Below are 57671 nucleotides of genomic sequence, written 5' to 3'. Positions count from 1 at the left end.
GATCGGCGCTGGTCATCTCGCGATGCCCTGAAAGGCCGACGATCTGCTGGGTCATGACAAAACTGTCGACCCAGGCGCTGCGGATCATCGAGCTGAAATACACCCCGGGAACCGCGTCGGTGCGGACCTTTTCTTCACTGGACTCGATCTTCAACAGCCGAGAAAACGACACCACGACCATCAACAGCATGATCGCGATAATCACCGCAAAGCTCGCCAAAATGCGTTGGCGTAACGTCCAGTTCTTCACAGTCATTCCTCGAGGCCATTCAAATAGAGGGGAGTATAGCCGAGGGATCGCAGCGTTTTATAAGCCGTCATGCACGGCGTCTCATCCTGAGCGAAAAGCGTGTCTGCACTCTGGGAGGGCTACTTTCCGTCAGACGAGCCAGGTGCTGCCAGTGCTATTTGTGTAGAAACAGGTGGTGGATTGGCCATTGAGGAATACATCGCTCGGTGGCTGAAACCATTTGTGGCGAGGGAGCTTGCTCCCGCTGGGCTGCGCAGCAGCCCCAAAACCGGCGAATGAGATCCTTCAGAAACATTATCACTGCCTGTTTTGGGAGCGCTTCGCGCTCCAGCGGGAGCAAGCTCCCTCGCCACACTATGGTGCTTAAGTCTCTGGCTGATCGAAGTGATCCAGCGCACGATTCACCGCCAATTCGGCCAACGAAATCATCTGCTGAATCGCCAGTGCGGTGTTGCGCTTGGGACCTTCGAGCTCAAATGCCAGGTCGCTGGCCATGACATTGACCGAGGCGAGGGTCTCGCAGGCATGGGCCAGCAGGGTTTCAGAGTCGACGTCGGGAGCAATGACGAAAATGCAGCCGGGACGGCGGTCGGCTAACAATGCCTTGGTTTCGGGCAGTACCAGGTAGTGATCGAGTGCACGGTGCGCAGCGGCGTGGAGTTCTTTTGAATCTAGGGAGGCGTAGGGGGAAACGGGATCGGTTTCGGGAGGATTGGGGGTGGCTTTGAACATGGTGATGCTCCTAGAGTCATGGAGCTGCCACGATTCGCTGCGAAGCAAAGGGAGGTGGCAGCTGTACGCGGGTTCGCAGACCGGGACTCTAGAACCGGCAGACCCGAAGGTCTCCCACGCACAACCGCCATAACATGAACTGACAGGCATAGAGAGCACCTGCTCACGAACGGGGACGTTGTGCGTCTAGAGATTACCCAGGCTGCGAAACCCGGTCGCTGAATGGGCAGCGACACGGAAACAATATGAGCCAGGCCCAAGACGCACAAGCCAGCGGATTCTGGCGTAGGTGTAGGCAGCGACGCAAGGCGACGTAGCCTCGGACCGAGGCTTTGGGGAAGGAATAAACAACTCAGAAACTGCACAACCAATGTGGCGAGGGAGCTTGCTCCCGCTGGGCTGCGTAGCAGCCCCAAAACCGGCGAATGAGGTCCTATAGAAACATTGTCACTGCCTGTTTTGGGAGCGCTTCGCGCTCCAGCGGGAGCAAGCTCCCTCGCCACAGGTATTCAGTGCGACCCAGGATTCCAGGTAATCAGCACGAAACCTGTCGCGCCCGTTTCTCAAACTCAGTGCTCAGGCTTTGCCATCGAGAAAAACGATATACACTCGGGAAAATCTATAAAAACAGCCCACCGGGTATCTCCACCATGATGACCTTGCGTCAGATCCGGCATTTCATTGCCGTGGCCGAAACCGGCTCGATTTCGGCCGCCGCCCAAGCGGTGTTCATTTCTCAGTCCACGTTGACCCTGGCGATCCAGCAACTTGAGCAGGAAATCGGCGTCAACCTGTTCAACCGCCACGCCAAGGGCATGACCCTGACCCATCAGGGCCACCAGTTCCTGCGTCAGGCACACCTGATTCTGGCCACCGTCGACAATGCCAAACGCAGCCTGCAACAGAGCACCGATCAGGTCGCCGGCCAACTGATCGTCGGTGTGACCAGCCTGGTGGCCGGTTATTACCTGGCGGATTTGCTCACCCGCTTCCAGCGCGCCTACCCCAACGTCGACATCCGCGTGATGGAAGACGAACGCCCGTACATCGAACACTTGTTGGTCAGCGGCGAAATCGATGTGGGGGTGCTGATTCTTTCCAACCTTGAAGACCGCCACGCCTTACAGACCGAGGTTCTCACCCACTCGCCCCATCGCCTGTGGCTGCCGGCCCAGCATCCACTGCTGGAGCACGACAGCATCAACCTCGCCGATGTCGCCCGCGAGCCGTTGATTCAACTGAATGTCGATGAAATGGACCGCAACGCCCAACGCATGTGGTCCGCTGCCTCCCTGCAACCGCGCATCACCTTGCGCACCGCCTCCACCGAAGCGGTGCGCAGCCTGGTGGCCGCCGGACTGGGGGTGTCGATCCAGCCGGACATGACTTACCGCCCGTGGTCACTGGAAGGCGACATCATTGAAGCACGGCCCCTGGCCGACCTGAGCCAGACCCTCGATGTCGGCCTTGCATGGCGCCGCGGCACCGCCCGCCCGGCGCTGGTCGACCCGTTTCTGACGGTCGCCCGCGAACAACCCCACGCCGGACGCAAGCCATCTATTTAATCGAACGCCGCTTTCAGTATTTGGTATTTGTCGTCCTCAACCCCGACCTCTAATCTCTATCTCAATAAGACAAGGTCGGGCCCCCAGTCACCGGGAGCACCATGGCCATACAAGAAAAGAGACCTCGAAAAATGACTGGCGCGCAGACTCCGTTGTTCACCGCATTACTGATCGATGGTGAATTGGTTGCAGGCCAGGGCTTTGTCGAGCCGATCCTCAACCCCGCCACCGGGGAAGTGCTGACCCACATTGCCGAGGCCAGCACCGAGCAGGTCGAGGCCGCCATTCTCGCCGCCCACCGTGCGTTTGCCGGTTGGTCGCGCACCACGCCGCAGCAACGCTCGAACATCCTGCTGGCCATCGCCAATGCCGTGGAGAAACACGCCGACCTCCTTGCCCGCCTCGAATCGCTGAACTGTGGCAAGCCCTTGCACCTCGCCCGCCAGGATGACTTGAGCGCCACCGTCGATGTGTTCCGGTTCTTTGCCGGCGCCGTGCGCTGCCAGACCGGCCAGCTCAGCGGCGAATACCTGCCGGGCTACACCAGCATGGTCCGCCGCGACCCGATTGGCGTGGTCGCCTCGATTGCACCGTGGAACTACCCGATCATGATGGCCGCGTGGAAAATCGCCCCGGCCCTCGCCGCCGGCAACACGCTGGTGTTCAAGCCCTCCGAGCACACGCCACTGTCTATCCTTGCCCTGGCACCGGCGCTGGCCGAGATTCTGCCGCGCGGGGTGATCAACATCATTTGCGGCGGCGGTGAAGGCGTCGGCAGCCATTTGGTCAGCCACCCGAAAGTGCGCATGGTCTCGCTGACCGGCGACATCGTCACCGGGCAGAAAATCCTCCAGGCCGCCGCCAAGACCCTCAAACGCACACACCTGGAACTGGGTGGCAAAGCCCCGGTGATTGTCTGCAATGACGCCGATCTTCAAGCGGTGGTCGAAGGCGTACGCAGTTACGGCTACTACAACGCCGGGCAAGATTGCACCGCCGCATGCCGCATCTATGCCCAGGCTGGCATTCACGACAAATTGGTCGCGGACCTCGGTGCGGCGGTCAGCAGCCTGCGTTTTGCCGGTAAGCGCGACGCCGACAATGAGATTGGTCCGCTGATCAGCTCCCGCCAACGCGACCGCGTAGCCAGTTTTGTCGAGCGCGCCCTCGGCCAGCCGCACATCGAACGGGTGACCGGCGCCGCCGTGCATTCCGGTGCCGGTTTTTATTACCAACCGACCCTGTTGGCCGGTTGCAAGCAGGGCGATGAAATCGTCCAGCGCGAAGTGTTCGGACCAGTGGTCACCGTGACCCGTTTCGATGAACTGGAACACGCGGTGGACTGGGCCAACGACTCGGAATACGGCCTGGCCTCCTCGGTCTGGACCCAGAACCTGGACAAGGCCATGCAGGTCGCGGCGCGGTTGCAATACGGCTGCACCTGGATCAACAGCCATTTCATGCTGGTCAGCGAAATGCCCCACGGCGGTTTGAAGCGCTCGGGATATGGCAAAGACTTATCCAGTGATTCGCTCCAGGACTACAGCGTGGTGCGACACATCATGGCGCGCCACGGCAATGACCTGAAATAACGGAACTAAGCTAATAAAAAGCCTAAAAGGCCTGCGTCATCACGTTCAAAACTGCCCCGACCATAATTAAAGAAGAGGGAAACCCCATGTTCGTGCACAAGACCGCACTGCTCAGTGCAATCACCACCGCGTTGCTGGCCAGCGCCAGCATTCAGGCCGCCGAACCGCTCAAAACCGTGGGTGCCGGCGAAGGTCAGCTGGATATCGTGGCGTGGCCGGGCTACATCGAACGTGGCGAGAGCGACAAGAGTTACGACTGGGTGACCGGTTTCGAGAAAGAAACCGGCTGCAAGGTCAGCGTCAAAACGGCCGCCACCTCGGACGAGATGGTCAGCCTGATGGCCAAGGGCGGTTACGACCTGGTCACCGCGTCCGGCGACGCCTCGCTGCGGTTGATCGTCGGCAAGCGTGTGCAGCCGATCAATACGTCACTGATCCCGAATTGGAAAAACATCGACCCGCGCCTCAAGGACGGGCCGTGGTACGTGGTCAACAAGCAGGTGTATGGCACGCCTTATCAGTGGGGCCCGAACGTGCTGATGTACAACACCAACGTGTTCAAAACTGCGCCCACCAGTTGGAGCGTGGTGTTCGACCCGCAAAACCTGCCGGACGGCAAAGCCAACAAGGGTCGCGTGCAGGCCTATGACGGCCCGATCTACATCGCCGACGCGGCGCTGTACCTCAAGTCGATCAAGCCGGAACTGGGCATCCAGAACCCCTACGAACTGACCGAAACCCAGTACAAGGCCGTGCTCGACCTGTTGCGCGCCCAGCAACCGTTGATCCACCGCTACTGGCATGACGCAACCGTGCAAATGAGCGACTTCAAGAACGAAGGCGTCGCGGCCTCCAGTACCTGGGGCTACATGGTCAACGGCCTGCAAGCCGACAAGCAGCCCGTGGCCTCGACCATCCCGAAAGAAGGCGTCACGGGTTGGGCCGACACCACCATGCTGCACGCCGAGGCCAAGCACCCGAACTGCGCCTACAAGTGGATGGACTGGTCGCTGCAACCCAAAGTCCAGGGCGACGTAGCGGCCTGGTTCGGCTCGCTGCCAGCGGTGCCGGCAGCCTGTAAGGGCAGCGAACTGCTGGGCGCCGAAGGCTGCAAGACCAACGGGTTCGACCAGTTCGACAAGATCGCCTTCTGGAAAACCCCGCAGGCCGAGGGCGGCAAATTCGTGCCGTACAGCCGCTGGACCCAGGATTACATCGCGATCATGGGCGGTAGATAACACACCGGTCCCCTGTGGTGATGGGCTTTTGTGGCGAGGGGGCTTGCCCCCGTTGGGTGGCGAAGCCGCCCCAGAGTCAGCCACCGCGGTTTACCCGGTAAACCGCGTTCTCCGTTTCAGGGCTGCTACGCAGCCCAACGGGGGCAAGCCCCCTCGCCACAGTGAGCATCTCAGCCACAAAAGCTCACTAGCCCATCGATCACGATTCAGCTTTTTCAGAAGTCCAGGCCGGGCCGCTGCGACGACCCTCGCCTTTTTGGAGCACCGCACCATGACGCTTGCAGTCCAGTTCACCAACGTTTCCCGTCAGTTCGGCGAAGTGAAAGCCGTAGACCGGGTTTCCATCGACATTCAGGACGGCGAGTTCTTTTCCATGCTCGGCCCTTCCGGCTCGGGCAAAACCACCTGCCTGCGGCTGATCGCCGGTTTCGAACAGCCGAGCGCCGGTTCGATCCGCATTCACGGTGCCGAAGCGGCCGGTTTACCGCCCTACCAGCGCGACGTGAACACCGTGTTCCAGGATTACGCGTTGTTCCCGCACATGAACGTGCGTGACAACGTCGCTTACGGTTTGAAGGTCAAGGGTGTCGGCAAAACCGAGCGCCTCAAGCGCGCCATCGATGCCCTCGACATGGTCGCCCTCGGCGGTTACGGCGAGCGTAAACCCGTGCAACTGTCCGGCGGCCAGCGCCAGCGCGTGGCCCTGGCTCGCGCGTTGGTCAATCGTCCACGGGTGTTGCTGCTCGATGAACCCTTGGGCGCACTCGACTTGAAGCTGCGCGAACAGATGCAAAGCGAGCTTAAGAAGCTCCAGCGCCAGCTCGGCATCACGTTCATCTTCGTCACCCACGACCAGACCGAAGCGCTGTCGATGTCCGACCGCGTGGCGGTGTTCAACAAGGGTCGCATCGAACAGGTCGACACCCCGCGCAACCTGTACATGAAACCCGCCACCACCTTCGTTGCCGAGTTCGTCGGCACCTCCAACGTGATTCGCGGTGATCTGGCGCAACAACTGAGCGGCCACCCACAGCCGTTTTCGATCCGCCCGGAACACGTGCGTTTCGCCGAAGGCCCCAAGGCCAGCCATGAAATCGAAGTCAGCGGCCTGCTCCACGATATTCAGTATCAGGGCAGCGCCACGCGTTATGAGATGAAGCTTGAAAACGGCCAGACGCTGAACATCAGCCAGGCCAACAACCAATGGCTGGACATCAGCGCCCAGCATCAAACCGGCCAGCGCATCAGCGCGCGCTGGGCTCGCGAGGCGATGATCCCGTTGCACGACACCGTTGCGGGCGGGGTGTGAGATGAACACCTTGGCCATGACTCGAACCCCGGCCGGCGGCTCGCCGCTGCGCCGGTTTTCCAACCTGCTGTATCGTCGGCCCAACCTGTACCTGGCGATGCTGCTGGTGCCGCCGCTGATCTGGTTCGGAGCGATCTATCTGGGCTCGTTGCTGACACTGCTGTGGCAGGGTTTCTACACCTTCGACGACTTCACCATGTCGGTTACGCCAGAGCTGACCCTGGCGAACTTCGCGGCACTGTTCAACCCGTCGAACTTCGACATCATCCTGCGTACCTTGAGCATGGCCATCGTGGTGTCGATTGCCAGCGCCATCGTCGCGTTCCCCATTGCCTACTACATGGCGCGCTACACCACCGGCAAGACCAAGGCGTTTTTCTATATCGCGGTGATGATGCCGATGTGGGCCAGTTACATCGTCAAGGCTTATGCCTGGACGCTGCTGCTGGCCAAGGGCGGCGTGGCGCAATGGTTCGTCCAGCACCTGGGGCTGGAGCCGGTGTTGCAGTTCGTGCTGGGGATTCCGGGCGTGGGCGGCAGCACATTGTCGACCTCCCACCTGGGGCGTTTCATGGTGTTCGTCTACATCTGGCTGCCGTTCATGATCCTGCCGATTCAGGCGTCACTGGAGCGTTTGCCACCGTCCTTGCTGCAAGCGTCCGCGGACCTGGGCGCCAAGCCACGGCAGACCTTCATGCAGGTGATTCTACCGCTGACGGTCCCCGGCATTGCGGCAGGCTCGATCTTCACCTTCTCGCTGACCCTCGGTGACTTCATCGTGCCGCAACTGATCGGCCCCGCCAGGCTACTTCGTTGGCAGCATGGTGTACGCCCAGCAAGGCGCCATCGGCAACATGCCGATGGCCGCGGCCTTCACGCTGGTGCCGATCGTGCTGATCGCCATTTACCTGTCCATCGTCAAACGCCTGGGGGCCTTCGATGCGCTCTGATTCAAGAAAAAAAGAGTCGGTAAAACAAGGCGATTCAGCGTCCCTTGGCCTGAAAATCGCAGCCTGGGGCGGGTTGGTGTTCCTGCACTTCCCGATCCTGATCATTTTCATGTACGCCTTCAACACCGAAGACGCGGCGTTCAGCTTCCCGCCCCAGGGTTTCACCCTGAAGTGGTTCAGCGTGGCGTTCTCGCGGCCCGACGTGCTGGAAGCGATCAAGCTGTCGGCAGAGATCGCCGCCATCGCCACCGTGATTGCCATGGTCCTGGGCACCCTCGCATCGGCGGCGCTGTACCGGCGTGAGTTCTTCGGCAAACAGGGCATTTCGCTGATGCTGATCCTGCCGATTGCGCTGCCGGGGATCATCACCGGTATCGCGCTGCTGGCGACCTTCAAGACGTTGGGCATCGAGCCCGGAATGTTCACCATCATCGTCGGGCACGCGACCTTCTGCGTGGTGATCGTCTACAACAACGTCATCGCCCGGTTGCGCCGTACTTCGCACAGCCTGATCGAAGCGTCGATGGACCTGGGAGCCGACGGCTGGCAGACCTTCCGCTACATCGTCCTGCCGAACCTGGGCTCGGCGCTGCTGGCCGGCGGCATGCTGGCGTTTGCGCTGTCATTCGACGAAATCATCGTCACCACCTTCACTGCGGGCCACGAACGCACCTTGCCGCTGTGGCTGCTCAACCAGCTCAGCCGACCGCGCGATGTGCCGGTGACCAACGTGGTGGCGATGCTGGTGATGATCGTGACCATGCTGCCGATCCTCGGCGCCTATTACCTGACACGCGGCGGCGAAAGCGTCGCGGGCAGTGGCGGGAAATAACTTCGTAACTGACAACAACAATTCCTTGTGGGAGCGAGCCTGCTCGCGATGACTGACTGACATTCAACAGAGATGTCGACAGCAAGCTCGCTCCCACAAGGGCCGGTTCCAGCAGAAAAACAAGAACTGCTTCGAAGAGGACAAAAACCATGCAAACCAAACTCTTGATCAACGGCCAACTGGTCGCCGGCGAAGGCCCCGCCCAACCGGTGCTCAATCCTGCCCTGGGTCGTGTGCTGGTCGACATCAACGAAGCCAGCGAAGCCCAGGTCGACGCCGCCGTGCGCGCTGCCGATGCCGCGTTCGAAGGCTGGTCCCAGACCCCGCCGAAAGACCGCTCGCTACTGCTGCTCAAACTCGCCGACGCCATCCAGGCCCATGGCGAAGAGTTGGCCAAACTGGAATCGGACAACTGCGGCAAACCCTACAGCGCGGCGTTGCACGATGAGATCCCGGCGATTGCCGACGTGTTCCGTTTCTTCGCTGGCGCCAGCCGTTGCATGAGCGGCATGGCCGGTGGTGAGTACCTGCCGGGCCACACGTCGATGATTCGCCGCGACCCGGTGGGCGTGATCGCCTCCATCGCGCCGTGGAACTACCCGCTGATGATGGTCGCCTGGAAAATCGCCCCGGCCTTGGCAGCCGGTAATACCGTGGTGCTCAAGCCGTCGGAGCAAACCCCGCTGACCGCGCTGCGGCTGGCGGAACTGGCGTCGAAGATTTTCCCGGCAGGCGTGCTTAACCTGGTGTTCGGCCGTGGTCCTACGGTCGGTAACCCGCTGGTGACCCACCCGAAAGTGCGCATGGTGTCGCTGACCGGCTCCATCGCCACGGGCTCGCACATCATTTCCAGCACCGCTGACAGCGTCAAACGCCTGCACATGGAACTGGGCGGCAAAGCACCAGTGATCATCTTCGACGACGCCGACATCGACGCCGCCGTGGAAGGTATCCGCACCTTCGGCTTCTACAACGCCGGGCAAGATTGCACGGCCGCGTGCCGCATCTACGCGCAACAAGGCATCTACAAGAAATTCGTCGAAAAACTCGGAGCTGCCGTCAGCACCCTCAAGTACGGCTTGCAGGACGACCCTGCCACCGAACTCGGCCCGTTGATCACCGCCCAGCACCGCGATCGCGTGGCCGGTTTTGTCGAGCGTGCGATAGCACAACCGCACATCCGCTTGGTCACGGGCGGAAAAGCTGTGGAAGGCAATGGCTTCTTCTTCGAACCCACCGTGCTGGCGGACGCCCTGCAAGACGACGAGATCGTCCGCCGTGAGGTGTTCGGGCCGGTCGTGTCCGTGACTCAATTCGACGATGAAGCGCAGGTACTGGGTTGGGCCAACGATTCGGACTACGGCCTGGCGTCCTCGGTCTGGACCGCCGACGTCGGCCGCGCCCATCGACTCGCCGCCCGCTTGCAGTACGGCTGCACCTGGGTAAACACGCACTTCATGCTGGTCAGCGAAATGCCCCACGGCGGTCAGAAACTGTCCGGCTACGGCAAGGACATGTCCGCGTATGGGCTGGAGGACTACACCACCGTGCGGCACGTGATGTTCAAGCACTAGAAAAAGTATCGCAGGATCGTCGTCCGGGGTCTGTCGGTTAACATCGGCGCGCTGGTCGATGGTGTCACCTGGCCATGCACGCCGGATGCGGCGTGGTACATCAACTACGCCATGGTCCTGAGTACCGCCATCGTGATTGTCCTGGGGCTGCGCTACAGGTGGCTCGGGAAACCTTATGGCCATGGCAGCGCCTCTGACTCACGTTGAATCAGGGGCGACCTATAACAACAAGCAAGGATTGAACATGGACATCACCCGCCGCGACTTCCTCAACGGCGTCGCCATCAGCATTGCCGCCGGCATGACTCCCCTGCAACTGCTCCAGGGCCGCCCCCGACGGCCGCTACTACCCGCCAGCCCTCACCGGGCTGCGCGGCAGCCACGTTGGCGCCTTCGAGATCGCTCACCAGATGGGCTGGGAGAAAAAGACCTTCGACACCGATCACCTGCCCATCAGCGAAGAGTACGACCTGGTGGTGGTCGGCGGTGGCTTGAGCGGTCTGTCGGCGGCGTGGTTCTACCGTGAGAAACATCCGCAGGCACGCATCCTGATTCTGGAAAACCACGACGACTTTGGCGGCCACGCCAAGCGCAACGAATTCTCGGCCGGTGGACGGATGATCCTCGGCTACGGCGGCAGCGAGGCCTTCCAGTCGCCGAACCATCTCTACAGCAAGGAAGTGAACGGCCTGCTGAAAAAGCTCGGTGTCGACATCAAGCGCTTCGAGACGGCCTTCGACCGCCAGTTCTACCCAGGCCTGGGGCTTTCCCGTGCCGTGTTCTTCGACAAAGAGAACTTCGGCGAAGACAAACTGGTCACCGGCGACCCGACCCCGATGGTTGCCGACGACATTGCCCCGGACCAGTTGCACGCGCGCGCCATCGACGACTTCATCAACGATTTCCCGCTGCCGCCCTCCGACCGCGAAGCCCTGATTGCCCTGCACAAGGCGCCCCGGGATTACCTCGCGGGCAAGACCCTTGAAGAGAAAACCAGCCACCTGGAAAAAACCAGTTACCGGGATTTTCTGCTGAAGGACGTCGGGTTATCGGAAAGCGCGGTGAAGTACTTCCAGAGCCGGACCAACGACTTCATGGCCCTGAGCATTGACGCTGTGGCGGCGGCCGACGCCTACAACGTTGGTTTCCCGGGTTTCAGTGCGATGAATCTGAAACCGCTGAGCGAAGAAGCCAAGGCCGAAATGGATGAGCCCTACATCTATCACTTCCCTGATGGCAACGCGTCGCTGGCACGTTTGCTGGTACGCAGCCTGATCCCGGCCGTGGCGCCTGGGCACACCATGGACGACATCGTCCTGGCGCCATTCAACTACGCCAGGCTCGACCAGCCGAAAACCCCGGTGCGTATTCGTCTCAACAGCACGGCGGTCAGCGTGCGCAACGTCGGCACTGCCGTGAACATCGGCTACAGCCGTGGCGGACAGCTCAGTCAGGTGCGCGGTAAACACTGCATCATGGCCTGCTACAACATGATGATTCCGTACTTGCTGCGTGATTTGTCGACAGCGCAATCCCACGCCCTGAGCCAGAACGTGAAGTTCCCGCTGGTGTACACCAAAGTGGTGATTCGCAACTGGCAGTCGTTCCAGAAACTCGGCGTGCATGAGATCTACGCCGCCACCCAACCCTACAGCCGCATCAAGCTCGACTACCCGGTGAGCATGGGCGGTTACGACCATCCCAAGGACCCGAGCCAGCCGATTGGCCTGCACATGGTCTACGTGCCCACCAGCCCCAACAGCGGCATGAACGCTCGCGATCAGGCCCGCGCCGGCCGCGGCCGTTTGTACGGGCAAACGTTCGAAGTGCTCGAAGCGCAACTGCGTGACCAGTTACAGCGCATGCTCGGCCCCGGGTGGTTTTAATCAGGAGACCGACATTCTGGCGATCACTGTCAACCGCTGGTCCCACGGCTATGCGTATTTCTCCAACAGCCTGTACGACGATTCCGATGAGAGCGAAAAACTGATGAACCTGGCGCGTAAACCCGTAGGACGGGTCAGCATCGCCAACTCGGACGCGGCGTGGAGCGCCTACGCCCACGCAGCGATTGATGAAGCGTACAGGGCCGTCGCAGAAGTGAGCTAAGGCCCATCAACACCGCGCCCGAACGGAATCGGGCACGGTGTCGCGGTGGCGGTGATCTGGATAAGCGTCGCGAGTTACGGCACTATCCGCCGCTTGAACACTGCCACACCGCAAGGATGCGCCAATGCCCCCGCAACACCCCGCCCCAAAAACGGTGCCTGATGGTTTTCAGAGCAGCGTTTTCCCGCCCCCGCCGCTCATGAGCCGCGACACCCAGAACCGATTGTTTTCGGCGCTGTTGGTGCACCTGCTGGCGGTGCTGCTGTGGGTGGCGATCCAGTATTTTGGCGTTGGCCTTTACCAGTCGTGGTTTGGCGCAATCAAACGCGAGATCAGCCTGGGCATTCTGATGTGGACGTTGTTCTGGGTGTTTTGCCTGTTCAACCTGCTGATGGCGCTGATCCCCTACCTGAGTATCAAACTGACCCTGGTGGCCATCGAGTTGCTGCTCACCGTGTGGGGCTACTTTCCCCAGAACCCCATCCGCGGGTACATCTACAGCGCGTTGATCATCGTTCTGTCGGCAGGCGCCATCTACGGCGCCCGCGTGCTGCACCGCCATTGCACCGCCAGGGACCTGGCCTGTGGACTAAAAGAAGAGGTCCGTGATGAAACGTAGCGCACTGTGCCTTGGCCTGCTGCTGGGCGGCGCCGGCAACTGCCTGGCCATGGGCCTGGAAGAACAATTCAGTGGCCTGGCCACCTGCAGCATCGAAAATGTCTACCTCGACGCCGTCACCCTGAAACCTCGCGGCGAGTACTTCACCGAGCGCAACCTGGAACCGTGCCGCATGGATGAGGCTGCACATTACTGCCTCAGCGAACGCTTTCACGGGCTGAAGGTGAGCAGCATCGTCATCCCGTTTCGCGGGCCGTTTTCCGTCCATGGATTGTTCCTGAGCGCCAGCGTCGAGACGGTGCGCAAAACCCTCGGCCCAGACTACGACGGCGATGGCCTCAGCAAGCCGATCCTGGCCAAAGACCCGAAAAACCCTGAAGGCTCGATGTTGTACTGCGACCCGCAAAGTCAATAATTCGCCCACTCCTGAGTGATGGATCCCTCGATGAACCCGCTTTTTTCCTTCAACACCCTGCGCCTGAAGCTGTTCGGCCTGATGCTGTGCACGGCCGTGTCCACTCCGGCCCTGGCGGCGGAACCGGGCTGCCCGTCCGAGGATTTGCCGACCTTCGTCAAAGCCTTTTCCGTCAGCCCCGAGCTGCAAAAAACCTACACCGCCACGCCAGTGACCGAACAACGCGTGGCCTATGACGACAAGGCCTACCCGATCACCCTCCGCCACAAAGTGCTCGCGCTGAAACCCGGTGCCCTGGCATTGCTCGACTCCGAGGCGCAGGCCAAGGCCGGTTTGAAAACGTTCTGGGTCGACGATGTGACGCTGGTGGTCCACGACACACTGGGCGATGTCTTGCAGGCCTTCGTGTTCAAGAAAAACACCTGCTGGAACCTGGTGCGCTTCGAGGAGTGGTCGGTCGAAAGCCTGCTTAACGAGCACGTGCCGGCCAACGAAACAGCGCTGGAACGCGAAGTGCGCAAAGCCGATATCTATCAAGGCTATGGTTCGCGGGAAACCTATCTGCTGACCCAGTACTTCTTCGTGCTGGCCCAACTGATCGACTTGCACGCCGCTGAACAGGGCTCCAGCGAAGGGGCAACCAACGCGATCCGTCTGGGGTACTCCGGGATGTCACCCGAGATAGCGCCGGCGCTGATCGAAAAGCTGCTGCTGACCCACGCAGACAAGGACGAGACCGCAGCCGGCATGCTCTCGTATTTCTATTGCGATCGTGGCAACACCGAGCACCAAGGCCCTTGCCAGGACCCTGGCAAAGCCAATGAAACCCTGATCATGGCCATCAAAAAATTCGATTCGGGAGCGCTCTACGCCTCACTGGCTTACAACCTGATGGACGAAAATCGGGGCAAACCCGACATGCCTCGAGGGCTGGCCTGTCTTCAGGAAGCCGCAAAACGGGGGCACGATGAAAGCCTCGGCACACTCGCGCGCATGATCAAAATGAGTGACGTACCGCAACCGGGTGCAACCTGCCTCTGATCGACGCGTCCAGGCAATGACGCCAGCGGTGGGCCTGCGCCCACCGACTGGAGACACCAGAACGTCAAAACCGCGAAACGCTGCGCATCGCATCCACCAGATAACGCATGGCGATCCGGTCACTCTCCGACAACGCGCGGTACTGCTCCACCAACTTCAACTCTTCTGAGCTGAGGCGCCGCGTTCGGCGCGACATGCTCACGCCTGAAAAAAACCCCAGAAAACCGGTAATACCCTGCGCTTTTGCCATGGACGATGTTCCTCTGCTTGAAAACCAATACCTGCGCGACTGCATCGCCCTGCACACCGTTGAGCCACAACCGGAACACACCGCACTGTTGCTCAAGACACCGTTCCCCAAGGGCCAGGCCCGGTCTTGTTGCTAAGAATAGGAAGGTTTGAGCCGCCAGGAGCGTTATTTAGAGTAATTAGTCAAAAATATAAAAACGCTTATTTGAATCGCCCCACTTGCCAGACCGAGCCTGAGCGGCTTAAGTTGAGTGACCACTCAATTAATAAATAAAATCCCATGCGCCCGATCAACCCTCAACAACGTGAACTCAAACGCGCCGCCCTGCTGGATGCCGCTTCCCGGTGTTTTGCCCAGGCCGGTTTCGTCGCCACGCGCACGGCCGACATTTGTGCCGCTGCCGGAATGAGCGCGGGCAACCTGTTTCATTACTTCAGCAGCAAGCACGAACTGTTGCTGGCGCTGGTCGCGCGCGAAGGTGAGGACATTCGTCAGGCCATGGCCGCGCTGGCCGAGGCCGCCGACCCGATGGCGGCGCTGAAGGTGTTTATCGATGAGGTCTGTCAGTTGGCCTGCGACCATCACTACGCCGGCCTGGCCCTGGAGATTTCCGCGCTGGGGCATCGCGATGAGGCCGTGGCGCGGCTGGTCAAAGCCAATGACCTGGCGCTGCGCGAAGGCCTCACCGCACTGGTGCGCGCCGCCGACACGGCCGGGCAATTGCGCACCCAACTGAGCCCTGAACAAGCGGCCACCTGGCTGGCCACTCTGATCGACGGCATGTTCGCCCGGGTTGCCGCCGACCCGGACTTCCACCCCGAAACCCAGGCCGATGTCCTGCAAGGCCTGGTGATTCATCTTCTGCAAGGATGCGCCCGATGACCGTCATTGCTCCTGCAATCCCCTCGGCCAACGCCACCAAGGCCAGGCTGGAACACGTCAATGCCCTGCGCGGGTTTGCCCTGTTCGGCATTCTGGCGGTGAATATCTGGGCGTTCGCCGACCCCTTCTACGGCACCGAAGCCACCAGCCGATTTTATGACCATGGGCTGGATCGCTTCATCCACCTGCTGACCTCGACGCTTTTAGAAACCAAGTTCTACCTGCTGTTTTCCTTTCTGTTCGGCTACAGCTTCACCCTGCAAATGGCCTCGGCCGAACGCGCCGGCGCAGCCTTCGTGCCGCGCATGCTGCGCCGTCAGGTGACCTTGCTGGTGATCGGTGTGCTCCACGGCCTGCTGCTGTTCCACGGCGAGATTCTGTCGATCTACGCCCTGCTCGGTCTGGTCCTGCTGCTGGGCCGTCACCTGAAACCGCGCACGGCAGTGGTCATTGCGTCGGGCCTGACACTCACCGCATGCAGCCTGTTGATCGCCCTCGGGGGGTTGACCATGGCCAGCGGCGACGTGTTCGATAACCTGATATTGAACAGCAACCCGGCGCTGACCGCCTTCCACGCCGGCCCACTGAGCACGCTGGCCTACCATGTCGAGCAACTGGTTCCCACGCAGTTGTTCCTCTGGCTGATTCAGGGGCCGAGCGCGTTGGCCATGTTCCTGTTCGGCTACGCGGCCGGTCGGCGACTGTGGCTGGTCGAACCCTACGGGTTTGCCGCCTATGAGCCACTGCTGTTGAAGATTGCACTGCCACTCGGGCTGAGTGGGGCGCTGTTTTATGGACTGGTCGCGGTAGTGGCACCGGGCGGTGGCCTGGAGTTGCTGGCCTTCGGCGTCGGCGAACTGACCGCGCCGCTGCTGGCGGCGACCTATGCGCTACTGATGCTGCGGTGGTTTCGAACGCCGGGCGGTCAGCGACTGTCGGCGCGTCTGGCGCCCATGGGCCGGATGTCCCTGAGTAACTACATCCTGCAATCGCTGATACTCGGCCTGCTGTTCAGCGGCTACGGGTTACGGCTGATGAATGAACTGCCGTCCCTGATCGTGGTGTTGCTGGTGGCGCTGATCTTCATCCTGCAACTGTGGATAAGTGCCCACTGGATGCGCCGCCATCAATACGGGCCGATGGAGTGGCTGCTGCGCTCGGCCACCCTGTTGACCTGGCCCAACTGGCGTCGGGCCGCTACCCCAGGCTGAAGTGCAGGTGAACATCCTTCGGGGTTTTACGCACAATGCAAGGGAATCATTTTGCCAGTTATTTCGAACCCTTTATCTTATCGGGCATCTGTTTAGAATCCGATGCGTTTGGCCGAGGGCTTGTCCGAACCTCCATTTTTGATTCGTCACGCCGCCAGGAACGCGGCGGGATCATCCACCACAGGTTGTCCCTATGCACCGCAGGAACTTGCTGAAAGCCTCCATGGCCATCGCAGCCTACACCGGCCTTTCGGCCACCGGACTGTTGGCCGCGCGCGCCTGGGCCGGGACCGGGACCGCCGACGGCGAAGCCCTGCCCTTCGACTTCGAGGCCTTGAAGGCCCAGGCCAAACAGCTGGCCGGCAAGCGTTACGTCGATACCAAGCAAGTGCTGCCGCCGACCCTGGCGAGCATGACGCCGCAGCATTTCAATGCCATCCAGTACGACGCCAACCATTCCCTGTGGAATGACCTGAACGGGCAACTCGACGTGCAGTTTTTCCACGTCGGCATGGGCTTCAAGCAACCGGTGCGCATGCACAGCGTTGACCCCAAGACCCGCCAGGCGCGGGAAGTGCACTTCCGCCCGCAGTTGTTCAACTACCAGAACACCAGCGTCGACACTTCCCAGCTCAAGGGTGACCTGGGGTTTGCCGGGTTCAAGCTGTTCAAGGCCCCGGAGCTGGACAAACACGACGTGGTGTCGTTCCTCGGCGCCAGCTATTTCCGCGCTGTGGATAACACCGGCCAGTACGGTCTGTCGGCCCGTGGCCTGGCCATCGACACCTACGCCAAAAAGCGCGAAGAGTTTCCGGATTTCACCCAGTTCTGGTTCGAAACGCCGGACAAGGACAGCACCCGTTTCGTGGTCTACGCCCTGCTCGACTCGCCAAGCGCGACCGGCGCTTACCGCTTTGATATCGACTGCCAGGCCACTCAGGTGGTGATGGCCATCGACGCCCACGTCAACGCACGCACGGCCATCGAGCAACTGGGCATCGCGCCGATGACCAGTATGTTCAGTTGCGGCACCCATGAGCGGCGCATGTGCGACACCATTCACCCGCAGATCCACGACTCGGATCGGCTGGCCATGTGGCGCGGCAACGGCGAGTGGATCTGCCGCCCGCTGAACAACCCGGCGACCTTGCAGTTCAACGCCTTCGCCGACAAGGACCCGAAAGGGTTTGGCCTGGTGCAGACCGACCATGAATTCGACAGTTATCAAGACACCGTCGACTGGTACAGCAAGCGCCCGAGCCTGTGGGTCGAACCGACCACCGCGTGGGGCGAAGGCTCCATCGACCTGCTGGAAATCCCGACCACGGGCGAAACCCTGGACAACATCGTGGCCTTCTGGACCCCGAAGCAACCGGTGGCCGCTGGCGACTCGCTGAACTACGGCTACAAACTCTACTGGAGCGCCCTGCCACCCGTCGGTACGCCGCTGGCGCGGGTCAACGCCACGCGTTCGGGCATGGGCGGTTTCACCGAGGGCTGGGCACCGGGCGAGCATTACCCGAAAGTCTGGGCACGGCGCTTTGCGGTGGACTTCACTGGCGGTGGCCTGGATCGGCTGCCATCAGGCACCGGCATCGAACCGGTGGTCACGGCGTCGAACGGCGAGGTCAAGGACTTCAACGTGCTGGTGCTCGATGACATCAAGGGTTATCGCATCACCTTCGACTGGTTCCCGACCAACGACAGCGTAGAACCGGTGGAACTGCGGCTGTTCATCCGCACCCATGACCGGACATTGAGCGAGACCTGGTTGTACCAGTACTTCCCGCCCGCGCCGGACAAGCGCAAATACCCCTGAGAGTTATACGGGGTCTGAAATGGCCCCTTCGCGGGCTTGCTCGCGAAGACGGCCGAACAGCCAACCAATATCCCGACGCAGAAACGCCAAAGCCCCGACCCACCTGGCCGGGGCATTTTGTTTTACAGCAACCTTCAATCACGCAAGTCGGACTCATGAATCGGCTGATCACGGCTCGTCGCCCGTTGATACTGCGCCGGCCAGATCGCTTTGCGCCCGCCCAGGTCATCGTCGGCGTGCAATGGCCAGTACGGATCACGCAACAACTCGCGGGCCAGCAGGATGATGTCGGCCTGACAGGTGCGCAGAATATGCTCGGCCTGCGCCGGCTCAGTGATCAACCCGACAGTGCCGGTGGCAATCCCCGATTCCTTGCGCACACGCTCGGCAAACCGCGTCTGGTAACCCGGCCCGGTGGGAATCTCGGCGTTTGCCGCCGTGCCGCCGGACGACACGTCGATCAGGTCCACCCCCAAGGCTTTCAGACGCCGCGCCAGTTCCACGGTTTCGTCCGGATTCCAGCCATCCTCGACCCAGTCCGTGGCCGATACGCGCACAAACAGGGGCAGCTCTTCCGGCCAGACCCCACGCACCGCTTCGGTGACTTGCAGCACCAGACGAATACGGTTTTCGAAAGAACCACCGTATTGATCGCGGCGCTGATTGCTCAACGGCGACAGGAACTGATGCAGCAGGTAACCGTGGGCGGCGTGGACTTCGACCACTTTGAAACCTGCGATCAGCGCACGTTTGGCCGACTCGACGAACGCCTGAATCAACTCGGCAATTTGCGCCTCGGTCAATTGCACGGGTGGTGTGTGTTCCGGGTCGAAAGCAATCGGTGAAGGGCCGACCGGGGTCCAGCCGCCATCCGCTGGTTTGACACTGCCGTGCTTGCCCAACCAAGGCCGGTGTGTGCTGGCCTTGCGCCCGGCATGGGCCAGTTGAATGCCGGCCACGGCGCCTTGGGCGGTGATAAAACGCGTGATGCGTTGCAACGGTTCGATCTGATCGTCGTTCCACAGGCCCAGGTCCTGGGCGGTGATTCGACCGTCGGCGGTGACGGCCGTGGCTTCGGTAAAAATCAACCCGGCGCCGCCCACGGCGCGGCTGCCGAGGTGCACCAGGTGCCAGTCGTTGGCCAACCCGTCGACACAGGAGTATTGGCACATCGGCGACACCGCGATGCGGTTGAGCAGGGTCAATTGGCGAAGGGTATAGGGTTCAAGCAGCAGACTCATGGGGCACCTCTCAAATCAGTGGGCAGGCTCCAGGGTTCTGTTTGAAAAGTCGACGAGTGACAGGAAAGGATGCAGCACCCGCCCCCGCGGGCAAAAATTCGACAAGACGTCACAAGGCCAATCAAGCAGTGTTTAGAGACTAGTCGACATCGGCGGATGAGGGAGGGTTCAAGAATTGAAACCCTCCAGATTTGGGGTTAGCGCGAACCTGTGGCGAGGGAGCTTGCTCCCGCTCGGCTGCGCAGCAGTCGTAAAACCATTCACCGATTTGCGTCAGACAAAACGCATTCAGGGCCGCTCCGCGCCCCAGCGGGAGCAAGCTCCCTCGCCACAAAAGGCTTAACGCGGTTCGATGTGGGCAATCATCAACTGCACCGTCTCGTTCCCACGGAACTCGTTGACGTCGAGTTTGTAGGCCAGTTCGACCCAACGAATGGTCGGGTTCGGCCAGACGTCACGGTCGATGCCGAAGGCGATCCCGTCGAGTTTCAGCGAGCCGCATTCGCTTTTCAGTACGACCTTGAGGTGACGCTCACCGACCACCCGCTGCTCGACCAACTGGAACACGCCGTGAAACAGTGGCTCGGGGAAGTGCTGGCCCCAGGGACCGGCATGGCGCAGGGCGCGGGCCAGTTCCAGGTGAAACTCTTCAACCGCCAGCGAACCGTCCGACTGCAAGCGCCCGGTCAGGTCGTCTTCACACAACTGGCGACGCACCTCGGTATCGAACGCCTCGGCGAACGCCGGGAAGTTCTGCTCCGGCAGCGACAACCCGGCCGCCATGGCGTGACCGCCAAACTTGCTGATCAGCGTCGGGTGTTTGGCGGCGACCGCATCCAGTGCATCGCGAATATGAAACCCCGGCACCGAGCGCGCCGAGCCTTTGAGCATGCCGTCACCGGCGTCGGCAAACGCGATGGTCGGGCGGTGGTAACGCTCTTTCAGGCGTGAGGCGAGAATCCCGATCACGCCCTGGTGCCAATCGGCGTCGAACAGGCACAGGCCGAACGGCATTGATTCCACCGGCAAATCCTTGAGCTGGGCCAGGGCTTCGCGCTGCATGCCTTGCTCGATGGATTTGCGGTCCTGGTTCAGTTCGTCCAGTTGCACCGCCATCTCCCGCGCCGAGGCCGGGTCTTCGCTGAGCAGGCATTCGATGCCCAGGCTCATATCGTCCAGACGCCCGGCAGCGTTCAACCGGGGGCCGAGGATGAACCCAAGGTCAGTGGAAGTGATGCGCGAAGGCTCCCGCTTGGCCACTTCAAGGATCGCCTTGAGCCCCGGCCGGGCGCGACCGGCACGGATTCGTTCAAGGCCCTGATGCACCAGAATGCGATTGTTGGCGTCCAGCGGCACAACGTCGGCAACGCTGCCGAGTGCCACCAGGTCCAGCAACTCGCCGATGTTCGGTTGTGGCGTGCGCTCATACCGGCCAAGGCTGCGCAACCGTGCGCGCAAGGCCATCAGCACGTAGAAGATCACCCCGACGCCCGCTAGCGCCTTGCTCGGAAACTCACAGCCAGGCTGGTTCGGATTGACGATGGCATCGGCTGCCGGCAATTCGTGGCCCGGCAAATGGTGGTCGGTCACCAGCACCGTCAGCCCGGCCTTTTTCGCCGCCGCCACGCCTTCGACGCTGGAGATGCCGTTGTCCACGGTAATCAGCAACTGCGGCTGGCGCTCGAGCGCCACCGCGACGATTTCCGGAGTCAGGCCGTAGCCGTACTCAAAGCGGTTGGGCACCAGATAATCGACGTGCGCCGCCCCGAGCAGACGCAAGCCCAGCAGGCCCACGGTACTGGCCGTGGCGCCGTCGGCATCGAAGTCGCCGACGATCAGAATCCGCTGGCGCTGATCCAGCGCCACCACCAGCAAATCCACCGCCGCCTCGATGCCCTTGAGCTGCTGATACGGAATCAAGCGCGCCAGGCTCTTGTCCAGTTCAGCCTCCGACTTTACCCCCCGCGCCGCATACAGACGGGTCAGCAACGGCGGCAAATCACCAAGAAACGGCAGGGTGGCGGGCAACAGACGAGGTTCGATACGCATGGGGCGGCAGCTACTTCCTTTAAAGAGGTGGAGCGAAACGGAACGGTGCAGGCACGCGGCGAAAAATCAGCCGCGCTCGCCGCTCAGCCATTGCAACTGGACTTCGTGCTGACCACGGTCGTCGGTGACGAAAATCGTCCCTTCGCTGATCATCACGTCCCACTTGATGACGCGGGGCATGTCCTTGGCCAGGGTTTCCAGCACGTCCTGAGGCACGGCGGCGATGTGCACGTTTTTCAGATTTTTGATCGCCGGGATCACTTTGGTTTCCCAGACGCGCAGGCTGCCGTAAGCCAGCAGGCTGGTGCGTTCGGTGCGACGCGAGCACCAGGTCAGGCGATCGGCGTCGGGTTGGCCGACTTCGATCCAGTGCAGGACACGGTCGTCCAGGCTTTTTTCCCACAGGGCTGGCTCATCCACGTCCGACAGACCGCGACCGAAAGACAGCTGCTCGTTGTACCAAAAGGCGTAGGCCAGCAACCGTACGGTCATGCGCTCTTCGGTTTCCGAAGGGTGACGGGCGATGGTCTGCTTCACGCTCTCGTAGACACTGCGGTCAAGGTCGGTGAGGTTCAGTTCAAACTTGTAGGTGGTGGACGGCTGTGCCATGTGTGGGCTTCTTGGTTATGCGAAAAGTCGGCAAGTCTAACCCGAAACCCGTCGCCCTGCCCGACCGCTGACCGCCGGCCCGGCCTGCCAAAACTCGAAAAGTCCGGCCCTTGAGGGTTGCCAGGTTGGCCCCGGACCTTTATAAACCCCGCGCGGTTCAGGCGGCGCGCGACGTGTAGGCCAGCCCGCGACCAACAGGAAAGGAAACCATGGAAGTAGTTGCAGGTAGTGTCATCGTCATCGCCGTATTGGCGGCCTATTTCTTTTATCGGCACAAAAAGGCCCTGGCCCTGCGCCTGACGCCGATGGAAGTCGCGCAGATCAACCGGGTCATGACGTTTGCCACGACCAGCCCGTTGCTCGCCCTTGAAGTGGCCCAACGCCTGGACGGCCATGCCCGACAACAGGCCCTGCAATGCGTCGCCCCGTCATTGGTCAGTGCCGGTCACCGTCAGGAAGGCTTGCAGGCCTTGGCCGAACTCAACAAAACCAACGCACCCGAAGCCCTCAAGGACGTCGTGCAAGTACTGCTCGACCAAGGTGATCACATCACCGCGCAGACCTTGCTGGACCAAAACGCCGCCCAGTGGCCAATCGACGGACATATCACCTACATCCAGCTTCAGATCGCCAAAGGCGAGACGGAGACGGCCCGCAAGACCCTGGAGATGGTCTGTAGCCTGCAAGAGTCTTCCGGGGTCGACATGCTGTCGAGCACCGACTGCCTGCGCATCGCGCCTTTGCAGCGTCAGTTCGGCATGACCAACGCTGCGGCCCTGAGCATCGCCTGGGCCTGGGCCACCTTGCAGGAGCCGGACGGAAGACGGCGACCGGACACGCTGAAGGCCACGATGCGCGAGTACTACGAACAGGACGGCAGCCCGCGGGTTATCGAACTGGCCCAGCAACTCGGTGAAGGCGACAAGGCTATCGCCGCCAGTGTTCTGTTCGAAGTCGGCGACCTGGAGTCGGCCTTCGTCCTGTTTGGCGAAGCCGGCCGGCACATGCTTTACGGCACCTACGAGGAACTGCTGAACCTTGCCCTCGACGCCAACCAGTTGGACAAGGCCTTGCGCCTGATCGATTTCGTGCCTGAATTCGAGAAGGACGAACTGCTGCTGAGCCTGATGAGCTGGCACGCGCAACGTAGCGAAACCCGCGAAGCCGAAACCTTGCTGAACACGCGAATCCAATCCCCCGAGCAGCGTCTGGAACTGCAACTCAGGCTGGTCAGGCTCAGCCACGAATGCCAACCACAGTGGAGCGCCACGTTACTGGCCCAGGCACCGCAACTGCTGGAACCGCTGCGCGGTGGGGAGAACGACGCCTGGTATCGCCTGCTGATCCTGGAAGCCCAGTTGCAAGCCCAGGCTTACCTGCCCGAGCTGCGTCGCGACAGCGGCCTGATCAGCCGTAACCTCGAGGAAATCGCGCAGCTCAACCAGGGCCTGAACCTGGAAGAAACACTGGATCGTTTCTGCGCCCAGGCCGCGCTGCTGCACCGGCTCGGCCAGAGCACCGCCGCCGTCCAGCGCCTGGACAGCCTGGTCGAGCAGCTCAAGGGCAGCGAAGACCCCGACAGGGATGAAATCGAACTGCAATACGACCTCGACCGCGTCGCGCTGGTCTACCTGGACATCGACCACCCCGCCCAAGCCATCGCCCTGCGGAACGAGTTGCGCGAACAAGAGGGATACGACTGCCATGAACTGTCCCAAGGCATCGTGCTCAACCATATCGGGCACCAGCGCTTCGCCGAAGCGATCAGTGCCCTCGACATCAGCGTGTTACTAGGCGGGAAAAACCTGCTGACGCCGCTGCACCAAGCCCTGCAACAGTTGCAGAAGCAGGCACCGGGCCGCGCTCGCGAAGTGCATGAACAACTGCTCGACACCCTGATCAACAGCCCGCTGACCCCACGCGTTTCGGCGTAACGCCGCCCCCACAGAAAGGGTCGCCCGACGGCCCTGCCACCTGCCGGCGCGCTGCCTCAGTCAGCGCCGCCCGGACCTGATACCGCCCCACAGGAAAGCATAATCATGGAAGTTTTTATCGGCTTGATTTTCATTATTGGCATGGTGGCGCTGTTTTTTGCGTTCTCCTCCAACAAGACCAATGACCTGGGCATCACCATGGACGAGGCCGCGCAGATCAACCGCGCCGCCAATCTCGCCGTCATCGAGCCGCAGGTTGCGCTGCAACTGGCCCAGCGCCTGAACGGCAACGCCCGACAACTGGGGCTGTTCCAGATGCCCGCCGCGCTGTTCAAGAAAGGCGATCAACAGCGCGCCCTGCAAGTGCTCGGCGAACTCGATGACACCTACAGGCCCATGGCACTGAACCGTCTGCTGGATACTCTGCTGGGCAAAAATGATGATGAGGCCGCCCTCGCCCTGCTGAAGAACCTCGGTGAACCGCTGCCGTCGGTGCCCTTGCTGCGCATTGCGCTGCTGCACGCCAGCGGTGAACAGGAACAGGCCCGTGAGCTGCTGGTGACGTTTGGCATCGCCCAGGAAAACCAGCTCGGCGAGAGGCTGTCGTCCAGCGAGACCCTGCGACTGGCCAGCCTGCAACGGCGTTTCGACCTGCGCGATGAAGCCGTTGCCAGTCTCATCCGAGCCTGGAACCTGCTGGTGCAGCAACCTTCGCCCTTCGGTGACAGTGTCGACATGGAGGCCGTGCTGCGCGGACACATCGAACTGGGCATGGCGTCACACCTCGACGAGCTGATCCAGCCGTTGTCCGGAGAAAACAAAACGGTCGGCGTGACCTTGCTGATGGAAATCGGCGCCTTCGACCGAGCCCTGGCCATGCTGGAAAACACCGATGATCCACAGACAGAGATCAGCTACCCGCGCCTGCTGGATCTGGCCTTGCACGCCCAACAGCCAGAATTTGCTCGACAGCTAGTCGAGCGGGCACCCGACCTTGACGCCTGCGACATGCTCCTGACCTTGCTCCGCTGGCACGCCGAGCGCGCAGAAACCGCCATCGCCGAGGCCACGCTGCTGGCCTGTGCAAATTCGACCGGCGCACGTATCTGGTGCCTGATCAGCCTCTGGGGCAGCTACCTCGACAGCCAGCCACAGTGGTGCGAGAGTCTGCTGCGCCAAGCCATGCAGGAACTCGACGGCATGCGCGACGACGAGCAATGGCCGTGGATGCGCCTGCTGGTGCTGGAGACGCAGCTACAGCTGCAGAGCAACCTGCCCGACCTGAGTCGTGACAGCTGGATGATCCGCACCAGCCTGGAAGAAATCGCCACCCTCACCGCGCAACTTGAGCCGGGCGAGCGGTTGATGAAGTCAGGCGTCCAGGTCAACCTGATGTACAACCTGGGGCAGCGTCAGGAAGCCACGGCCCTGCTCGACCAGACACTGCAACGGTTCGAAGATGAGCCGGCACTGGAGGCTGAGGACAAGCCCCGCTATCTGGCACACCTCGCCCTGAGTTACCTGCACATCGAACAGCCACACACCGCCACGCGCCTGCGTGATCGCGCAGCGCAGATGTCCGGCTACGTCGGTCACCTGTCACAGGCGCTGCTGGCCAGTCACATCCGGCACGAACGATTCGATGAGGCGATCGGCGAACTGGGCACGAACACCTTGTTCATCGATGAAAACCCGCTGCAACAACTGCATCAGGCGTTGGAAACCCTCGGCCAGCGCGACCCCGAGCAGGCCAGCGTCCTGCGCCGCAAACTGATTGACCGCGTCGGCGGGGATCAGGCCTGGGGCCAGCCCAGCGCAGCGTAAGCCACCCGGCAACACGCCTGCGTCCAGGACGCAGGCGTGTCGGCCTCAAGGTTATTCGTCGCTCAGGGTGGGCACCTGGCCGTTGCTCAGCATCTGCCCCAACTCGTTCAACCGGTTGGAGATATCGCTGATGCGATGGTGGGTGTCCAGGTCGATGTCGACCTTACGGTCCATCACCTTGATCAGCGGCAGCACGCTGTGTTCCAGGCTGGCGGCCAGGCTTTCCAGCACTTCACGCACACCCTGCTGCGCGGGCGCATTGACCTGAACATCGATGGTCGCCGGTTGCTGACCGAGCTTTTCCAGCCCCGCCAGCAATTCGCGCCACGGCAGTGAAGCCTCGGTGGCCTGCGGCTGCCGGGCGAGCCCCCGTACCCCTTCGACCAGATCGTTGAGTTGCGCCACCACCCGCGCACCGACATCACCGTCGCTGCCGCCCATGGACTTGTTGCGCTGGAAGTCGCGCTTGATCTGCGCCCAGCGCTCGCTTTGGGTCGACGTCTGATTGCCGCGCAGTTCGGCCAGTTTGAGCAGGTTTTCTTCCGCGCCAGTGGTCAACAGTTGCGACTCGCCCTGGTAGTGATCGGCGAGCAGTTGCAGCAGCTCAGCGTCGTTCATCACCGCAGAAATCTTCTCCGCCATTTTGTTCATGTTGCGGTAACTGCCTTGCAACTTGAACGGCGGCTCCGTGCGGTACTGATCGGCCTGCGCCGCACTGGCGATGTACTGTTGATTGACCTTGAGCACCACGTCACGCACCTGCATCAGGCGTTGCAGGGTGGTGGTGATCTCATTGATCTCGGCGCCGCTGTAGCTGTGGCTCAGCTCGTTGCCGGAGAACGGCTTGCCCTCGGCCTTGGCCACGAAGCGGTAGACGTCGGCCATGTCGCGGGTGGCCAGCGGCGCCAGCACCGGGTTGGAGGTCAGGCCGTTTTCGATGTAGCTGAGGGCGAAGGCGTCCTGCATCCCGCCCAGGGTATCGCCCAGGTTGTAGATGTCGGCCCGGTTGGCGAGCATGTCGGGAATCTTGAAGACTTCGCCGGACTCGGTGTACGGGTTGCCCGACATCACCACGCAGAATTTCTTGCCGCGCATGTCATAGGTCCGCGTGCGGCCCTTCCATACGCCTTCGATGCGCCGGGTGCCGTCGCACAACGAGATGAACTTCTGCAAAAACTCCGAATGGGTGTGCTGGATGTCGTCGACATAGAGCATCACGTTGTTGCCCATTTCCAGCGCCAGGCTGAGTTTCTCCAACTCCTGACGCGAGGTGGCGTCCGGTGCCTGCGCCGGGTCCAGGGAACGTACGTCGTGGCCCAGCGCCGGGCCGTTGATCTTCATGAAGATCAGCCCCAGACGGTGCGCCACGTATTCCATGAGGGTGGTTTTGCCGTAACCGGGCGGCGAAATCAGCATCAGCAGGCCCATGAGGTCGGTGCGCTTGTTCTCGCCCACGGTGCCCATCTGCTTGGCCAGGTTGTCGCCGATCACCCCGAGGTAAACGTCGTTGATCAGTTTGTTGCGCACAAAGGAGCTCAACGGGCGCGGCTTGAACTCGGCCAGGCGCAAGGCCTCGCGCTCGCGACCGATGATGCGCTGACGCAACGCCTGGTAACGCTGCAAACCCGGCTGGAAGTATTCGCGGTGCGTACGCAGCCGGGCGAAGAAATCGTCCACGGCGAGCGACAGGCTGCGGTCCTTGATGCGCGGGTGTTCGCCCATCAGGTTATCCACAGTGAACTGCACATCGACCTCGGTGATGCGTTTGGGGAAATCCTCGGCCAGCAACGACAACGCCACGGCTTCCGGCACGTAGTCGGCCAGCGCGGCGAATTCGTCCTGCGAGCACAAGCCTTGCAGCCAATGGCCGGCCAGCGCCCATTGCGCCGCCGGACGTTGCGCCAGACGCGCCAACGCCTGTTGATAGTCGTCCCACATGCGGGCGCCTTGCAGGCGCAGCTTGAGCGCTTCCTGCAACTGCCGGGCGTATTTGCCGAAGGTGAATTCGATACGCTCGGCGGCGAGTTCCTGAACCAGGTACTCGGCAGCCTCACTCACCACCGCCGAATCCAGCCCCAGCGGTTGTTCGATCAGGAAATCCTGCATCGCCGACACGATTTCCGCCTGCAACTGCGCCACCCCTTCACGGCGACCGAACAGTTGCTGGATGTGCCGACTGGTGCGTGCCCGCTCGGGCCATTGGGCGGGAGCGTCCACGCTGCGGGCCTGACTCCAGAACAGGCTGGCAAAGCCTCGTGATGCGGGCCCGTAACGCAGCAGCCCGGCGCTTTCGCGCAGAGGCAACAGTTGCACCAGAATCGCTGCGGCGTCGTGATCGTGAATGCCTTTCTCGTAACCTTCCTTGTAGCGCGGCGTGGCGAAGTCGCGGATCAACCGCGCCAGTTCCACGGGCTGCGCAAGATGCTGCTTGAGGCCGTCCAGGCTAAGGCCTTCCTGCCCGGCATCGGCGGCATCGAGCACCTGGCCGGCGAGGTATTCGGCGCGGTACAGGTTGGCCGATTCCGACTCCAGCGCCACTTGCCAGAACGAGCGCAGGGCTTCCAGTTCAGGGTCGCGCAGGGGCTCAAGAAAATCCGTGCCGGTGAGGTGCAGGTGCAACTCGTCACCGCGCGGCATCAGGGTCAGGTCGAGTTCCTGGGTGTTGACGCTGAAGCGGTGACGCGGGCCGAGCTTGATGACGTTGCCGCCCTCCTCGAACAGCTCGCTCTTGTCGCGCAGGGCACGCACGGCCTGATCACGAGCCCCCTTGAGGCGCGCCTCGACGTCGTCGGCCTTGACGTTGTCCTTGAGCTCGCGCAGGCGCTGAGCCAGTTCGCGCAGTTTGAGAATCAGCGGATCGGCGGCGAAGAACGCGTTGAGTTCTTCCGCCAGACTGAATTTGGCCGTGCGCCGACCGAGGCTGTCGAGGATTCGCCGGGCGGCATCGAGCAACCCCTGAGCCTTGCGCTGGCGCTCGTCGAGCAGCGATTGTTTGTGCGCTTCGAAGGTTTCCAGCAACTCCTCGCGCTTGGTCAGGACGTCGCCGAGGAACTGTTCGTGATCGCCGAAGCGGCTTTCCAGCTCTTCGAGTTGCACCAGCAGGCGCGACAGTTGTTCGTCGCAGCGTTCCGGGTCCTGGGCCTGCGCCAGCGCGTTGGTGATGCCCTGGCTGAAGAGTTTGAACTGGGCGCCGAACTGCGCCACGGTTTCGGTCGAGCCCAACGCCTTGCGTTGTTGTTCCCCCCGAGCCTTGGCCTGATTCAACCGGGCATAAATCTCGGAGATCGATTCGATGATGCGCGTGCGCTGGGTCGCATCGTCAATCTGTAGCGAAGCCATCAGCCCGGAGAGCATGTCGAGGTCCGACGCCATGGTTTGCAAGGCGCCCAGCGGTTCAGCCAGTTGCGCCACGGTTTGCGATTTTTGCGCCTCGCCGTCGAGGGTCTCCAGGCGAGTGACGAACGGCTGCAAGGCCTGCTCGCTGGCCAGGAACGTCGCGGTGCCGGCGGCGGTGCGTTCCTGCGCCTTGAGCAACTCGGCTTCCATGGCATCGATGCGCGCCACGTCGATGTAACGGTAGTCGCGAATGGTCAGCAACAGACCGCGCTGGGCGGTGATGCCGTTGAGCGCATCAACGAAGCTTTGCACCTGGTTCCAACTGTCCACCAGCAAGCTGTCGAGCAACGCTTTGTGCTTATGCTCAGCCGCGACCATGGCCTGGTCGGACTGACGACGAATGCTTTCGACTTTCTCGTACTCGTCCAGCACCAACTCGGACGTGGCGGCCACCTCGCGCAGCAGCGGCGCCAGCCCTTCGAGCTGCTCGCTGCCGAGCCAGTGGTAGACGTCGAACAAGCGCCGAGTGTTCTGGCACAGCAGGGAATAGCGTTGCACCGAGACCGAAGGCGTGTCGATTTCACGGCACAGGTCATACAGGTCAGAGACGCTGCGCACCAGCTCAGCGTTGCCGATGCGTCCCAGGAAGCCGCTGCGGGTCGGTTGGCGGGCGGCGTACTCGTCGGTGAAGAACGGCGTCTGCCAGACCTGCATCGGGTGGATGCGCGTCGGCTCATCGCCTTCGGCGGCGAAAATCACCATGCGCCCGTCTTCCAGGCGCGCATAGCCGTGGCCGAACAACGGGTTCTGCAACTGGCGGTTGATCATGTTGTAGGTGAGCAGCACCGACCGTCCCTGCTCGGGATGGTAAAAAATGTACTGCACGTCCTCGCCGTTCGGCGAGCGCACGGCACGCTTGAAGCGCATGCCGTCCATCGACTGTTCGAACGACTTGTGCTCGCCGCTTTGCAGGTAGTAACCACCGGGAAAAATGATGCCGTGGTCTTCAGGCAACTGGACGCAGGCCAGGCCAATCGCATCGATACGCTCGACCTTGCGGGTCAACCCGTTGAACACCAGGTAGCGCCACTGCTCTTCGCGGTACGGCAACACCTTGAGCAGGATCAGGCTGCCCAGGCGGGCGAACTCGAACTGTGCATCGTCCAGCGACTGGGTCTTGTCGAGGACGTCTTCACGGTAGATGCCCAGACCGTCCTCGGTGTTGTTCTCGACCTTGATGGTGAGGTCACCGCCAACGGTTTCGACGAACACCGTGTCGAGGATATTGAGGTGCGGAAAACGGCCTTCGACGGCCATCTCGCGGGTGGCCTTTTTCCATTCGAAGTCGAACGGCGCCGGCAACGCAATGTCGCGCTCGCCACGGTTGTCGATGTAGCGCACGTCGCGCCCATCGAGGGAGATCGACCAACGGAACACGCGGATGTCGGTGATGCGTTCGCCGATCTGAAAACTTGCCAGCAACTTGCCGTCACGGATGGCCAGTTGCAGCAGTCGGGTGTTCTTGTAGTAGGTGTAGAGCTCGTTGAAATCGTTGAGGAACCCTTGGGCGGACAAAAATGTGCCTTCCAGCGGTACGGGTTCGGCCTCGTTGCCGTCGCCCTCCTCCACCAGCCGATACAGGGAGAACACGTCGATGACGCGGGTCTCTTTCTTCAGGCCGATAAACACGTTGTAGCCAAACAACAAACAGTCGCCGACCTGAACGATGTCACGGGCGATGCAGTTGTTCTCGGTACGGATGCGCACACGTCCGATGACTTCCATGCGGCTGTTACCGAACTCTTCCAGGCGCCGCTGGTTCAGGCCTTCGGTGGTTTGCCGCAGGCGATGCCCCTGGTCCAGGAGGCGCCGGTGCAGCACCTCATAAGCGCCGCCCTCGGCGACGGCCTTGTCCAATACATCCTGTGGGGGAGTTGCGGCTTGAGCATCCGACATCGTGGCCTTCCTGGATCTACAGCGGTGTACAGAAAAAACGCAGATAACAGCACCCGCGAAGCCGGGTGCGACCGACGAAGGTCAATGCTTGCACCTTCGCCGGTCGCGCTCGTGGCTGCGGGGTATTACGCGGGGATCACGCCTGGGTGACAGGCGCTTCGACGTCAGCCTTGCGCTCCGACACGGCCACACCAACAGGCGCCTTGCCGTTGAGCAAACGCGCCAGCACGTCCTGCACGACCGGGCTCTTGCCGACCACGCCTTCGATGGCCTTGCCGACCGACAGCGATTTGGCGAACGAATTGAAGAAGTCGCCTTCGCCACCGACGATCTCGATCTTCGCCTTGCTCATGGCGGCGGCCAGCACCACCGATTGCTCCTTGGCGATCTCTTTGTTGGCCGCGATGGAGGCCATGGTTTCGTCGAAGTTTTTCTCCAGTTGCATGCGGAACTCTTCGTGCTGGCGAGCGCTGTCGCTGAGGGCATCCAGGGCCGCAAACTTCTTGCCCAGGCCTTCGGCTTCGGCGTTCAGGCGTTCCAGCAGAATCTGCGCTTCGGCCATGCCCAGGTCCTTGGTGGACTTGGCCTTGGCGGCGCCGAGCAACTCTTCGCCGCGAGCCTGTGCACCGAGTTTTTCTTCCATGACCTTGGCTTCGGCCATGCCATCCTTTTCCTTGGCGATGGCTTGCGCTTCCAGCACGCGAGCATCGGCCAGGCCTTTTTCCTGCTCGCCACGGGCCTCGGCAATCAGTTGCTCGGCACGCACGCGTGCCTCGGCCATGCCTTCTTTTTCCCGGGCGGCGGTGGTCACTTCCAGCACCCGCGCATCCGCCAGACCCGGCGCTGCGCGCTCGGCTTCCAGACCTTCGGCCCGACGTTTCTGCGCGTCGGCCTGTTTGGCGGCAGCTTCCAGTTCAGCCTGGGCGATGTTGTTGATCTCCACAGCCTTGTGCTTGGAACAGGTTTCGTCGGCTTCAGCCTGTTTGACCTGACGCACCAGTTCCTGCTCGGCTTCGGCTTGCGCCTGGATGATGATGACCTGCTTCACGCGGTCAGCCTCGGAGACTTCACGCACTTCCTTGATACGCTCCTCTTCCTGAGCCACGGTCTTCTCGACCGCCACGCGCTCGCGAACCACCGTCGCGATGTTCTTGCGCTGCTCTTCCAGCGCCTTTTCCTTCTCGATGCGTTGCAGTTCGACTTCACGCTCGCGCGAGACGATTTCCAGGTCCTTGGCGCGGGTGACTTTCTCGACTTCGATCACCACCGCACGCTGGCGGTTCTGCTGCGCCACTTCGACTTCGCGCTGATGGTTCTCGGTGCGAACGTCGATTTCCTGCTGGGTCTGAATACGCGCCTGCTCGGACTTCAGGCGCTCTTCTTCCTTGACCTTGGACGTCTCGGCTTCTTCGCGGGCGCGGATGGTTTCGATCTCACGCTTCTGCCGGGCTTCGGCGTCTGCCTGCTGGCGTTCCAGCGACAGCGCGGCCTCACGGGTTTCGACGTTCTTCTTCTGGATCGCCAGTTCCTGGTTGCGCTCCAGTTCGTTGGTGATCACGTTCTGCATCGCGGTCAGTTCGGTGATCTTGCGGATACCTTGGGCATCGAGAATGTTGCTTGGGTCCAGCGAACTCTTGGCGGTTTGCTCCAGGTAGTCGATGGCCACGTCTTCGAGCACATAGCCGTTCAGGTCGTTGCCGATCATTTCGATGATGCGGTCACGGAACTCCTGACGGTTCTCGAACAACTGCACGAAGTCGAACTGCTTGCCGACGGTCTTCAGCGCTTCGGAGAACTTGGCGTTGAACAATTCATTCACGGCGGCGCGGTCCGAAGCCCGGTCGACACCAATGGCCTTGGCCACCTTGAGGACGTCTTCCTGGGTTTCATTGACGCGCAGGTAGAACGCCACGGTGATGTCGGCGCGCATGTTGTCGCGGCAGATCAAACCGTCCTTGGCACGGCGGTCGACTTCCAGGGTAATCAGGGAGATTCGCATGAACTCCTTGAGGTGGATCACCGGGTACACCAGGGCTCCGGTGAAATGCACCTTGGGCGTCGAGGACATGTCGTTGACGATCAGCGCGGTGCCCTGCGGGACCTTGATGTAGAAGGCCTTGAACAGAGCCAGCAACCCGGCGACCACGAGAACGACAAGGCCCAGGCCGAGCAGGATGGGCAACAGCGACGGTAAATCCATTGAAATCTATCTCCTGTGATTCTGAGGGAGTCGGGGTCAGATGCCCCGCAACTCGTCCTCGGTAATGACCCGGTAAGCGTGTTGTGCCTCCAGGTATTCCAGTAACACGACGCGATCGCCGCGCTTGAAACCTCGTGCCTCATCGGCACGCACGCGCAAAATCAGGCCGGCACCGCCGTCATCCAGCAGTGCTTCGCCAAACGTCAGGGTCACCCGGCCACTGCGCACCACGGCGGTCTGGCCGAGTACGGAACGGCTGCTGGTGGCTTCCAGCTTGTGAAACAGTGGCCGCAGCGGTTTGCAGATAACGGCACTGATCGGCGCCGCCAGCAGCAGTGCGCCAATCAGCACCACCAACCCCAGCGGATACAGCCACAACCCCAATGCGAAGTGACTGAGCACCCACAGTTGCACGAAATAAGTGAAGAACCAGCCGAAGAACACCAACAGCGTCAACACCACCGTGACCGGCACGCCGTCGAGCTTGAACTTGATCAGCAAACCGGCCAGGCCCTCGGCGTTGCCAGAGCCTTCAAGCAACGCGTCGGCCTCAAGGTCCAGCACGTCCACTTCGACCAGGCCGAAGGCGACAATGGCCCAGTAAATAATCGCCAGGCACAACACAAAGCTGAACACCACAGTGGGGAACGACAGTACGGTCTGCAGGAAGATTTCCATCGCTTTCCTATCCCTGAAAATTCGGGCGAGGCTCAAGGCCTCGCCGTGAAAACAACGGTCAATCTGCACGAGCTCCTGGTGGAGCATTCGTCTGCGAACGCGGCCCGATGCGGTTTTCCAACGCGCACGATTAGGCCGCAAGACAAGTCTCAGGCCATGGAAATATTCATAAGGGAGGGTGTTGCGATAAGACCTTTCCCTGGTTTTTCTGAGGTGAGCATTCCGTTGACAGCGCGTAATTAAACCCGCTGCCAGCCAGAATGAGAAGCACCGATTGCCCACCCCCCAGGAAACGCCGGGAAAAAGGTCTCGGATAAAGGCTGCCTTCCCGTCTGCCAATCGTCTAGGCTAGGCGAGTTTTCCTGCCCAGTGGATGCGCCATGAACAGCCTCAGCAAACCCCTCGCCGGATTGAAAGTCATCGAACTTGGCACCTTGATCGCCGGGCCGTTTGCCTCGCGCATCTGTGCCGAGTTCGGCGCCGACGTGATCAAGATCGAGTCCCCGGATGGCGGTGATCCGCTGCGCAAATGGCGCAAGCTGTATGAGGGCACTTCGCTGTGGTGGTTCGTTCAGGCGCGCAACAAGAAATCCCTGACGCTGAACCTCAAGCACCCCGATGGCCTGGCGATCCTCAAACAGTTGCTGGCGGACGCCGACATCCTGATCGAAAACTTCCGCCCCGGCGTGCTGGAAAAACTCGGCCTGGGCTGGGACGTGCTGCATGCCCTGAACCCGAAACTGGTGATGGTGCGGCTTTCGGGGTTCGGCCAGACCGGGCCGATGAAGGATCAACCGGGCTTCGGCGCCGTCGGCGAATCCATGGGGGGCTTACGCTACATCACCGGTTTCGAGGACCGCCCGCCGGTGCGCACCGGGATTTCCATCGGTGACTCGATTGCCGCGCTGTGGGGCGTGATCGGTGCGTTGATGGCCCTGCGACACCGCGAAGTGAACGGCGGCCAGGGGCAAGTGGTGGACGTGGCGTTGTATGAGGCGATCTTCGCCATGATGGAAAGCATGGTCCCGGAGTTCGATGTGTTCGGCTTCATTCGCGAGCGCACCGGCAACATCATGCCCGGCATCACGCCCTCCTCCATCCACACCAGCGTCGACGGCAAACATGTACAGATCGGCGCCAATGGCGATGCGATCTTCAAGCGCTTCATGCAGACCATTGGCCGCGATGACCTGGCCGATGATCCGCAACTGGCCAGCAACGATGGCCGCGACAGCCGCCGCGATGAACTCTACGGGGTGATCGATCGCTGGGTCAGCTCACTGCCGCTGGAATCGGTGATCGAGCAGTTGAATCAGGCCGAAGTGCCGGCCAGCCGGATCTTCAGTGCCGAGGATATGTTCAGCGATCCGCAGTACCTGGCGAGGGAGATGTTCCTGCACGCCAAACTGCCCGATGGCAAAGACTTCAAGATGCCGGGGATCGTGCCGAAACTCTCAGAGACACCCGGCAGCTCCGAATGGGTCGGGCCGACATTGGGTGAACACACGACGCAGGTACTCAACGATCTTGGCTATGACGCGGGGCAGATCGCGCAACTGCGTGAAGGCGGGGCTATCTAAACTGAAAGGGCTGCCAGCGCTCGACCTTCTTCTGGCCGTAACCGGCCATTCGACACACCATCGGCGACGCGGGCGAATGCAGCGTGCGCTGGGGTTTTGCATGCTGCTGGCCGCGCTGGCGGTACCGTCCATGGCACAGGCCAAAGAGACGTTGATCTGGTTGCTGCGCGACTTGCCTCCGCTGACGATTTTCGAAGGCCCGCAGCAGAATCAGGGCGCCATCGATCAGTTGCTGCCGCTGTTGATCGCCAGCATGCCCGAGTACGAACACAGCATCGTGCGGGTCAACCGCGCACGTGGCCTGCAAATGCTCCGCGAGCCCAGCTTCACCTGTGACCCGGCACTGCTCTGGAGTTCGGAACGGGCAAAACAGATCGTGTTTTCAATTCCGGCCTTTCGCATTATCAGCAACGGCCTGGCGGTCAGGGACCAGGACCAGCCGGCGCTGGCACCCTTCATCGCCGACGGTCAGGTCGACCTGGCCGCACTGCTGGCCAGTCGCAGCAAAAAGCTGGGCATCGTGGCCGAGCGCAGCTATGGAAAGACGATCGATAAGATGCTGACCGTCGCGCCGGGCAACACCATAACGGCGCATTACGGCAACGAGGCGCTCAGCAGCCTGATGCAAATGCAACGGTTGGGACGGATATCGGCCCTGCTGGGTTATTGGCCGGAAATCCGCTATCAGGCCCAGTTGCAAGGCATACCCGCCAACGAGCTGATCTTCTACCCGATCAAAGGTATCGAGCGCTATCAGTCGGGGTACATCGGCTGTTCCGACACCGCACAAGGCCGGCAGGCCATCACCCAAATCAACCAGGCATTGCGCCCGCTGCGCGATAGCCGCTTGATGACGCTCTACAGCCACTGGCTCGACCCCGCGAGCCGCGACGACTACATGATGGATGCCAGAGCGTTTTTCCAAAGCCCTGCCGCGCAATGACAAACGCCGGGCAAAAGAAACCCCGAGCAGTGGGGAGACAACTCGGGGTTAAACGTGGCCTACAAAGACCAGTACAACAAGCTACAAGCACCGGAGCACAATGCTTGATCTTGTTGTGCAAAGTCTGACTTGCGTAAGGACGGGAAGGTTCCCGAAAATTCCTGATCAATTTCGGCTGACGAGACGCCTGTCTTGTGCCGCGTTGCGCAAAGCCGCGATCACGCAAGGCTCCAACCGTCCCTCGGCAATCAAGACATCGCGGTGCAAACCATCGACCACGTCCGTCAACAGACGCTTGTCGGTCAACTGGGCCTGATTGATCTCCCGCTTGACCACAATTACGCCATTCGTGCTTTGCAGGGTCACCAGGCACTCACCATGGGCACCCGACGGGGTCAGCGAGACCCGATAGGGGCTCAACGCTTCACCCAGCAACAGGCTGATACTTTCCATCTCGATCACCACTCAATAGTCCGCAAACAAAGTGCCTAAAGGGCGTGTCCACTGCACATGACCACCGGCCCGAGAGAAAAGTGCCGAAGGTGCCCTTACGGCCACCGTCGTCAACCTGAGCATGCACGCAAAAGATGACAGTAAAAAAACAGGCTGCGTTTCGGCGTTTGTGAACATGCCCGACGCGTGCGCCGTGACTAGACGTCCACCGCACTGCGAGGCATGGGCACCTTGCCCGACTGGCCCAATTGATAGTTATCCAGCAGGTCGCGCATCAATACCGCTGAAATGGGTTTGCGCAGATGCCCCAGCAGCCTCACCGGACTGCGGGAGGTCATGGCGGTTACGTCCTGCAGCACGCTGGCGGCCACGTCACCGATCAGAATCAGCGCCTGCGCCTCGACGTGCTCTGTCAGGTGCGTCAACAACGCCAGGCCATCACCGCCCTTGAGCTGCGGGTCGCAAATGGCGATATCGACCATTCCTCTGCGGCCCAGCGAACGCCGCGCAGCGCTGAGTGAATGGGCGGCCAGAACATCGTAGATGCCGACCGCGTTGAGCATCTGGTGCAACGCCATCAACTGGAAGGGATTGGGTTCAAGAATCAGTACTTTCAGCGAGCGCATGGGCAGTCTCCGTAACGACGGGCGCGGTCTCTCGCCGCAATGAGACTGCACTCTAGGGGAGCGTCCTTCAGCATCACATCGGAAAAGTAGCCGCTGCCTATAGGACTATTCTTAAAACTGCGCCGCACCCGTCCCGGCAGACAGATCCCGTTGCGCACCGTCCCGTTGGCGGGCGCCAGTATCGATCCAGCCGCCCAATACACCACGCAACTGACCATTGGCGGCATAGAAAGGCACAGTCCATTGATAGACCTGCCGGGGCCCGTTATTGAACGTCAATTGCCGATCCAGAAACCTGTTTCTGCGAGTGCTGAGCTGATCCATGAGTTCGGCTTGCAACAGCTCGGCCGTTGCGTCGGGAAAAATACCGGCCTCGGTCAGCAGGGTGCCCTGGATCTGGTCGAATCGGGTTGAAAACAGCTCTTCGTAACGCTTGTTGCACAGCATCAGCCGGCCACTCATGTCACGCACGAACATCGGGTCAGGCAAGGCATCCATCAAGGTTCGCTGAAAACTCAATTCATCATCGAGACGCCGCTGGACCTCGACTCGCTGCGTAACCTGTGCCTTCAGTCGGCGGTTCCAGAGCAAGGAGATCAACGCGAAAACACTGGCAATAAACACGCCCCAACACGCCCATTCGGAAAGCCGCTGCCAGAGCGACGGGGCCTGATTGACCGTCAGACCCGCGAGCCATTTTGAGCGGATGGCCCGCATCTCGGTCGGTGGAAACGCCTCAAGGGCCTTGTTCAGAATGCTCAGTAACAGCGGGCTGTGTTTACTCAGCGCCAGATGATCGGGCTCCCACATGCCATCAATACTCGGCCCGACCTTGAGCTGGCCTGCGGGATAGACGCGTGCACCACTCTCGTTTTCGACTGTCGCGTCGGCCTCGCCGCTTTCGACCAGTGCCCTGGCCTCGGCGTATGTCTGCACGGTACGCAATTGAATATGGGGATGGTCGCGACGGATGCCGGCCTCCAGGGCATGCCTGGCCGGCAGCGCCAACACTTTACCGGCCAGTTGATCCATCGAGTGCAGCGTCGGGGCGGATTCGCGCACCACAAACACCCAGCCGGACCCGCCGAAGGCATGGCTGAAGTCCAGAAACGCCTTGCGCTCCTCGCTGGCGGCCAGGGTTGTGCTCATGTCGGCCTTGCCACTTTCGAGCAACCCCAGCAACTGGGCAGTGGAAAAGGACTCTTCGTGCACGAACTGCAACCCGGTCATGCGCGCTATGCGCTCAAGAATGTCCTGGTTCAAACCGCTCCATCGGCCCTGTTCGTCCTTGAACAGATACAACGGAAACTGCTGGGAGGCGACGACGATCCGCGGATGCTCCGCTATCCATTGCCGCTCCCCGGCATCGAGTTTGAGTGGTTCCACCGGCATCGACGTACCGGCACCGTGAGACGCCAACTGCGCCGCCAGCCCCCACTGGCCGACGCCCAGGGCACTCGTCAGCACCATCGCACTCAAGACCGTTTTTATCCCTCTGAAATACCGCATTGCCACTTCCTTCACGAACACTCGCCCGTCCTTTGGGGGCGAAACTGTCGCAAGTGTCGCATGCAAAAATGAGAAAGCCCGTCAGGAGACGGGCTTCAAAATGTGACAGGATTGCCCGGTCAGAGTGGCTTGCCGCGGTTGCCATGCTGACTGACAAAGGCCTGCACGGCTTTCAGGTCATTCGGCAAAACGGTGCAGCGCTCATCTCGCTCAAACAAATCAGAAAGATGGGCAGGCAGTTCCAGCGCTTTTCCTACGCCTGCTTTTTCCACGGCTTCAGGGAATTTGACCGGGTGGGCCGTTCCCAGAATCACCATCGGAATATCCAGGCTGCGACGGCACTCACGCGCAGCCTTGACGCCGATGGCAGTGTGCGGATCGAGCAACTCGCCGGTTTGGGCGAAGACTTCAGCAATGGTCTCGCACGTTTGCGCGTCATCCACCGCCAGCGAATCGAACAGCTTGCGCGCTTCGGTCCAGCGCTCTTCTTCAACGCTGAAACCGCCGCCCTGTTTGAAGGTGTCCATCAAACCGGCAATGGCTGCGCCGTTGCGACCATGCAGGTCGAACAGCAGGCGTTCGAAGTTCGACGAGACCATGATGTCCATCGACGGCGACAGGGTCGCGTGCAGGGTTTCCTTGACGTACTGATTGCCGCTCATGAAGCGGTGCAGGATGTCGTTACGGTTGGTGGCGACGATCAACTGGTTGATCGGCAGGCCCATGTTGCGGGCCAGGTAACCGGCGAAGATGTCGCCGAAGTTACCGGTTGGCACCGAGAACGACACCGAACGCGCCGGGCCGCCCAATTGCAGGGATGCGTGGAAGTAGTAAACGATCTGGGCCATGATCCGCGCCCAGTTGATCGAGTTCACCGCCACCAGGCGCGTGCCCTTGAGGAAGCTCTGGTCGGCGAAACTCGCCTTGACCATTTCCTGGCAGTCATCGAAGTTGCCTTCGATGGCGATGTTATGGATGTTCTCACCGAAAATGGTGGTCATCTGCCGGCGCTGAACTTCGGACACACGGTTATGCGGGTGCAGGATGAAGATGTCGACGTTGTCGCAGTGCTTGCAGCCTTCGATCGCCGCCGAACCGGTATCACCGGACGTTGCACCCACGATGACCACGCGCTCGCCGCGTTTTGCCAGCACGTAGTCGAGCAAACGACCGAGCAGTTGCAGGGCAAAGTCCTTGAACGCCAGGGTCGGGCCGTGGAACAGCTCCAGCACCCACTCGTTGCCGTTGAGCTGACGCAGCGGCGCCACGGCGTTGTGGGAAAACACACCGTACGTTTCTTCCAGAATCTTTTTGAAATCGGCGTCCGGGATGCTGCCGGTGACGAACGGGCGCATCACCCGGAAGGCCAGCTCGTGGTACGGCAGGCCGGCCCAGGACGCGATCTCTTCCTGGGTGAAACGCGGCAGGTTTTCCGGCACGTACAGGCCACCGTCGCTGGCCAGACCGGCCAGCAGAACGTCTTCGAAATTCAGGGCCGGTGCCTGGCCGCGGGTACTGATATAACGCATGACTGGCTCCAATAGACAGTGTTCGCAAACCCGGGCCCGCATGCGAGCCCGGTGAACGATAACGGCTTAGTTCAGGTGCTCGACACGGATCCGTACAACCGGACCGTCCACGCCCTGCAGCGCTTCGAGGGCCGCAATCGCATCGTTCATGTGCTGTTCCAGCACACGGTGAGTCAGCAGGATCATCGGCACCAGACCGTCGTGTTCTTCGACTTCCTTTTGCATGATCGATTCGATGTTGATGCCGCGCTCCGACAGAATGGTCGCCACTTGGGCCAGCACGCCCGGATGGTCCTTGGCCTGGATGCGCAGGTAGTAGGCACTTTCGCAGGCTTCGATCGGCAGGATCGGGTGGGGCCGACAGCGAGTCCGGCTGGAAGGCCAGGTGCGGCACACGGTTTTCCGGGTCGGAGGTCATGGCGCGAACCACGTCCACCAGGTCAGCGATCACCGAGGACGCCGTTGGCTCCATGCCCGCGCCAGCGCCGTAGAACAGGGTCGAGCCGGCAGCATCGCCGTTGACCATGACTGCGTTCATCACGCCGTTGACGTTGGCAATCAGGCGATCAGCCGGAATCAGCGTCGGGTGTACCCGCAACTCGATACCGCTGGCCGTGCTGCGTGCCACGCCCAGGTGCTTGATGCGATAGCCCAGGGCTTCGGCATAGTTCACGTCAGCCGTGGTCAGCTTGGTGATGCCTTCGGTGTAAGCCTTGTCGAATTGCAGCGGAACACCAAACGCGATGGACGCCAGGATGGTCAGCTTGTGCGCGGCATCGATGCCTTCGACGTCGAAGGTCGGATCGGCTTCGGCGTAACCCAGCGCTTGCGCCTCGGCGAGCACGTCTTCGAAGGTGCGGCCTTTCTCACGCATTTCGGTGAGGATGAAGTTGCCAGTGCCGTTGATGATCCCCGCAACCCAGTTGATGCGGTTGGCCGACAGGCCTTCGCGAATCGCCTTGATCACCGGAATGCCACCGGCCACCGCCGCTTCGAAAGCGACGATCACGCCCTTCTCACGGGCCTTGGCGAAGATTTCGTTCCCATGAACGGCGATCAGCGCCTTGTTCGCGGTGACCACGTGCTTGCCGTTCTCGATCGCTTTGAGTACCAGCTCGCGGGCAACGGTGTAGCCGCCCATCAGCTCTATGACGATGTCGATCTCAGGGTTCGTGGCCACTTCGAAGACATCGTTGGTAATCGCAATACCGGTCGTCTGGAACTGAGGCTTTGGCGTGCGCATGGCAATTTGTGCCACTTCGATTCCACGCCCGGCACGACGAGCAATTTCCTCGGCGTTGCGCTGAAGTACGTTGAAGGTGCCGCCACCGACGGTACCTAACCCACAGATGCCTACTTTGACCGGATTCACTCTGAACTCCCCATAAAACGGCCGACTCAAGGTCGGCCGTGGAAAACAGCCGCACGCAAGCGGCTCTCTATTAATGGCCCGGTGAACACTGTCACCGAACCATGATCGTCAAAGGCTTACCGTGACGACACAGGATTATTTCGCACCCAGCGCCAGTTTGGCGACTTGTGGCGCAGGCTGGTAGCCCGGGATGACCTGACCGTCAGCCAAAACGATGGCCGGCGTACCGTTCACACCAATCGACTGGCCCAGCGCGAACTGCCGGGCAACCGGGTTATCACACTTGGCAGCCTTGATTTGCGTACCGTCGACCATTTTATCCATGGCCGCTTTTTTGTCCTTGGAGCACCAGACCGCTTGCAGTTGCTCGTCACCCGGCGAGCCGAGGCCCTGGCGCGGGAACGCAACATAACGCACTTCAATGCCCATTTTGTTCAGCGCAGGCACTTCGGCATGCAGCTTGTGGCAGTACGGGCAGGTGGTGTCGGTGAACACGGTGATGTGGGTCTTGGTTTCGCCAATGGCCGGGTAAACCACGGTTTCAGCCACCGGAATACCGTTGATCAACTTGGAGATACCCAGGCGCTCGGTCTTCTCGGTCAGGTTGACCGGTTTGCCGTCCTTGAGCTGAAACAGGTAGCCCTGAACAATGTACTGGCCGTCGGCGCTGGCGTACAGGACGCGGCTGCCCTTGAGCTTGACTTCGTAGAGGCCGGTCAGCGGGCTGGCGGTGATGGTTTCGATCGGCGTATCAAGCTGGAGGTTCTCCAGGCTTTTACGGATAGCTTTGTCGGCCGCGTCATCGGCGACAGCAAAGGTGCTGAGCAACGCAATGGCGGCAGCGGCGAAAATCTGGGTCAGACGCATGAGAACTCCTGAAGGCGGACAAATGGGACGATCAGAACGCCCGTGCCGAAACACCGGGTCATAACCGCCCATCGTGCAAACCGGGAAAGCCTACCACATAAGGCCCGCGTGACCGAATGCGCAGGATGCCAGAGAAAACACGATGCTCGATTGGCAATACTCATTGTGGCGAGGGAGCTTGCTCCCGTTCGACTGCGCAGCCGTCGCAAAGCAGACAACGAAGTTAGTCTGACAGAGTGCGCCTGCAGGTTTTGGGGCCGCTTCGCAGCCCAGCGGGAGCAAGCTCTCTCGCCACAGAGGCCACAGTCTACTCAGAAGGCATTCGCTAGCCGCGCGGGTGATGTTTGGCGTGCAAGTCTTGCAAACGGGCCCGCGCCACGTGGGTGTAGATCTGCGTAGTCGACAGGTCGCTGTGGCCCAGCAGCATTTGCACCACCCGCAGGTCGGCGCCGTGGTTGAGCAAGTGCGTGGCAAAGGCATGACGCAACGTGTGAGGCGACAGCGATTTACCGATGCCGGCGACCTGGGCCTGATGCTTGATACGATGCCAGAAGGTCTGGCGGGTCATTTGCTCGCCACGCAGGCTGGGAAACAGCACATCGCTGGGTCGCCCGCCCAGCAACTCACCGCGCGCATCGCGCATGTAGCGCTCGACCCAGACAATGGCTTCCTCCCCCATCGGTACGAGTCGCTCCTTGCTGCCCTTGCCCATCACCCGCAACACGCCCTGGCGCAGATTGACTTGTTCGAGGGTCAGGCTGATCAGTTCGGTCACCCGCAGACCACATGCATACAACACCTCAAGCATGGCCCGATCCCGCTGACCGATGGCTTCGCTCAGATCCGGCGCGGCGAGCAAGGCTTCGACGTCCGCTTCCGACAACGACTTGGGCAATGGCCTGCCGAGTTGCGGCATGTCGACACGTAAGGTCGGGTCAACGGCGATCAGTTTTTCACGCAGCAAATAGCGATAAAACCCACGCACCCCCGAGAGAAAACGCGCAGTGGATCGCGGTTTGTAGGACTGCTCAAGGCGCCAGGCCAAGTGATCGAGAATCAACTCACGGCCCGCATTGGGCAACTCCAGACCCTTTTCCTGCACCCAGCCGTTGAACAGTGCCAAGTCACTGCGATAAGCATCGCGAGTGTTATCGGAAAGGCCTTTCTCCAACCAGAGGGCGTCGAGAAACTGATCAATCAAGGGGTGGTCAATGGCAGGCATGGGCACTCAAGACACGCAGGCTCTGGGCCTGCGCTTAAATAGATAGTGAACGGGAGGAAGCGCCACTAGTCTTTCATAGCCCGCCGGATCAAGGAACAGGGAGCCTTGATGAACGGACAGCAGATTGTGTTGGCCTCTGGCGGTACTGGCGCAACAGCACTGGATTGCCATTGGCTGGCTTGGCGCCTGATGGCCGCAACTCGGTCTTGTGTCAGGCCGAAAACCCCGGAAGCACTGGCACTGGCCGCTTGTCGTCATCAATCGCGACAAAGCTGAACTGCCCATGAATGGCCTTCTCGCGACTGTCGCAACTCATGCTCTCGACGAAGACTTCAACCTCGACCTTGAGGCTGGTGTTACCGACCTTGATCACTCGCCCGACCAACTCGACGATAGAACCGGCCGGGATCGCGTGATTGAAGTCGATGCGGTCGGTGGACACGGTCACCAGCGGCAAGCGACAGAAACGGGTCGCGGTGATGAAGGACACTTCATCCATCCAGGCCAGCGCAGTGCCGCCGAACAGTGTGTTGTGGTGATTGGTGGTCGGCGGAAATACAGCCTTGGTCACGCGGGTCACCGAGAGTTCGGTGCGGCGTTCGATTTCCTGGTCACGGAGGGTCATGGGTCTGGCCTGAAACAAAAATGCTGTGGATAAATGACGGGCAACAAAAAAGCAGCCCGTAGGCTGCTTTTTTCTGCATCGGAAGCTGGACTTAAGCCAGTTTTTCCTTGATGCGAGCTGCTTTACCCGACAGGTCACGCAGGTAGTACAGCTTGGCTTTACGTACGTCACCGCGACGCTTGACAGCCATGCTGTCGATTTGCGGGCTGTAGGTCTGGAAAGTACGCTCTACGCCAACACCGTTGGAGATTTTACGAACGGTGAATGCACTGTTAACGCCGCGGTTACGCTTGGCGATTACAACGCCTTCGAACGCTTGCAGACGCGAACGGTCGCCTTCCTTCACTTTCACCTGAACGACAATGGTGTCGCCCGGGGCAAAGGTAGGGATCTCTTTGGTCATCTGCTCTGCTTCGAGTGCAAGGATGATTTTGTTAGTCATGCTGTGCTCCTAAGGTAAATCGTCGGATTTACCATCGATACGTTGTTAACTATCGTCCCGCTCGCGGATGTATTCCTCGAGCAGCTTCTTCTCTTCTCCAGAAAGCGAGCGGCTTTCCAGAAGATCGGCGCGTCGTTCAAAGGTCCTACCAAGGGACTGCTGTAAACGCCAACGCCGGATATGCGCGTGATTGCCACTTAGCAACACGTCGGGAACACGCTGATCCGCATACACCTCCGGTCGGGTGTAATGCGGGCAATCCAGCAGACCATCCGTAAAGGAATCTTCCTCGGCGGAGTCCGCATGCCCTAAAGCTCCAGGCAGCAGTCGTGTAACCGCGTCAATCAGGACCATCGCCGGCAGCTCGCCGCCAGACAGTACATAGTCACCAATCGACCACTCTTCATCGACATGAGCATCAATAAAACGCTCGTCAATGCCTTCATAGCGGCCGGCAATCAGGATTAGTGCACCCTCATTCGCCAACTCGCGTACCGCCGACTGAGTCAGTTGACGGCCTTGGGGCGACAGGTAAATTACCTTCGCCGCCTCCCCGGCTGCTGCCTTGGCCTGAACCAGGGCGTCTTCCAGGGGCTTGATCTTCATCACCATGCCCGGGCCACCGCCAAATGGGCGATCGTCCACAGTGTGATGTCGATCCGTTGTGTAGTCTCGCGGATTCCAACAGGTCAGCTGCAAGAGCCCCTGTTTCACCGCGCGACTGGTGATGCCGTAGTCGCTGATGGCGGAAAACATCTCGGGAAACAAACTGATCACTTCTACGCGCAAGTTAGCCACGCTTAGAAGTCCGCGTCCCAATCCACCTTCATCTCGCCTGCTGCGAGGTCGACAGCCAACACGCATTGCTCTGTATAGGGCAACAGGCGTTCGCGATCATCCAGGCTGCCAGCGCAAGGTTTGACCACCATGACATCGTTCGAGCCAGTCTCCAGCAGGTGATCGATCTTCCCGAGCAATTGCCCAAGGTGGTCGATAACCTTCAGACCTTCCAGCTGGTACCAGTAGTACTCGCCGTCGGTCAGATCAGGAAACAGGTTACGCGGCACGCAGATTTCAAAACCGGCCAGAAGACGAGCTTCTTCACGGTCATCGAGACCTTTGAGCTTTGTGACCAGGAACTTGCCGTTATGTACACGGCCGCTGACCAGCTCTACCTGCCGTACGTCGCCTTCGCGCTTGAGCGTCCAGGTTTTGTAGTCCAACAGGTTTCCAATCGGATCAGTAAAGGAAAAGACCTTCACTTCGCCGCGAACGCCGTGGATCGAATAAATCTTGCCGATAACGATCAAATCATCAGCATTGGCGGGCGTGGCGTTCATATTGCTCAGGCTGCAGCCTTAGCAGATTCCTTCAGCAACTGAGCAACGCGCTCAGAAGGTTGTGCACCAACGCTCAGCCAGTAGGCTACGCGCTCTTGGTTCACGGACAGACGGACTTCTTGACCACGAGCAACAGGGTTGAAGAAACCAACCTGTTCTTTGTGCGAACCGTCGCGCGGGTTGCGGCTGTCGGTTACGGTCAAGTGGTAGAACGGGCGCTTTTTGGAGCCGCCAAGGGCAAGACGGATTGTTAGCATGTGAACATAGTTCCTGTAGTCGGTGCTGCAAATCTAAATGCACAGCGGGCATAGGTGCCCGAAAGGCCGCATATTCTAAGGAATATCCGGACTTTTGCAAATGTCTTTTTCCGGCGCCTATCGGCATGCCATCCAGATTTGCTATAGAGCCGTTGCGAACAACGGCGAGTCAGCGCCCCGCCAATGCGGGCCTGCTGTGTGCCCCACGTCCGTGTGGGGCCGCGTCGACATGACTGCCGACGCGAAATCTTTACATTTTCGGCATGCCGCCGCCGGGCAACATACCGCCCATGCCGCGCATCATTTTGGCCATTCCGCCCTTGGCGGAGAATTTCTTCATCATCTTCTGCATCTGCTTGTGCTGCTTGATCAAGCGACCGATGTCCTGCACCTGAGTGCCGGAACCCATGGCGATCCGGCGTTTGCGCGAACCGCTGATCAGCTCAGGGTCGCGGCGCTCGGCCGGGGTCATGGAGTTGATGATGGCTTCCATCTGCTTGAACTGCTTCTCTGCCGCGCCCTGGGCATTGCCCATTTGGGCCAGGTTCACGCCGCCGATGTTCGGCAGTTTGTCCATGAGACCGCCGAGGCCGCCCATGTTCTTCATTTGTTGCAGCTGATCGCGGAAGTCTTCGAGGTCGAAGCCTTTACCCTTTTTCAGCTTCTTGGCCAGTTTGTCGGCCTTGTCCTTGTCGAGGGTCGCCTCAGCCTGCTCGATCAGGCTGAGCACGTCGCCCATACCCAGGATGCGCGAAGCGATACGCTCCGGGTGGAACGGTTCGAGCGCTTCGCTCTTCTCGCCCATACCGATGAACTTGATCGGCTTGCCGGTGATTGCACGTACCGACAGCGCGGCACCACCACGGGCGTCACCGTCGACCTTGGTCAGGATCACACCGGTCAGCGGCAGCGCATCGCCAAAGGCCTTGGCCGTGTTGGCGGCGTCCTGGCCGGTCATGGCGTCGACCACGAACAGCGTTTCGACCGGGTTGATCGCGGCATGCAACGCCTTGATCTCGCCCATCATCTCTTCGTCGATGTGCAGGCGACCGGCGGTATCGACGATGACCACATCAATGAATTTAAGCTTTGCTTCTTTAATAGCCGCTTGCGCGATGTCGACCGGCTTCTGGCTCAGGTCGGACGGGAAGAAGGTAACGCCCACTTCACCGGCCAGCATTTCCAGCTGCTTGATCGCCGCCGGACGGTAAACGTCCGCGGAAACCAGCATGACCGACTTCTTCTTGCGCTCTTTAAGGAAGCGCGCCAGTTTGCCCGCGGTGGTGGTTTTACCCGCGCCTTGCAGACCGGCCATCAAAACGACGGCCGGCGGCACGGCACTCAGGTTCAAATCTTCGTTGGCCGCGCCCATCAGGCTTTCGAGTTCGGCCTGAACGATCTTCACGAAGGCCTGGCCCGGCGTCAGGCTGCGCGACACCTCGGTGCCGACAGCGCGCTCCTTGACCGAATTGACGAAGTCTTTGACCACCGGCAAGGCGACGTCGGCTTCGAGCAACGCCATGCGCACTTCACGCAGGGTGTCTTTGATATTGTCCTCGGTCAGCTTGGCCTTGCCGGTGACATGGCGCAGCGTCTGCGAGAGACGGTCGGTTAAGTTTTCAAACATGCGCGATCCTTTCAGGCCCTATGGAGACCGAGGTAATGGCGGCCCAGACCGTGAAAAACATGTGCTCGGCGAGCCTGCGGCGTGGGCAGGTCGCGGATTATAGCGAAGACTGCGTCTGGCGCACACCCGCCGTCTGGTTCTACAGTCTTTCGTGCTGCGCCGGTTCTATGCCAAACTCAGCGCCTTTCGGGTCTGCCTAACAGGATTTATGCTCCCCTTGTCACCCAGTTTGCTCACCACCCTCGCCGCCGCCTGCTTATATGCCGCTGCGACTGCCTACCAAGGCACACGTCTGGCCAAAGGCGCCAAGGCGAACAAACGCCTGCTGGTCACGCTCGGCGTACTCGCCTTGCTGGCCCACAGCGCCAGCCTTTTCACGCACCTGATGACGCCTGCGGGGCTCGGCCTGGACTTTTTCAACGCCGCCAGCCTGATCGCCGTCGCAGTGATTGCCCTGACGTTGCTGGCCTGCTCGCGCATTCCGGTAGAAAACCTGCTGGTGTTGCTGCTCCCGCTGGGATTGGCGACGGTGCTGCTGGCGCAGTTCGCGCCGACGGGCACGGTGCAGGTGATCGACGAGGAGCCGGGCATTCTCGCCCACATCCTGCTGTCGATCCTGGCCTACGGCATGTTCACTATCGCGGTGTTCCAGGCCTTGCTGCTGCTGGTGCAGGATCATCAGCTCAAGCACAAGCACCCCTCCGGGCTGATCAAGAACTTTCCGCCGCTGCAAACCATGGAAAGCCTGTTGTTCGGCTTCCTCTGGGCCGGCTGGACGTTGCTCTCGCTGTCGCTGATCTCCGGCTGGCTGTTCGTCGAAAACCTGTTTGCCCAGCATCTGGTGCACAAAACCCTGCTGGCGTGCCTGGCCTGGATCGTGTTCAGCGTGCTGCTGTGGGGCCGTAATCATCTTGGCTGGCGCGGCCACAAGGCGATTCGCTGGACCCTCGCCGGTTTCTGCCTGCTGATGCTGGCCTATTTCGGCAGCAAGCTGGTCCGCGAATTCATTCTGCACATCTGACGGGCGTTTGTTATGGATAACTTGCCCCTGGGGCCGCTCCTCGCCGTGCTGGCCCTGCTGATTCTATGGTCGGGGCTATTTACCGCCATCGAAACCGCCCAGCAACTGCTGCTGGCTCAGCGCACCGCATCGCGCTCTGGCGACAAACCGGTCGCCAGGCTGAGCTTCCCGCTCAATAGCCTGATCCTTTGCAATACCTTGTGCCGCACGCTGGTGGTGGTCATCAGCACGTTGCTGGCGGTGTTCAGCTGGGCCGAAAACGGCCCGTGGCTGGCCTGCCTGATCGCGGGTAGCACATTGCTGATATTTGCCGATTACCTGCCGCGCACCCTTGCCAATCGTTACCCGGAAGCCATTCTGGCGCTGGGCAACGGCCTGCTCGGCGTTCCGTTGAAAATCATCTACCCGGCCGCGTGGCTGTTCAACGGCATCAGCCAGTTGCTGCTCAAGCCGCTGGCGCGCAAGGTCAAGGTCGTCCAGCAAAGCGACGACGAGCCGCCAGCCGCGCAAGGCAACGAGGCCGATCACGAACACGCGAGCTGCCGCCCACACGCCCTCTCGGGCATTCATGCGCTGGACAACATCACGGTCAACGACATTCTGGTGCCGCGCAGCGAAGTGGACGGCATCAACCTCGATGACCCGATCGCCGAAATCATCGAGCAACTGCGCGCCACCAAACGCACGCGGCTGCCGGTGTTTCACAGCGACATCAACCAGGTCGAAGCCGTGCTCAACACCCGGCAGATCCGTCACTTGCTGCCCGACGCCAGCCTGACCCCGCAAGCCTTGCTCGCGGCCTGCCACGAACCGTATTTCGTGCCTGAAAGTACCCCGCTGCAACTGCAACTGCTGAACTTCCACAAGCAGCAGCGGCGCCTGGGCATGGTGGTCGACGAATACGGCGAAGTGCTGGGCATCGTGACGCTGGAAGACATTCTGGAAGAGATCGTCGGCGAATTCGAAAGCGAACACAGCCTCGACAACCCGCACATTCACCCCCAGGCCGATGGCCGACTGGTGATCGACGGCGCGGCGTCCATTCGCGAGCTGAACAAGAGCCTTGGCTGGCACCTGCCCAGCGACGGCCCGAAAACCCTCAACGGGTTGGTGACCGAAGCGCTGGAAACCATCCCCGATTGCGCGGTATGCCTGAAAATTGGTCGATATCGCCTGGAAATCCTCGAAACCGAGGACAACCGTGTCAGTCGGGTGCTGATCTGGCATACCTCTTCAGTGCCGGACCTCTCCAAAATCTGACAGCGTTTCCTGTGGCGAGGGAGCTTGCTCCCGCTGGACTGCGAAACAGGCCCAATCCCAGACACCACGACTCCCCTGAAAGAACGCATTCAACCGATTTGCGGCCGCTGCACGCCCGCGCGGGAGCAAGCTTCCTCGCCACAAAAACCATCGCCATGCCTTGCCCCTTGTTGAATCGTTAGCCACCTTCCTATAATCGAAACGCTTACCCAAGCCCCGCCGTGCCGCGTGCTACCCGCACATGACGTGTACGGTCAGTCCTTCAGATCCTTCCGCGCTCAACTGGCGACCGCTCCTACCTTGCGCGGCGCCTGCGCAAACCCACATCCCTGGGTGTTTCAACCATAATAATTCGCTCCACGGGAGCACATGACTGTCAGGGATAACTGCATGACGACGAGCACTTACAGCGACACTGCGCCTGCCCAACCAACGAACTCCGCCACGCGCGTCGCCACGGCGAGTTTCATTGGCACCGCCATCGAGTTCTACGACTTCTACGTCTACGCCACTGCCGCCGCACTGGTGATCGGCCCGGTGTTCTTTCCGCAGACCTCCGGCACCGCCCAGATGCTCTCGGCCTTCCTGACCTTCGGTATCGCCTTCCTGGCCCGGCCATTGGGCTCAGCCCTGTTCGGCCACTTCGGCGACCGCATCGGGCGCAAATCGACCTTGGTCGCGTCCTTACTGTTGATGGGCGTCTGCACCACATTGATCGGCGTACTGCCGGGTTACGACAGCATTGGCGCCTGGGCCCCGATCCTCTTGTGCGTGTTGCGCTTCGGCCAGGGCCTTGGGCTCGGCGGCGAATGGGGCGGCGCGGCATTGCTCGCCACCGAAAACGCCCCCAAGGGCAAGCGCGCCTGGTTTGGCATGTTCCCGCAGCTCGGCCCTTCGATCGGTTTTCTCGCCGCCAACGGGCTGTTCCTGACCCTGGCCATGACCCTCGACGACGAGCAGTTCCGCTCGTGGGGCTGGCGGATTCCGTTCCTGCTCAGCGCGGCGCTGGTGATGGTCGGCCTGTATGTGCGCCTGAAACTGCACGAGACCCCGGTGTTCGCCAACGCGGTCGCCCGCCAGGAACGGGTGAAAATCCCGCTGGTCGAGCTGTTCAGCCAGTATTGGGCGCCAATGCTGCTGGGCGCAGCGGCGATGGTGGTGTGCTACGCACTGTTCTATATCTCGACGGTGTTTTCCCTGAGCTACGGCGTTTCAACCCTGGGTTACAGCCGTGAAACCTTCCTCGGCCTGCTGTGCTTTGCGGTGCTGTTCATGGCGGCGGCAACACCGTTGTCAGCCTGGGCGAGCGACCGTTTCGGGCGCAAACCGGTACTGATCATCGGGAGCGTTCTGGCGATTCTCTCGGGCTTCACCATGGAGCCGCTGCTGACCCAAGGCTCGACGTGGGGCGTGGCGCTATTCCTGTGCATCGAGCTGTTTTTGATGGGCGTGACATTCGCGCCGATGGGTGCATTGCTGCCGGAGCTGTTCCCCACTCATGTGCGGTATACCGGCGCATCGGCGGCTTACAACCTGGGCGGCATTGTCGGGGCGTCGGCGGCACCGTTCTTCGCCCAGAAGCTGGTGGCGATGGGCGGTTTGAACTGGGTGGGCGGGTATGTGTCAGCGGCAGCGGTGCTGAGCTTGATCGCCGTGCTGTGCCTGAAGGAAACGCGGCATAACGATTTGAATCAGGTCTCTTAAAGCAAGAGCATCGCGAGCAAGCTCGCTCCCACAGGATTCTCGGTTGGTCACAGATTTTGTGTACACCCAAATCCAATGTGGGAGCGAGCTTGCTCGCGATAGCCGCGACGCGGTTAAAGTTCTACGACAACAGCCTGGGAAGCACGGGTTGCTTTGGCGCGAGCCGCTTCAATCGACTCATCGCGCGCCAACGCTACACCCATGCGGCGCTGACCGTTGACTTCAGGCTTGCCAAACAGACGCAGCGCGGTGTCCGGCTCGGCCAGTGCAGCACCCAGGTTGGCGAATGCGGTCTGGGTCGACTGCCCTTCCACCAGAATCACTGCCGACGCCGACGGGCCGAACTGACGGATCAGCGGGATCGGCAAACCGAGAATTGCGCGTGCGTGCAACGCGAACTGCGACAGGTCCTGAGAAATCAGGGTCACCAGGCCAGTGTCATGCGGGCGCGGCGAGACTTCGCTGAACCACACCTGATCGCCCTTGATGAACAATTCCACGCCAAACAGACCACGCCCACCCAGGGCCTCGGTCACGGCTTTGGCCACACGCTCGGATTCCGCCAGCGCAATCGGGCTCATGGCTTGCGGCTGCCAGGATTCCTGATAGTCGCCCTTCTCCTGACGATGGCCGACCGGCGCGCAGAAGGTAGTGCCGCCGACATGACGAACGGTGAGCAAGGTGATTTCGTAGTCGAAGTCGATGAAACCTTCGATGATCACCCGGCCTTTACCGGCACGACCACCTTCCTGCGCGTAATCCCAGGCCTTCTGCACGTCATCGACGCTGCGCAACAGGCTCTGGCCCTTGCCCGAGGAACTCATGACCGGCTTGACCACGCACGGGAAGCCCAGATCGTCGACCGCCTTGCGGTAGTCTTCGAAGGTGTCGGCGAAGTGGTACGGCGAAGTCGGCAGGTCCAGGTCTTCAGCGGCCAGGCGACGGATGCCTTCACGATTCATGGTCAGCAGCGCAGCGCGAGCGGTCGGGATCACGGTGAAGCCTTCGGCTTCCAGCTCGACCAGCGTGGCGGTGGCGATGGCTTCGATTTCCGGCACGATGAAGTGCGGCTTCTCGGCTTCGATTACGGCACGCAGGGCCGCACCATCGAGCATGTTGATCACGTGGCTGCGATGCGCCACCTGCATGGCCGGCGCGTTGGCGTAACGATCCACGGCAATCACTTCAACGCCCAGGCGTTGCAGCTCGATCACCACTTCCTTGCCCAACTCACCACAGCCACAGAGCAAAACGCGGGTCGCGGTTGGCGACAATGGAGTTCCGATACGGGTCATCTCAGGTCCTCAGAAGGAGCGGATCATCAAGGGCAGCCCAGCGGGCGACCCATGGGGAGAAAGCGCGGCATTTTACATGAACCCGAGGGTTTGGCTTCAGCTGACGACGGCCTGTTTGCGCAAACGCCAGGCCATGATCAGCCACACGGCAGTCACGCCGGCGAACTTCGAACCCAGGGCCGTCAGGATCACGCCCGGTGTCAGGGCATCGATCATGCCGAAAAAGATAAAGGTATCCAGCGGAATACTCAGCGCCGAACTGATCCACAAACGGTCATGCAACGGGCGCTTGGTGATGCTGAACACCAGCCAGTCGATGCACTCCGACACCGCGAACGCCGTGGCGCTGGCCAGGGCGATGGATGGGTCGGACGTAATGTAAGACAGCGCCAGCGCCGCCAGCATGGCGATGATCGAGCCGTGACCGAAGCGGATTTGCACCATGTCGCGCAACACAAACACCAACCCGCCCCAGGCTGACCAGATGATGTCCAGGTGCGGAGCCGTGGAAAAGGCGTAGTTGATCAGCACGACGCTGCCAATATAGGCGATCAGGAAGAACATGGGGCGCGGGGATACCTGTCAGATGGGCGCACAGGGTACTTCATCTTCGATGCACAGATAACCTGTGGCGAGGGAGCTTGCTCCCGCTGGGGCGCGAAGCGGCCCTGAGTTCAGCGAATGCGGTGTATCAGATGGAGTTCATCATACGGTTTGGGGCTGCTTCGCAGCCCAGCGGGAGCAAGCTCCCTCGCCACAAAAGCTCATAAGGCTCAGGTACTGGACTTGGAAGGCAACATCCAAACCAACCCACTCGACTTCGCCCGCTCATGACACAACCCCAACACCTGGCGACGTTCATCGTTGTCCATGCGGCTCCAGCGGGTTATTTCCTCCACCGTGCGCTGGCAACCCGTACAGATATCCTGCTCGTCCAGCGCGCAAATACTCACACAGGGCGAGGCTACCGGTCTTTCGGTGACGTTCATTCTGCCTGCTCGACCAGATCGCGGGCGTAGCGCTGCGAGTTATGCACGTAATGGGCGGCGCTGGCTTCGAGCATTTTCTTCTGCGGCTCGGTCAGCTCGCGCACGACTTTGCCCGGCGAACCCATGACCAGCGAACCGTCCGGGATTTCCTTGCCTTCACCAATCAGCGAGTTGGCGCCGATGATGCAGTTCTTGCCGATTTTCGCGCCGTTGAGGATCACCGCGTTGATACCGATCAGGCTGTAATCGCCCACTGTGCAACCGTGCAACATGGCGTTGTGGCCGATGGTCACCCCGGTGCCGATGGTCAACGGATAGCCCATGTCGGTGTGCATCACGGTGCCATCCTGCACGTTGCTGTTCTTGCCGATCAGGATCAGTTCGTTGTCACCGCGCAGTACCGCGTTGAACCAGACGTTGGCGCCCTCTTCCAGTTTGACCTTGCCCACCAGCACGGCGTTGGGTGCTACCCAGCTCTGCGGGTGGGTGTCGACGCGGGCGTCGCCCAGGCGATATTTCATCGTTATTGTCCTCACGGCTCAGGCAGGCTTTTAACTGCAACAACAGGTTCACGCCATACGAGCGATGGCTTCAAATATTGATAAAGCTTTTGGGTGGCTGGTGCAGGCTGATCTTCGCGTCATAGAGCAGGTTGATCAACTCGACGATCATGATCGCCGTCAGGCCCCAGATCTTGTATTCGCCATAACGGTAGCTCGGCACGTACCAGCTACGGCCCTGGTAATCGATGCGGTGCGTGTGTTCACGCGGGTCTTTGCGGAAGAACTCCAGCGGCACATTGAACACCGCGGCAATCTCGGCATCATTGGCCTGGTACTCGACGAAGTTCGGGATCACCCCGACGTAAGGCGTGACCTTGATGCCATGCAGGGAGATCAACGGGCTGAGCGGGCCAATGATTTCCACCAGCCCCGGCGGCAGGCCGATTTCCTCTTCGGCCTCGCGCAGCGCGGTGAAGATCAGGTCCGGGTCCTCGGGATCACGGCGCCCGCCCGGGAAGGCCACTTCGCCGCCGTGGGTCGAGAGCCCGCTGGCACGCAGGGTCAGGACAAGCTCCGGCTCTTCACTGCGGGTGATCGGCACCAGCACCGCGGCCTCCGGGAAACGTCGGTCGGTTTCCAACGTGCGCGGTATGTGATTGCTTACCCGATGCAGTAGCTCATCCAGCATGAGTGATCTCGATGTGTTCACTGTCTTGCATCATGCACCAAACCCATCGACCGCCCAACCCCCGAACCACCGCGTGTCGCTAAACGACAACTTGCCGACAGACACCGCCGCACGCCAAGATAGGCGCAGCCTTCAGGAATCCCAGCATGAAATTCTGCAGCCACTGCGGTAACCCGGTCTCCCAGCGCATTCCCGAAGGCGATTCGCGCCTGCGGTTCGTCTGCGACACATGCCACACCGTCCATTACCAAAACCCCAATATCGTCGCCGGGTGCGTTCCGACCTGGGGCACTCGGGTGCTGCTGTGCCGACGCGCCATCGAGCCGCGCCGCGGCTTCTGGACCTTGCCGGCCGGCTTCATGGAAAACGGCGAAACCGTCGAACAGGCCGCCATCCGCGAAACCGCCGAAGAAGCCTGCGCCCGGGTGCGCAACCTGAACCTCTACACGCTGATCGACGTGCCGCACATCAGCCAGGTGCATGTATTCTTTCGTGCGGAGCTTGCAGACCTGGACTTTGCAGCAGGCGAAGAGAGCCTGGAAGTGCAGCTTTTCGAGGAAGCCGACATCCCTTGGTCAGAGCTGGCTTTCCGCACGGTCGGTCGTACCCTAGAATGCTTCTTCGCCGACCGCCGGACAGAGGATTTTCCGGTGCGTTGCGAATCCATTCCCCCACTCGCTCAGCCTGCGATCACTTAAACAATAAAAGTACGCCGTACTCTCAGGGATATCGTTTCAATGCGTTGGTTGCTCGCGTTCTTCTGCCTGTCGTTTGTTGCTGTATCCCAGGCCTCCACGGTAGAAACCCTGGACGGCAAAATCATCGAAAAAGTGCTGGTGCTCAAATCCGCTCATCAGTTGCAACTGATCAATGACGGCAAGCCCCTCAAGACCTATCGCATTTCACTGGGCAAAAAACCTGTCGGCCCAAAACTGATGGAAGGTGACAAGCGCACCCCCGAAGGGCTGTATTGGCTGGACTGGCGCAAGACCAGCGACCGCTTCAACCTGGCGATGCACATCTCCTACCCGAACATCAGCGATTCTGCCCGTTCGCGCCGCGAAGGCGTGGAGCCTGGCGGCATGATCATGATTCACGGCACGCCGGATTCCGAAGACTACCCCGAGCAGTACTTCCACACCCTGGACTGGACCGATGGCTGCATTGCCATGCGTAACGTCGACATGCGCGAAATCTGGGGCCTGGTGCCCGACGGCACGATGATCGAAATCCGCCCGTAACCCTCAAATACACTAATACCTGTGGCGAGGGGGCTTGCCCCCGTTGCGCTGCGAAGCAGTGCTAAAACCTGCGACCCTGCTCTATCTGGCTTACCGCGCTTGCTGACTTTACGACTGCTACGCAGCCGAGCGGGGGCAAGCCCCCTCGCCACAAAAGCCTACCGACCGCATTACCTTCAGCCGTAATCAAAAATAAATTAAAAAAATTGTTGCCGTCACCAATCACCCGGGCTGAATACCACTTCACGCCCAGGGCACTGACGCAGACTGCGATTTCTACTGCCACTTCCCCCTCCCCTAATACCACTTCAAAGCCAACGCCTCAACGCCCTCCAGCGTGATGCGCATTCATTCGTCCCGAGC

General features: G+C 60.9%; 48 protein-coding genes and 4 pseudogenes (1 of these 52 only partly in view). 25 read left to right on the top strand and 27 right to left on the bottom strand.

Features of this window, described 5'->3' with window-relative positions:
- Both AABM54_RS05855 and AABM54_RS05850 read right to left on the bottom strand, forming a co-directional pair.
- Positions 1-250, bottom strand: partial view of a methyl-accepting chemotaxis protein gene (locus tag AABM54_RS05855; RefSeq protein WP_347906136.1) — the 5' end (the start) only. The gene continues 1373 nt to the left of window position 1, outside the view; only the first 250 of its 1623 coding nucleotides appear in the window; the start codon lies at positions 248-250; its stop codon lies off the left edge, out of view.
- 363 nt (positions 251-613) lie between these two features.
- Positions 614-982 (bottom strand): DUF6124 family protein, encoded by a 369-nt coding sequence (locus AABM54_RS05850; protein WP_347904364.1) that lies wholly within the window; start codon positions 980-982, stop codon positions 614-616.
- Positions 983-1632: 650 nt separating this feature from the next.
- Between AABM54_RS05850 and AABM54_RS05845 the strand changes: the two genes are divergently transcribed.
- From AABM54_RS05845 to AABM54_RS05790, 12 genes and pseudogenes are all read left to right on the top strand, one after another.
- Positions 1633-2547, top strand: a complete 915-nt coding sequence (locus AABM54_RS05845; RefSeq protein ID WP_347904363.1) for a LysR family transcriptional regulator — start codon at positions 1633-1635, stop codon at positions 2545-2547.
- Positions 2548-2648: 101 nt separating this feature from the next.
- On the top strand, positions 2649-4139 hold the full coding sequence (locus AABM54_RS05840; RefSeq protein WP_347904362.1) for a gamma-aminobutyraldehyde dehydrogenase: 1491 nt from the start codon (positions 2649-2651) through the stop codon (positions 4137-4139).
- Positions 4140-4225: 86 nt separating this feature from the next.
- The gene (gene ydcS, locus AABM54_RS05835; RefSeq protein WP_347904361.1) at positions 4226-5377 is read left to right on the top strand and encodes a putative ABC transporter substrate-binding protein YdcS; all 1152 of its coding nucleotides are present in this window, start codon (positions 4226-4228) and stop codon (positions 5375-5377) included.
- A gap of 271 nt (positions 5378-5648) precedes the next feature.
- Positions 5649-6686, top strand: coding sequence for an ABC transporter ATP-binding protein (locus AABM54_RS05830; RefSeq protein WP_347904360.1), 1038 nt, complete (start codon positions 5649-5651; stop codon positions 6684-6686).
- A gap of 1 nt (position 6687) precedes the next feature.
- Positions 6688-7636 (top strand): annotated as a pseudogene (locus AABM54_RS05825) (ABC transporter permease).
- Positions 7626-8468 carry an ABC transporter permease gene (locus AABM54_RS05820; RefSeq protein WP_347904359.1) on the top strand — a complete coding sequence of 281 codons (843 nt, stop codon included), beginning with the start codon at positions 7626-7628 and terminating at the stop codon, positions 8466-8468. The pseudogene AABM54_RS05825 and the gene AABM54_RS05820 overlap by 11 nt, the downstream one beginning before the upstream one ends.
- A 149-nt stretch (positions 8469-8617) precedes the next feature.
- Positions 8618-10042: a gamma-aminobutyraldehyde dehydrogenase gene (locus tag AABM54_RS05815; protein WP_347904358.1), complete on the top strand. Its 1425-nt coding sequence runs from the start codon at positions 8618-8620 to the stop codon at positions 10040-10042.
- A gap of 27 nt (positions 10043-10069) precedes the next feature.
- Positions 10070-10249 (top strand): annotated as a pseudogene (locus AABM54_RS05810) (amino acid permease); the annotation flags it as partial.
- A 37-nt stretch (positions 10250-10286) separates the two neighbouring features.
- Positions 10287-12151 (top strand): annotated as a pseudogene (locus AABM54_RS05805) (NAD(P)-binding protein).
- 124 nt (positions 12152-12275) lie between these two features.
- Entirely contained in the window at positions 12276-12770 is a 495-nt protein-coding gene (locus AABM54_RS05800) for a hypothetical protein (RefSeq protein WP_347904357.1), read from the top strand.
- Complete coding sequence (locus AABM54_RS05795) at positions 12760-13185, top strand: hypothetical protein (protein ID WP_347904356.1); 426 nt, start codon at positions 12760-12762, stop codon at positions 13183-13185. The genes AABM54_RS05800 and AABM54_RS05795 overlap by 11 nt, the downstream gene beginning before the upstream one ends.
- A gap of 30 nt (positions 13186-13215) precedes the next feature.
- Positions 13216-14226: a hypothetical protein gene (locus AABM54_RS05790; protein ID WP_347904355.1), complete on the top strand. Its 1011-nt coding sequence runs from the start codon at positions 13216-13218 to the stop codon at positions 14224-14226.
- 64 nt (positions 14227-14290) lie between these two features.
- Here AABM54_RS05790 and AABM54_RS05785 read toward each other — a convergent pair whose 3' ends face one another.
- Positions 14291-14476 carry a hypothetical protein gene (locus tag AABM54_RS05785; RefSeq protein WP_347904354.1) on the bottom strand — a complete coding sequence of 62 codons (186 nt, stop codon included), beginning with the start codon at positions 14474-14476 and terminating at the stop codon, positions 14291-14293.
- Between AABM54_RS05785 and AABM54_RS05780 the strand changes: the two genes are divergently transcribed.
- The 4 genes from AABM54_RS05780 to AABM54_RS05765 all read left to right on the top strand — a co-directional run bounded on the left by AABM54_RS05780 (position 14475) and on the right by AABM54_RS05765 (position 18388).
- Positions 14475-14612 (top strand): hypothetical protein, encoded by a 138-nt coding sequence (locus AABM54_RS05780; RefSeq protein WP_347904353.1) that lies wholly within the window; start codon positions 14475-14477, stop codon positions 14610-14612. The genes AABM54_RS05785 and AABM54_RS05780 overlap by 2 nt on opposite strands.
- A 143-nt stretch (positions 14613-14755) precedes the next feature.
- Positions 14756-15358 (top strand): TetR/AcrR family transcriptional regulator, encoded by a 603-nt coding sequence (locus AABM54_RS05775; RefSeq protein WP_347904352.1) that lies wholly within the window; start codon positions 14756-14758, stop codon positions 15356-15358.
- A complete protein-coding gene (locus AABM54_RS05770) occupies positions 15355-16569 on the top strand; it encodes a DUF418 domain-containing protein (RefSeq protein ID WP_347904351.1) in 1215 nt (404 codons plus the stop codon). Before AABM54_RS05775 ends, AABM54_RS05770 begins: the two co-directional genes overlap by 4 nt.
- A 193-nt stretch (positions 16570-16762) precedes the next feature.
- The gene (locus AABM54_RS05765; protein WP_347904350.1) at positions 16763-18388 is read left to right on the top strand and encodes a glucan biosynthesis protein D; all 1626 of its coding nucleotides are present in this window, start codon (positions 16763-16765) and stop codon (positions 18386-18388) included.
- A 134-nt stretch (positions 18389-18522) separates the two neighbouring features.
- Here the strand turns inward: AABM54_RS05765 and AABM54_RS05760 are convergent, their stop codons facing one another.
- The 3 genes from AABM54_RS05760 to AABM54_RS05750 all read right to left on the bottom strand — a co-directional run bounded on the left by AABM54_RS05760 (position 18523) and on the right by AABM54_RS05750 (position 22287).
- Positions 18523-19629 carry an NADH:flavin oxidoreductase/NADH oxidase gene (locus AABM54_RS05760; RefSeq protein ID WP_347904349.1) on the bottom strand — a complete coding sequence of 369 codons (1107 nt, stop codon included), beginning with the start codon at positions 19627-19629 and terminating at the stop codon, positions 18523-18525.
- Between the two features lie 339 nt (positions 19630-19968).
- The gene (recJ, locus tag AABM54_RS05755) at positions 19969-21678 is read right to left on the bottom strand and encodes a single-stranded-DNA-specific exonuclease RecJ (protein WP_347904348.1); all 1710 of its coding nucleotides are present in this window, start codon (positions 21676-21678) and stop codon (positions 19969-19971) included.
- 66 nt (positions 21679-21744) lie between these two features.
- Positions 21745-22287 (bottom strand): YaeQ family protein, encoded by a 543-nt coding sequence (locus AABM54_RS05750; RefSeq protein WP_008151638.1) that lies wholly within the window; start codon positions 22285-22287, stop codon positions 21745-21747.
- 209 nt (positions 22288-22496) lie between these two features.
- Between AABM54_RS05750 and AABM54_RS05745 the strand changes: the two genes are divergently transcribed.
- Both AABM54_RS05745 and AABM54_RS05740 read left to right on the top strand, forming a co-directional pair.
- Complete coding sequence (locus AABM54_RS05745) at positions 22497-24221, top strand: hypothetical protein (protein WP_347904347.1); 1725 nt, start codon at positions 22497-22499, stop codon at positions 24219-24221.
- 105 nt (positions 24222-24326) lie between these two features.
- Positions 24327-26045, top strand: a complete 1719-nt coding sequence (locus tag AABM54_RS05740) for a hypothetical protein (protein ID WP_347904346.1) — start codon at positions 24327-24329, stop codon at positions 26043-26045.
- 51 nt (positions 26046-26096) lie between these two features.
- On the opposite strand, the gene AABM54_RS05735 is transcribed toward AABM54_RS05740, so the two are convergent.
- The 3 genes from AABM54_RS05735 to AABM54_RS05725 form a co-directional block, all read right to left on the bottom strand.
- Positions 26097-31337: a DNA repair ATPase gene (locus AABM54_RS05735; protein ID WP_347904345.1), complete on the bottom strand. Its 5241-nt coding sequence runs from the start codon at positions 31335-31337 to the stop codon at positions 26097-26099.
- Between the two features lie 136 nt (positions 31338-31473).
- A complete protein-coding gene (locus tag AABM54_RS05730; RefSeq protein ID WP_347904344.1) occupies positions 31474-33537 on the bottom strand; it encodes a flotillin family protein in 2064 nt (687 codons plus the stop codon).
- Between the two features lie 36 nt (positions 33538-33573).
- Positions 33574-34215, bottom strand: coding sequence for a hypothetical protein (locus AABM54_RS05725; protein WP_347904343.1), 642 nt, complete (start codon positions 34213-34215; stop codon positions 33574-33576).
- Between the two features lie 380 nt (positions 34216-34595).
- On the opposite strand from AABM54_RS05725, the gene AABM54_RS05720 reads away from it, so the two are divergent.
- Both AABM54_RS05720 and AABM54_RS05715 read left to right on the top strand, forming a co-directional pair.
- Positions 34596-35795, top strand: a complete 1200-nt coding sequence (locus AABM54_RS05720; RefSeq protein ID WP_347904342.1) for a CaiB/BaiF CoA-transferase family protein — start codon at positions 34596-34598, stop codon at positions 35793-35795.
- Positions 35749-36738 (top strand): TIGR02285 family protein, encoded by a 990-nt coding sequence (locus AABM54_RS05715; protein ID WP_347904341.1) that lies wholly within the window; start codon positions 35749-35751, stop codon positions 36736-36738. The genes AABM54_RS05720 and AABM54_RS05715 overlap by 47 nt, the downstream gene beginning before the upstream one ends.
- 165 nt (positions 36739-36903) lie before the next feature.
- Here the strand turns inward: AABM54_RS05715 and AABM54_RS05710 are convergent, their stop codons facing one another.
- The 13 genes and pseudogenes from AABM54_RS05710 to ffh all read right to left on the bottom strand — a co-directional run bounded on the left by AABM54_RS05710 (position 36904) and on the right by ffh (position 48607).
- Complete coding sequence (locus AABM54_RS05710; RefSeq protein ID WP_347904340.1) at positions 36904-37191, bottom strand: DUF3509 domain-containing protein; 288 nt, start codon at positions 37189-37191, stop codon at positions 36904-36906.
- A 197-nt stretch (positions 37192-37388) separates the two neighbouring features.
- Entirely contained in the window at positions 37389-37817 is a 429-nt protein-coding gene (locus AABM54_RS05705) for a response regulator (protein ID WP_347904339.1), read from the bottom strand.
- 111 nt (positions 37818-37928) lie between these two features.
- Positions 37929-39326, bottom strand: coding sequence for a transporter substrate-binding domain-containing protein (locus tag AABM54_RS05700; RefSeq protein ID WP_347904338.1), 1398 nt, complete (start codon positions 39324-39326; stop codon positions 37929-37931).
- A 119-nt stretch (positions 39327-39445) separates the two neighbouring features.
- The gene (gene thrC, locus AABM54_RS05695; protein ID WP_347904337.1) at positions 39446-40855 is read right to left on the bottom strand and encodes a threonine synthase; all 1410 of its coding nucleotides are present in this window, start codon (positions 40853-40855) and stop codon (positions 39446-39448) included.
- Positions 40856-40921: 66 nt separating this feature from the next.
- Positions 40922-42227 (bottom strand): annotated as a pseudogene (locus tag AABM54_RS05690) (homoserine dehydrogenase).
- A gap of 135 nt (positions 42228-42362) precedes the next feature.
- Complete coding sequence (locus AABM54_RS05685) at positions 42363-43094, bottom strand: DsbC family protein (RefSeq protein ID WP_347904336.1); 732 nt, start codon at positions 43092-43094, stop codon at positions 42363-42365.
- Between the two features lie 325 nt (positions 43095-43419).
- Positions 43420-44316, bottom strand: a complete 897-nt coding sequence (gene xerD / locus AABM54_RS05680; protein WP_347904335.1) for a site-specific tyrosine recombinase XerD — start codon at positions 44314-44316, stop codon at positions 43420-43422.
- Positions 44317-44527: 211 nt separating this feature from the next.
- Positions 44528-44941, bottom strand: coding sequence for an acyl-CoA thioesterase (locus AABM54_RS05675; RefSeq protein WP_347904334.1), 414 nt, complete (start codon positions 44939-44941; stop codon positions 44528-44530).
- Positions 44942-45032: 91 nt separating this feature from the next.
- Positions 45033-45383, bottom strand: coding sequence for a 50S ribosomal protein L19 (rplS, locus tag AABM54_RS05670; protein WP_003175895.1), 351 nt, complete (start codon positions 45381-45383; stop codon positions 45033-45035).
- Positions 45384-45428: 45 nt separating this feature from the next.
- On the bottom strand, positions 45429-46181 hold the full coding sequence (gene trmD / locus AABM54_RS05665) for a tRNA (guanosine(37)-N1)-methyltransferase TrmD (protein ID WP_347904333.1): 753 nt from the start codon (positions 46179-46181) through the stop codon (positions 45429-45431).
- A 2-nt stretch (positions 46182-46183) separates the two neighbouring features.
- The gene (gene rimM / locus AABM54_RS05660) at positions 46184-46723 is read right to left on the bottom strand and encodes a ribosome maturation factor RimM (RefSeq protein ID WP_019692016.1); all 540 of its coding nucleotides are present in this window, start codon (positions 46721-46723) and stop codon (positions 46184-46186) included.
- Positions 46724-46728: 5 nt separating this feature from the next.
- Positions 46729-46980, bottom strand: coding sequence for a 30S ribosomal protein S16 (gene rpsP, locus AABM54_RS05655; protein ID WP_003198088.1), 252 nt, complete (start codon positions 46978-46980; stop codon positions 46729-46731).
- Between the two features lie 250 nt (positions 46981-47230).
- Positions 47231-48607 carry a signal recognition particle protein gene (ffh, locus tag AABM54_RS05650; RefSeq protein ID WP_347904332.1) on the bottom strand — a complete coding sequence of 459 codons (1377 nt, stop codon included), beginning with the start codon at positions 48605-48607 and terminating at the stop codon, positions 47231-47233.
- 208 nt (positions 48608-48815) lie between these two features.
- Here ffh and AABM54_RS05645 point away from each other — a divergent pair, with 208 nt between their 5' ends.
- The 3 genes from AABM54_RS05645 (at position 48816) to AABM54_RS05635 (ending at position 52592) form a co-directional block, all read left to right on the top strand.
- Positions 48816-49628, top strand: coding sequence for a cytochrome c biogenesis protein CcsA (locus AABM54_RS05645; protein WP_347904331.1), 813 nt, complete (start codon positions 48816-48818; stop codon positions 49626-49628).
- 12 nt (positions 49629-49640) lie between these two features.
- Positions 49641-50888, top strand: a complete 1248-nt coding sequence (locus tag AABM54_RS05640; RefSeq protein ID WP_347904330.1) for a transporter associated domain-containing protein — start codon at positions 49641-49643, stop codon at positions 50886-50888.
- Positions 50889-51278: 390 nt separating this feature from the next.
- A complete protein-coding gene (locus tag AABM54_RS05635; protein WP_347904329.1) occupies positions 51279-52592 on the top strand; it encodes an MFS transporter in 1314 nt (437 codons plus the stop codon).
- A 113-nt stretch (positions 52593-52705) separates the two neighbouring features.
- On the opposite strand, the gene purT is transcribed toward AABM54_RS05635, so the two are convergent.
- The 5 genes from purT to AABM54_RS05610 all read right to left on the bottom strand — a co-directional run bounded on the left by purT (position 52706) and on the right by AABM54_RS05610 (position 56067).
- Positions 52706-53887 (bottom strand): formate-dependent phosphoribosylglycinamide formyltransferase, encoded by a 1182-nt coding sequence (gene purT, locus AABM54_RS05630; RefSeq protein ID WP_347904328.1) that lies wholly within the window; start codon positions 53885-53887, stop codon positions 52706-52708.
- 96 nt (positions 53888-53983) lie between these two features.
- Positions 53984-54451, bottom strand: a complete 468-nt coding sequence (locus AABM54_RS05625; protein WP_347904327.1) for a preQ0 transporter — start codon at positions 54449-54451, stop codon at positions 53984-53986.
- Between the two features lie 209 nt (positions 54452-54660).
- Positions 54661-54876: a DUF1289 domain-containing protein gene (locus tag AABM54_RS05620; RefSeq protein WP_347904326.1), complete on the bottom strand. Its 216-nt coding sequence runs from the start codon at positions 54874-54876 to the stop codon at positions 54661-54663.
- On the bottom strand, positions 54873-55397 hold the full coding sequence (locus AABM54_RS05615) for a gamma carbonic anhydrase family protein (RefSeq protein ID WP_347904325.1): 525 nt from the start codon (positions 55395-55397) through the stop codon (positions 54873-54875). The genes AABM54_RS05620 and AABM54_RS05615 overlap by 4 nt, the downstream gene beginning before the upstream one ends.
- Positions 55398-55467: 70 nt before the next feature.
- Positions 55468-56067: a CoA pyrophosphatase gene (locus tag AABM54_RS05610; protein WP_347904324.1), complete on the bottom strand. Its 600-nt coding sequence runs from the start codon at positions 56065-56067 to the stop codon at positions 55468-55470.
- A gap of 146 nt (positions 56068-56213) precedes the next feature.
- On the opposite strand from AABM54_RS05610, the gene AABM54_RS05605 reads away from it, so the two are divergent.
- Positions 56214-56765 carry an NUDIX hydrolase gene (locus AABM54_RS05605; RefSeq protein WP_347904323.1) on the top strand — a complete coding sequence of 184 codons (552 nt, stop codon included), beginning with the start codon at positions 56214-56216 and terminating at the stop codon, positions 56763-56765.
- Positions 56766-56804: 39 nt separating this feature from the next.
- The gene (locus tag AABM54_RS05600) at positions 56805-57308 is read left to right on the top strand and encodes a L,D-transpeptidase family protein (RefSeq protein ID WP_347904322.1); all 504 of its coding nucleotides are present in this window, start codon (positions 56805-56807) and stop codon (positions 57306-57308) included.
- Positions 57309-57671: the final 363 nt, after the last annotated feature.

Source organism: Pseudomonas purpurea (assembly GCF_039908635.1).
GTDB classification, from domain to species: domain Bacteria; phylum Pseudomonadota; class Gammaproteobacteria; order Pseudomonadales; family Pseudomonadaceae; genus Aquipseudomonas; species Aquipseudomonas purpurea.
Note: the sequence above shows the minus strand (reverse complement) of the source record. Positions and strands in the feature narration are given on the sequence as shown.

Bases quoted from the DNA above. Each gene is read 5' to 3' on its own strand.
- AABM54_RS05705 (WP_347904339.1), bottom strand. From the start codon at position 37,817: ATGCGCTCGCTGAAAGTACTGATTCTTGAACCCAATCCCTTCCAGTTG.
- AABM54_RS05750 (WP_008151638.1), bottom strand. From the start codon at position 22,287: ATGGCACAGCCGTCCACCACCTACAAGTTTGAACTGAACCTCACCGAC.
- AABM54_RS05675 (WP_347904334.1), bottom strand. From the start codon at position 44,941: ATGACCCTCCGTGACCAGGAAATCGAACGCCGCACCGAACTCTCGGTG.
- AABM54_RS05615 (WP_347904325.1), bottom strand. From the start codon at position 55,397: ATGAAATATCGCCTGGGCGACGCCCGCGTCGACACCCACCCGCAGAGC.
- AABM54_RS05785 (WP_347904354.1), bottom strand. From the start codon at position 14,476: ATGGCAAAAGCGCAGGGTATTACCGGTTTTCTGGGGTTTTTTTCAGGC.
- AABM54_RS05850 (WP_347904364.1), bottom strand. From the start codon at position 982: ATGTTCAAAGCCACCCCCAATCCTCCCGAAACCGATCCCGTTTCCCCC.
- rplS (WP_003175895.1), bottom strand. From the start codon at position 45,383: ATGACTAACAAAATCATCCTTGCACTCGAAGCAGAGCAGATGACCAAA.
- AABM54_RS05765 (WP_347904350.1), top strand. From the start codon at position 16,763: ATGCACCGCAGGAACTTGCTGAAAGCCTCCATGGCCATCGCAGCCTAC.
- AABM54_RS05775 (WP_347904352.1), top strand. From the start codon at position 14,756: ATGCGCCCGATCAACCCTCAACAACGTGAACTCAAACGCGCCGCCCTG.
- AABM54_RS05720 (WP_347904342.1), top strand. From the start codon at position 34,596: ATGAACAGCCTCAGCAAACCCCTCGCCGGATTGAAAGTCATCGAACTT.
- AABM54_RS05685 (WP_347904336.1), bottom strand. From the start codon at position 43,094: ATGCGTCTGACCCAGATTTTCGCCGCTGCCGCCATTGCGTTGCTCAGC.
- AABM54_RS05625 (WP_347904327.1), bottom strand. From the start codon at position 54,451: ATGTTCTTCCTGATCGCCTATATTGGCAGCGTCGTGCTGATCAACTAC.
- AABM54_RS05745 (WP_347904347.1), top strand. From the start codon at position 22,497: ATGGAAGTAGTTGCAGGTAGTGTCATCGTCATCGCCGTATTGGCGGCC.
- AABM54_RS05840 (WP_347904362.1), top strand. From the start codon at position 2,649: ATGGCCATACAAGAAAAGAGACCTCGAAAAATGACTGGCGCGCAGACT.
- purT (WP_347904328.1), bottom strand. From the start codon at position 53,887: ATGACCCGTATCGGAACTCCATTGTCGCCAACCGCGACCCGCGTTTTG.
- AABM54_RS05795 (WP_347904356.1), top strand. From the start codon at position 12,760: ATGAAACGTAGCGCACTGTGCCTTGGCCTGCTGCTGGGCGGCGCCGGC.
- AABM54_RS05640 (WP_347904330.1), top strand. From the start codon at position 49,641: ATGGATAACTTGCCCCTGGGGCCGCTCCTCGCCGTGCTGGCCCTGCTG.
- AABM54_RS05800 (WP_347904357.1), top strand. From the start codon at position 12,276: ATGCCCCCGCAACACCCCGCCCCAAAAACGGTGCCTGATGGTTTTCAG.
- AABM54_RS05710 (WP_347904340.1), bottom strand. From the start codon at position 37,191: ATGGAAAGTATCAGCCTGTTGCTGGGTGAAGCGTTGAGCCCCTATCGG.
- AABM54_RS05725 (WP_347904343.1), bottom strand. From the start codon at position 34,215: ATGGAAATCTTCCTGCAGACCGTACTGTCGTTCCCCACTGTGGTGTTC.
- AABM54_RS05605 (WP_347904323.1), top strand. From the start codon at position 56,214: ATGAAATTCTGCAGCCACTGCGGTAACCCGGTCTCCCAGCGCATTCCC.
- rimM (WP_019692016.1), bottom strand. From the start codon at position 46,723: ATGAACGCCACGCCCGCCAATGCTGATGATTTGATCGTTATCGGCAAG.
- AABM54_RS05790 (WP_347904355.1), top strand. From the start codon at position 13,216: ATGAACCCGCTTTTTTCCTTCAACACCCTGCGCCTGAAGCTGTTCGGC.
- thrC (WP_347904337.1), bottom strand. From the start codon at position 40,855: ATGCGTTATATCAGTACCCGCGGCCAGGCACCGGCCCTGAATTTCGAA.
- AABM54_RS05600 (WP_347904322.1), top strand. From the start codon at position 56,805: ATGCGTTGGTTGCTCGCGTTCTTCTGCCTGTCGTTTGTTGCTGTATCC.
- AABM54_RS05760 (WP_347904349.1), bottom strand. From the start codon at position 19,629: ATGAGTCTGCTGCTTGAACCCTATACCCTTCGCCAATTGACCCTGCTC.
- AABM54_RS05815 (WP_347904358.1), top strand. From the start codon at position 8,618: ATGCAAACCAAACTCTTGATCAACGGCCAACTGGTCGCCGGCGAAGGC.
- AABM54_RS05700 (WP_347904338.1), bottom strand. From the start codon at position 39,326: ATGCGGTATTTCAGAGGGATAAAAACGGTCTTGAGTGCGATGGTGCTG.
- ydcS (WP_347904361.1), top strand. From the start codon at position 4,226: ATGTTCGTGCACAAGACCGCACTGCTCAGTGCAATCACCACCGCGTTG.
- AABM54_RS05610 (WP_347904324.1), bottom strand. From the start codon at position 56,067: ATGCTGGATGAGCTACTGCATCGGGTAAGCAATCACATACCGCGCACG.
- AABM54_RS05830 (WP_347904360.1), top strand. From the start codon at position 5,649: ATGACGCTTGCAGTCCAGTTCACCAACGTTTCCCGTCAGTTCGGCGAA.
- AABM54_RS05620 (WP_347904326.1), bottom strand. From the start codon at position 54,876: ATGAACGTCACCGAAAGACCGGTAGCCTCGCCCTGTGTGAGTATTTGC.
- AABM54_RS05715 (WP_347904341.1), top strand. From the start codon at position 35,749: ATGACGCGGGGCAGATCGCGCAACTGCGTGAAGGCGGGGCTATCTAAA.
- AABM54_RS05645 (WP_347904331.1), top strand. From the start codon at position 48,816: ATGCTCCCCTTGTCACCCAGTTTGCTCACCACCCTCGCCGCCGCCTGC.
- AABM54_RS05740 (WP_347904346.1), top strand. From the start codon at position 24,327: ATGGAAGTTTTTATCGGCTTGATTTTCATTATTGGCATGGTGGCGCTG.
- xerD (WP_347904335.1), bottom strand. From the start codon at position 44,316: ATGCCTGCCATTGACCACCCCTTGATTGATCAGTTTCTCGACGCCCTC.
- recJ (WP_347904348.1), bottom strand. From the start codon at position 21,678: ATGCGTATCGAACCTCGTCTGTTGCCCGCCACCCTGCCGTTTCTTGGT.
- AABM54_RS05730 (WP_347904344.1), bottom strand. From the start codon at position 33,537: ATGGATTTACCGTCGCTGTTGCCCATCCTGCTCGGCCTGGGCCTTGTC.
- AABM54_RS05770 (WP_347904351.1), top strand. From the start codon at position 15,355: ATGACCGTCATTGCTCCTGCAATCCCCTCGGCCAACGCCACCAAGGCC.
- AABM54_RS05845 (WP_347904363.1), top strand. From the start codon at position 1,633: ATGATGACCTTGCGTCAGATCCGGCATTTCATTGCCGTGGCCGAAACC.
- AABM54_RS05820 (WP_347904359.1), top strand. From the start codon at position 7,626: ATGCGCTCTGATTCAAGAAAAAAAGAGTCGGTAAAACAAGGCGATTCA.
- ffh (WP_347904332.1), bottom strand. From the start codon at position 48,607: ATGTTTGAAAACTTAACCGACCGTCTCTCGCAGACGCTGCGCCATGTC.
- AABM54_RS05635 (WP_347904329.1), top strand. From the start codon at position 51,279: ATGACGACGAGCACTTACAGCGACACTGCGCCTGCCCAACCAACGAAC.
- rpsP (WP_003198088.1), bottom strand. From the start codon at position 46,980: ATGCTAACAATCCGTCTTGCCCTTGGCGGCTCCAAAAAGCGCCCGTTC.
- AABM54_RS05780 (WP_347904353.1), top strand. From the start codon at position 14,475: ATGGACGATGTTCCTCTGCTTGAAAACCAATACCTGCGCGACTGCATC.
- AABM54_RS05735 (WP_347904345.1), bottom strand. From the start codon at position 31,337: ATGTCGGATGCTCAAGCCGCAACTCCCCCACAGGATGTATTGGACAAG.